At 39.0% G+C, this 57,671-nt stretch carries 44 protein-coding genes and 1 tRNA gene (1 of these 45 only partly in view); 36 read left to right on the forward strand and 9 right to left on the reverse strand.

The window, feature by feature from the left end; translation table 11 throughout:
• The first annotated feature begins 390 nt into the window (after positions 1-390).
• The 27 genes from D1092_RS03060 (at position 391) to D1092_RS03190 (ending at position 31,305) form a co-directional block, all read left to right on the forward strand.
• A complete protein-coding gene (locus D1092_RS03060) occupies positions 391-2,193 on the forward strand; it encodes a ShlB/FhaC/HecB family hemolysin secretion/activation protein (protein ID WP_120122131.1) in 1,803 nt (600 codons plus the stop codon).
• 25 nt (positions 2,194-2,218) lie between these two features.
• Positions 2,219-10,300 (forward strand): hemagglutinin repeat-containing protein, encoded by an 8,082-nt coding sequence (locus tag D1092_RS03065; protein WP_148255601.1) that lies wholly within the window; start codon positions 2,219-2,221, stop codon positions 10,298-10,300.
• Positions 10,297-10,704 carry a hypothetical protein gene (locus D1092_RS03070; RefSeq protein ID WP_120122132.1) on the forward strand — a complete coding sequence of 136 codons (408 nt, stop codon included), beginning with the start codon at positions 10,297-10,299 and terminating at the stop codon, positions 10,702-10,704. Before D1092_RS03065 ends, D1092_RS03070 begins: the two co-directional genes overlap by 4 nt.
• Complete coding sequence (locus tag D1092_RS03075) at positions 10,688-12,187, forward strand: filamentous hemagglutinin (RefSeq protein WP_241864377.1); 1,500 nt, start codon at positions 10,688-10,690, stop codon at positions 12,185-12,187. Before D1092_RS03070 ends, D1092_RS03075 begins: the two co-directional genes overlap by 17 nt.
• Positions 12,184-12,591: a hypothetical protein gene (locus D1092_RS03080; protein ID WP_120122134.1), complete on the forward strand. Its 408-nt coding sequence runs from the start codon at positions 12,184-12,186 to the stop codon at positions 12,589-12,591. The genes D1092_RS03075 and D1092_RS03080 overlap by 4 nt, the downstream gene beginning before the upstream one ends.
• Before the next feature lie 131 nt (positions 12,592-12,722).
• A complete protein-coding gene (locus D1092_RS03085; RefSeq protein ID WP_148255705.1) occupies positions 12,723-13,394 on the forward strand; it encodes a hypothetical protein in 672 nt (223 codons plus the stop codon).
• Entirely contained in the window at positions 13,391-13,792 is a 402-nt protein-coding gene (locus tag D1092_RS03090; RefSeq protein ID WP_120122136.1) for a hypothetical protein, read from the forward strand. Before D1092_RS03085 ends, D1092_RS03090 begins: the two co-directional genes overlap by 4 nt.
• 146 nt (positions 13,793-13,938) lie before the next feature.
• Positions 13,939-14,298 carry a hypothetical protein gene (locus tag D1092_RS03095; protein ID WP_120122141.1) on the forward strand — a complete coding sequence of 120 codons (360 nt, stop codon included), beginning with the start codon at positions 13,939-13,941 and terminating at the stop codon, positions 14,296-14,298.
• Positions 14,286-16,049 (forward strand): hemagglutinin repeat-containing protein, encoded by a 1,764-nt coding sequence (locus tag D1092_RS03100; protein WP_148255602.1) that lies wholly within the window; start codon positions 14,286-14,288, stop codon positions 16,047-16,049. Before D1092_RS03095 ends, D1092_RS03100 begins: the two co-directional genes overlap by 13 nt.
• Positions 16,046-16,447 (forward strand): hypothetical protein, encoded by a 402-nt coding sequence (locus tag D1092_RS03105; RefSeq protein ID WP_120122137.1) that lies wholly within the window; start codon positions 16,046-16,048, stop codon positions 16,445-16,447. Before D1092_RS03100 ends, D1092_RS03105 begins: the two co-directional genes overlap by 4 nt.
• Before the next feature lie 103 nt (positions 16,448-16,550).
• Positions 16,551-17,225 (forward strand): filamentous hemagglutinin, encoded by a 675-nt coding sequence (locus tag D1092_RS03110; protein WP_241440215.1) that lies wholly within the window; start codon positions 16,551-16,553, stop codon positions 17,223-17,225.
• Entirely contained in the window at positions 17,222-17,623 is a 402-nt protein-coding gene (locus D1092_RS03115) for a hypothetical protein (protein WP_120122139.1), read from the forward strand. Before D1092_RS03110 ends, D1092_RS03115 begins: the two co-directional genes overlap by 4 nt.
• A 131-nt stretch (positions 17,624-17,754) precedes the next feature.
• Positions 17,755-18,426, forward strand: a complete 672-nt coding sequence (locus D1092_RS03120; protein ID WP_148255706.1) for a hypothetical protein — start codon at positions 17,755-17,757, stop codon at positions 18,424-18,426.
• Positions 18,423-18,827 (forward strand): hypothetical protein, encoded by a 405-nt coding sequence (locus D1092_RS03125; protein ID WP_120122140.1) that lies wholly within the window; start codon positions 18,423-18,425, stop codon positions 18,825-18,827. Before D1092_RS03120 ends, D1092_RS03125 begins: the two co-directional genes overlap by 4 nt.
• Before the next feature lie 146 nt (positions 18,828-18,973).
• The gene (locus D1092_RS03130; protein WP_120122141.1) at positions 18,974-19,333 is read left to right on the forward strand and encodes a hypothetical protein; all 360 of its coding nucleotides are present in this window, start codon (positions 18,974-18,976) and stop codon (positions 19,331-19,333) included.
• On the forward strand, positions 19,321-21,084 hold the full coding sequence (locus D1092_RS03135; RefSeq protein ID WP_148255603.1) for a hemagglutinin repeat-containing protein: 1,764 nt from the start codon (positions 19,321-19,323) through the stop codon (positions 21,082-21,084). Before D1092_RS03130 ends, D1092_RS03135 begins: the two co-directional genes overlap by 13 nt.
• Entirely contained in the window at positions 21,081-21,485 is a 405-nt protein-coding gene (locus tag D1092_RS03140; protein ID WP_120122438.1) for a hypothetical protein, read from the forward strand. Before D1092_RS03135 ends, D1092_RS03140 begins: the two co-directional genes overlap by 4 nt.
• Positions 21,486-21,588: 103 nt before the next feature.
• Entirely contained in the window at positions 21,589-22,263 is a 675-nt protein-coding gene (locus tag D1092_RS03145) for a filamentous hemagglutinin (RefSeq protein WP_241439735.1), read from the forward strand.
• Positions 22,260-22,658 carry a hypothetical protein gene (locus D1092_RS03150; RefSeq protein WP_120122142.1) on the forward strand — a complete coding sequence of 133 codons (399 nt, stop codon included), beginning with the start codon at positions 22,260-22,262 and terminating at the stop codon, positions 22,656-22,658. Before D1092_RS03145 ends, D1092_RS03150 begins: the two co-directional genes overlap by 4 nt.
• An 83-nt stretch (positions 22,659-22,741) precedes the next feature.
• Positions 22,742-23,461 (forward strand): hypothetical protein, encoded by a 720-nt coding sequence (locus tag D1092_RS03155; RefSeq protein WP_241441132.1) that lies wholly within the window; start codon positions 22,742-22,744, stop codon positions 23,459-23,461.
• A complete protein-coding gene (locus D1092_RS03160; protein ID WP_120122144.1) occupies positions 23,458-23,859 on the forward strand; it encodes a hypothetical protein in 402 nt (133 codons plus the stop codon). Before D1092_RS03155 ends, D1092_RS03160 begins: the two co-directional genes overlap by 4 nt.
• A 146-nt stretch (positions 23,860-24,005) precedes the next feature.
• Positions 24,006-24,365: a hypothetical protein gene (locus tag D1092_RS03165; RefSeq protein WP_120122145.1), complete on the forward strand. Its 360-nt coding sequence runs from the start codon at positions 24,006-24,008 to the stop codon at positions 24,363-24,365.
• Positions 24,349-25,854 carry a filamentous hemagglutinin gene (locus D1092_RS03170; protein ID WP_479385952.1) on the forward strand — a complete coding sequence of 502 codons (1,506 nt, stop codon included), beginning with the start codon at positions 24,349-24,351 and terminating at the stop codon, positions 25,852-25,854. Before D1092_RS03165 ends, D1092_RS03170 begins: the two co-directional genes overlap by 17 nt.
• Positions 25,851-26,255, forward strand: a complete 405-nt coding sequence (locus D1092_RS03175; RefSeq protein WP_120122147.1) for a hypothetical protein — start codon at positions 25,851-25,853, stop codon at positions 26,253-26,255. Before D1092_RS03170 ends, D1092_RS03175 begins: the two co-directional genes overlap by 4 nt.
• Before the next feature lie 372 nt (positions 26,256-26,627).
• Positions 26,628-27,029 carry a hypothetical protein gene (locus tag D1092_RS03180; protein WP_120122148.1) on the forward strand — a complete coding sequence of 134 codons (402 nt, stop codon included), beginning with the start codon at positions 26,628-26,630 and terminating at the stop codon, positions 27,027-27,029.
• Between the two features lie 167 nt (positions 27,030-27,196).
• Positions 27,197-27,646, forward strand: a complete 450-nt coding sequence (locus D1092_RS03185) for a hypothetical protein (RefSeq protein WP_120122149.1) — start codon at positions 27,197-27,199, stop codon at positions 27,644-27,646.
• Between the two features lie 905 nt (positions 27,647-28,551).
• On the forward strand, positions 28,552-31,305 hold the full coding sequence (locus tag D1092_RS03190) for an autotransporter outer membrane beta-barrel domain-containing protein (protein WP_120122150.1): 2,754 nt from the start codon (positions 28,552-28,554) through the stop codon (positions 31,303-31,305).
• 564 nt (positions 31,306-31,869) lie between these two features.
• On the opposite strand, the gene D1092_RS03195 is transcribed toward D1092_RS03190, so the two are convergent.
• Both D1092_RS03195 and D1092_RS03200 read right to left on the reverse strand, forming a co-directional pair.
• Entirely contained in the window at positions 31,870-33,129 is a 1,260-nt protein-coding gene (locus D1092_RS03195; protein ID WP_120122152.1) for an ATP-grasp domain-containing protein, read from the reverse strand.
• Entirely contained in the window at positions 33,126-33,986 is an 861-nt protein-coding gene (locus tag D1092_RS03200; protein ID WP_241436485.1) for a DMT family transporter, read from the reverse strand. Before D1092_RS03200 ends, D1092_RS03195 begins: the two co-directional genes overlap by 4 nt.
• A 581-nt stretch (positions 33,987-34,567) precedes the next feature.
• On the opposite strand from D1092_RS03200, the gene D1092_RS03210 reads away from it, so the two are divergent.
• Positions 34,568-35,350, forward strand: a complete 783-nt coding sequence (locus D1092_RS03210) for an ATP12 family chaperone protein (protein WP_120122154.1) — start codon at positions 34,568-34,570, stop codon at positions 35,348-35,350.
• Between the two features lie 32 nt (positions 35,351-35,382).
• Here D1092_RS03210 and D1092_RS03215 read toward each other — a convergent pair whose 3' ends face one another.
• The 4 genes from D1092_RS03215 to uvrA form a co-directional block, all read right to left on the reverse strand.
• On the reverse strand, positions 35,383-35,934 hold the full coding sequence (locus D1092_RS03215; RefSeq protein WP_120122155.1) for a hypothetical protein: 552 nt from the start codon (positions 35,932-35,934) through the stop codon (positions 35,383-35,385).
• A gap of 156 nt (positions 35,935-36,090) precedes the next feature.
• Positions 36,091-37,500: a type I glutamate--ammonia ligase gene (glnA, locus tag D1092_RS03220; protein ID WP_120122156.1), complete on the reverse strand. Its 1,410-nt coding sequence runs from the start codon at positions 37,498-37,500 to the stop codon at positions 36,091-36,093.
• 56 nt (positions 37,501-37,556) lie between these two features.
• Positions 37,557-37,895, reverse strand: a complete 339-nt coding sequence (locus D1092_RS03225; protein WP_015856528.1) for a P-II family nitrogen regulator — start codon at positions 37,893-37,895, stop codon at positions 37,557-37,559.
• Positions 37,896-38,727: 832 nt separating this feature from the next.
• Entirely contained in the window at positions 38,728-41,643 is a 2,916-nt protein-coding gene (gene uvrA, locus D1092_RS03230) for an excinuclease ABC subunit UvrA (protein WP_120122157.1), read from the reverse strand.
• A 330-nt stretch (positions 41,644-41,973) separates the two neighbouring features.
• Between uvrA and ssb the strand changes: the two genes are divergently transcribed.
• The 7 genes from ssb to D1092_RS03265 all read left to right on the forward strand — a co-directional run bounded on the left by ssb (position 41,974) and on the right by D1092_RS03265 (position 51,728).
• Positions 41,974-42,483: a single-stranded DNA-binding protein gene (ssb, locus tag D1092_RS03235; protein WP_120122158.1), complete on the forward strand. Its 510-nt coding sequence runs from the start codon at positions 41,974-41,976 to the stop codon at positions 42,481-42,483.
• A gap of 228 nt (positions 42,484-42,711) precedes the next feature.
• Positions 42,712-45,495 carry a DNA gyrase subunit A gene (gene gyrA / locus D1092_RS03240; protein ID WP_120122159.1) on the forward strand — a complete coding sequence of 928 codons (2,784 nt, stop codon included), beginning with the start codon at positions 42,712-42,714 and terminating at the stop codon, positions 45,493-45,495.
• Between the two features lie 21 nt (positions 45,496-45,516).
• Positions 45,517-46,038: a pantetheine-phosphate adenylyltransferase gene (coaD, locus tag D1092_RS03245; RefSeq protein WP_120122160.1), complete on the forward strand. Its 522-nt coding sequence runs from the start codon at positions 45,517-45,519 to the stop codon at positions 46,036-46,038.
• Positions 46,028-46,621, forward strand: a complete 594-nt coding sequence (locus D1092_RS03250; RefSeq protein WP_120122161.1) for a peptidylprolyl isomerase — start codon at positions 46,028-46,030, stop codon at positions 46,619-46,621. The genes coaD and D1092_RS03250 overlap by 11 nt, the downstream gene beginning before the upstream one ends.
• A gap of 19 nt (positions 46,622-46,640) precedes the next feature.
• On the forward strand, positions 46,641-47,153 hold the full coding sequence (locus D1092_RS03255; RefSeq protein ID WP_120122162.1) for a peptidylprolyl isomerase: 513 nt from the start codon (positions 46,641-46,643) through the stop codon (positions 47,151-47,153).
• Between the two features lie 1,063 nt (positions 47,154-48,216).
• Positions 48,217-49,335 carry a tRNA guanosine(34) transglycosylase Tgt gene (tgt, locus tag D1092_RS03260; protein WP_120122774.1) on the forward strand — a complete coding sequence of 373 codons (1,119 nt, stop codon included), beginning with the start codon at positions 48,217-48,219 and terminating at the stop codon, positions 49,333-49,335.
• Positions 49,336-50,528: 1,193 nt separating this feature from the next.
• The gene (locus D1092_RS03265; RefSeq protein ID WP_120122163.1) at positions 50,529-51,728 is read left to right on the forward strand and encodes an MFS transporter; all 1,200 of its coding nucleotides are present in this window, start codon (positions 50,529-50,531) and stop codon (positions 51,726-51,728) included.
• A gap of 38 nt (positions 51,729-51,766) precedes the next feature.
• Here D1092_RS03265 and D1092_RS03270 read toward each other — a convergent pair whose 3' ends face one another.
• From D1092_RS03270 to D1092_RS03280, 3 genes are all read right to left on the reverse strand, one after another.
• Complete coding sequence (locus tag D1092_RS03270) at positions 51,767-53,197, reverse strand: MFS transporter (RefSeq protein ID WP_120122164.1); 1,431 nt, start codon at positions 53,195-53,197, stop codon at positions 51,767-51,769.
• 116 nt (positions 53,198-53,313) lie between these two features.
• A complete protein-coding gene (locus D1092_RS03275; protein WP_120122165.1) occupies positions 53,314-54,528 on the reverse strand; it encodes an NADP-dependent isocitrate dehydrogenase in 1,215 nt (404 codons plus the stop codon).
• A gap of 762 nt (positions 54,529-55,290) precedes the next feature.
• Positions 55,291-55,365 (reverse strand) — tRNA-Glu (locus tag D1092_RS03280).
• Positions 55,366-56,693: 1,328 nt separating this feature from the next.
• On the opposite strand from D1092_RS03280, the gene D1092_RS03285 reads away from it, so the two are divergent.
• A protein-coding gene (locus D1092_RS03285; RefSeq protein ID WP_120122166.1) for a homoserine dehydrogenase crosses the window boundary here: on the forward strand, positions 56,694-57,671 show its 5' portion. 339 nt of this gene lie beyond the right edge of the window; 978 of the gene's 1,317 nt are visible here — the first part of the coding sequence; it begins with the start codon at positions 56,694-56,696; its stop codon lies off the right edge, out of view.

Raw genomic sequence — 57,671 nt, forward strand, 5'->3', positions numbered from 1 at the left:
CTAAAAAGAAATCTTTTTATTGTTTTCTGTGATGATTTTTGACTAAGGGGTGCAAGTTAAGAGCATGATATGTAGTTTATTTATGGGCGTTATAAAGTGTAGGATAGGGTGGTGAGCGGAGAATTTATTCTCTCTTATTGATGGATGTCTTAAGGCATTAACTGGGAATATTGTGACCATAAACATTGACTTAGAAAACAGTTTTGGTTACACGGTTATCGATATATGTGTATGGGGGAGAAATCTTCACACAGTTTAAATCAAGCAGGATTTTGGTGCAATTTGTATTGAATTGCAGAGGTATGTATTGTTGTTCAAAGTCTTCATAGGATAATACCGTTTTGAGCAGCATTGTTAAAAGTTCATGAGGTGCTTTTTTAGCAAAGTTTCATGAATGACAAAAGCGGGGGGAACTCTTTAGTGTTTTTTTTCTTTTTACGCCAAGAGAGCTTTTTAAGGCTTTTTCTATCTATTGTTGTGTTGTTTGGCATATTTCATAGCGCAACCGTTTATGCCCATTCTTCAACTACTTTATCTCCCCGCTCGCCAACAGATAGTTTTGCGCGAGGTTATTCTGAGGAACAAAGATTAGAGAGAATTGAGAATTTACGCGCTTTAACACCGAAAAGAACAAAAACATCTACAGAGAAAAACCCAGCAACTCTTTTGGGGAGTGGGTACTGTTTTCCAATTCATGATATTATTGTTGATGGGGTTTATCATATCAAAGAGCGCGCTATATCAGCGGTCACAGATCCTTATGTTGGAAGATGTATAGGTCTTGCTGATATTCAGCTTTTAATCAAGCAATTGACCAAGGTTTATTTAGATAAAGGCTATGTCACAGCGCGTTTTTATATTCCTGATCAAGACATCAAAAACAGTAAGATGCTCAAGTTTGTTGTTGTTGAGGGGAAGCTTTCGGATATTTATTACAATGGTTTTCCGGCTTCTGCTTACAATCATGTTGTGTGGAGTGCTTTTCCGGGGCTTAAAGGCCATATTCTCAATATGCGCGATATTGAGCAGGGGCTTGATCAAATAAACAGGCTGATTTCAGGGCATGCTACAAGTGAACTCTTACCAGGGCGTGAAGATGGCAGCACCATTGTGAATATTAGCAATCAACCTGGTAAAGCTTTTAAGGTTACTGTTTCCCATGATAATTTAGGACAATCCTCAACGGGTTATGCACGTTATCATGCGGGTTTAAAGCTAGAAAATATTTTAGGGATGAATGATGCGTGGGATTTTAGTTATCAACGGAGTCAAACAGATTATTGGGGCGGGAGCGCACAAGAAGGTCATAGCAATAATATTTCAGCAAGTGTGAGTATCCCCTATGGCTATTGGACCTTCGGTTTGAATGGCACTGTTTATAATTACCAAAGCATTATCCATGGCAATTTTACAGATATTGAGACGACAGGGGATTCCAGTGAGTTACACGCCAGTACAAGTAGGGTTCTTCACCGTGATAGTCTTTCACTGACAACGCTTAATGTGGGTCTTTCTTATAAAAGAACCAACAATTACCTTCTTGGGAATAAGATTGAAGTGGGGAGCCGTCAATATAGCGTAGCCAATTTTGGGATTTCGCATTCACGCCAGATGTTGGGTGGGACTTGGACCTTTGATGTGAGTTATTTACAAGGGCTCCCCTTGTTTCATTCAGTCAAGAGACATGCTCCAGGAGCAGGGGATGCAGAGCCTCAATTTGCCAAATTTACCGGTACACTTAGTGTCATGACGCCTTTTAAGGTAAGGGGCTTTGACTTCATATTGAGCAATCTTTTGAGTGGTCAATATTCACCGCATAATTTATTAGGGGCTGAGCAGATTTCGTTGGGGGGTGTCTCCAATGTTCGTGGTACGCGTGAGAGTTTGCTTTTTGGCAATAACGGTTTTTTTAGCCGGAATGATTTGATGCTGCGTACCATTCCGTGGCGCAACAACGGGGCTCTTAAAAAAGTTTTTGGGGAACTACGCCCTTATGTTGGTTTGGATTATGGTCGTGTTTTTGCACAACCTTTGTATGGTTTTACCAATGAACAGCTTGCCGGTTGGACAGCGGGTGTCAAGCTTTCGGGGGGCATGGTCTCTCTTGATGCGAGTTATTCCAGTATTTTTTGGAGCACAGTTAAGCACAAAAAATCAGGAACATTTTTTATGACATTAACAATGGAGCTTTAAGCGTTTTTTATTGGGGAGTTAAAGTATGAGATATGAGAAGAGAGAGCAAAGAGCCACTTTATTAGAGGTTCTCGTTTCCAGTACGATGCTCAAAAAGGTTTTATTTGGGGGATTTGGTTTTTCTTGTTTGTTAGCACCTTCAGTCTTACAGGCGCAGATTGCTATTGATCCTCACGCCAATGCTGCTCATCGTCCAGATATAGTGGCGGCGCCCAATGGGGTTCCTTCCATTGATATTGTCACTCCCAACAGCAGTGGTTTATCGCACAATAAATATTACGATTTTAATATTGGTTCTTCTGGTGTTATTTGGAACAATCACGCGAGTGAAGTAGGGCAATCGCAATTGGGGGGCATTATGCCGGGTAATCCCCATTTGCGTGGTACTGGTTCAGCGAAGGTTATTTTAAATGAAGTGACCAGCAGCAAGCGCAGTACTTTGAACGGTCCAGGAGAAGTTTTTGGCCGTCCTGCAGATGTAATTATAGCCAATCCCAATGGGATAAGTTGTGATGGTTGTGGTTTTATCAATACACCCCATGCGACATTAACCACAGGTGTTCCAGAAATTGATGCGACAGGTTTTCTGAAGGGTTTTGTGGTGAGGGGTGGAGATATTACTTTTGGCGCAAAGGGGGCGAATTTTTTCTCAAAAAAAGGTGTGGTTGATATTGTTGATATTGTTTCTCGTACGGTGCATTTAGAAGGTCCTGTTGCGGGAAAGGATATTGGGATAACAGCAGGAACAGGCCGTTATGACTATACATCTCGCCAGATGAAGGAGCTAACCGATATTACCGGTAAACCGGAATATGCCATAGATGGATCTGCTTTGGGGGCTCTCCAGGGGGATCAGATTAAACTTGTGGCAACTGAAAAAGGTGTTGGGGTGCGCATGCGTCATGATATGGCGGCCAATGCTGGGCAGTTACATCTTTCTGCGGATGGAAAAATCTCATTACAGAGTGCCTTTGGTCACAGGGGGGTTGTCCTTAAATCAAAAAGCCATAGCGTCTTGGCAAAGCATATCACCTCGAAAAGACATGTTGATATTGCCGCGAAAAAAGATGTGACGTTAGAAACGGTTGGCGCTGATGGTCATTTGAAAATAGAAGCGCAAGAAGGTTTTTTAACCATTGCCGGGCAAGCTGCCTCTGGGGGCAATATGAAGCTATCTTCGCGCCACGCTATAAAAGTTTCTGGGCTAGGGGCAGGGGCTGATATAGCGTTTGAGGCGGGCGGTGATCTGAGCATTGGGGGCACTGTTTTGGCTGGGGGCAATCTAAAAGCGCATGCCGGTGGTGATATACAAGCGCATTTTTTAGCTGGTGGGGTTGATATGACAGCAACGGGGGCTGCTGGGAGCCTTGTTTTGGGCGACCAAGGGGGTGTTGATCTCCAAAGTGTAAGTGGGTTTATTGCAGCAGAAAATATTTATGGCGCAGGGGATATAACTTTAGCCTCTCATAAGGGAATATTTGTTTCTCAAGTCCTTCGCTCACATCACGATGTGGTTCTTCATACACAACCTGAAGCCGCGGTTCATTTTGGACAACTGATTGCTTATGGAAAAGCTGATATCCGTGGTGGGGCGGTTGATTTTTCTTCTCTGATGACGGGTGGAGATGCTGTTTTCAATGTAGGCAGCCTTGATGCAGGCACAGTGATGACAGGTTTAGATTTTGTTGGCTCTCAGGTAAGCCCTTGGAATCCTTCTGGTGATCTTGTTTTTTATGACAAAGGTTCCCTTTCTATCACGGCACAAAGGGGGGTAAAGGTTGGACATATTATCAGTGGTGAAAATATTGAAATTTTTGCAGGCAATGACATTTATTATGATCAGGCTATTGGATATGGTACAGCGACATTAACATCTGTTTCAGGGGGGATCAGTGTTGAGAATGTGCTGTCTGTTCTGGGGGATGTGAGGTTGACAGCACCGACACTGGATTTAAGCAATAATCGTTCTCATATTTATACGCCTCAAACGCTGTATTTAATTGCCGATCATATTGATGTTTCGGGGAGCGAATTGACCTATGGTGGATTAGATTTTAACAGCACCCATGCCCTTGATATTCACCATGCGCGGCTACAAGCAGTAACAGATGAAGGGGGGACGGGCGATATTCTCTTTGTTGCGCCAGGCGTTATGGTTGATGAGGCAACATCAGTTTTAGCGGCACGAGAATTCACCATCAAGACAGGAGATCTTAAAAATAGCGGTCAATTGGCAGCAGGTCAGAATTTAGTCTTTAGCGTGACAGGGGATGTGACCAACAACAAAACCGGTTTAATCTATACTGGTGGGAATGGAGCTTTAAAAGTTGATGGGGCTTTGCTGAATGATTTTGGCGCCATTATGGCAGAAGGTGATTTATTTTTTACCAATGCAGATGGTGCGGGAAAAAGCCTTTCCCTTGTTAATAAAGCGGGCTTGATTCAAGCCGGTGGAAACTTAAACATCCAAACCAAAACTTTGCAAAACGAAGCCGATAGCACGCCTGAAATAGAGGAAAAAAAGGAAGAAGTCACTATCGCATTCCAAAAACCAGATAAATACAATTTTCTCGATGGCAGACCTTTATATCACGATATGAGGGGGGAGCGTTGGGGCAAAGGAAAGCTTTCTAAGAGAAAGCATGGAATTGCCGGTCCCAAACACTTTATATTCGAACAACAGCTTTGGCCTGATAAAGAAGGAGCCTATGGCACAGCAACTTTGAAAGACGGAACAGTCTATAAGGCTTTTACTTGGAGATATAACCGTCGAAAAGGAGATATAGAAGAGTATCTATGGAATGGTGATAGTTGGGAAGGATGGTTCGGGAATAGTAACTGGTCACACATGAGCGAGAAGACTGTCACGCAGAGTTTTTCGCATAAACCGGCGGTTCAGGGGATGATTCAATCTCACGGCAATCTCATCATTAACGCTGATGATATTGAGAATAACTATAGCATCATGAGAGCGGAGGGCAATGCGGATATCCATGCGAATGTGCTGACCAATTTGGGAGCGACCACGTATAAAAACGTTTATCTTGGCTGTCAGGCCAATACGGATGCTTATTGTTATGGTTATAACGCTGATGGCAGTCGTAATAGTCATCTAGATATTGCCAATGGGAGTATTCGTCATATCAGTTCAGAAGTTCTTGATACAGTTTCTGGCCTTGTTCAGGCAGGAGGCACGTTGAATCTGGTGGTTGATCAACTCAACAACACGGCTGTTGAAGGGTCCATTACGGGGGATGCTCATTTTGAAGCCAAAGCGGTTGGAGGTAATCCGCTGGAGGCGCTAAGCGGTTTAACGGGGGCTGGTGCTTTGTTTACACCAAAAGTGGATCTCAATGATGCAGGAGAACTTTCTGAGGGGCTTCCTTTGCCAAAGCCCCAATCGGGGGGTGTTGGGGGCACATTGCCTCAACAGAATTTCATTTATGAAACCAGAGCAGACTTTCTTGATGTTGGTAAGTTTTATGGATCTGCTTATTTTTTAAATAGAATTGGTTATCAACCAGATCGGGAGATTTTCTTCTTAGGGGATGCTTATTTTGAAAAGCAACTGATTGAAAAACAACTACGTGATCTTGTGGGGCAAGGTTTGGGCAAAGGATCCTTTATTCCAGGAAAAGATTCGATTGAACAAGTCAAAACCTTGCTGGATAGAGGGGCAGACTATGCCAAAGCCCATAATCTCCCCTTTGGTGAGGCACTCACACCAGAACAATTGGCTTCACTAGAAGCGCCGATGGTGATTTATGTACGTCAACAGGTCAAGGGCATGGATGTTTATGCACCGGTGCTTTACATCCCTGAAAAAGACAGAGCTTCCTTTGTTTCTGCTGGGGCTTTGATGATGGGCGATGATGTCAATATCACCAGCAAAGATGTGGTGAATTCAGGGCGGATAAGTGCTACCCATAATTTATCTGTGCACAGTGATGATATTTTGGGTAAAGGGGGGCATTTTGCAGCCGGAAATGATGCTGTTTTGCTTGCTCAGAACAATATCCGTTTGGAGGCAGGGCGCACAAGGGTTGATGGTGTGGAGACAGTGTTAAACACCGATGCCTTGTCTTCTGGGGGCAATGCGACAGTTTTCGCTAAGCAAGATATCACAGCTTCAGGGGTAAAGATCACCACAGGGGGTGATCTTGCTATGGCCACAGAGCAGGGCAATTTGACGATCGGTGCTGCCAAAACCGAGCATCATGATGCGCAGGGTGATGCAACAATGCATCAACAATCAGAAGTTCATTCTGGGGGCTCCACAACACTTCTTTCTGGAAAAGATTTGAATATTTTAGGTTCTGATGTTCAAGCAAAGGATAATCTTTTCTTACAAGCAAAAGAAAATGTATCGATTGATGCCACACGCAACAGTGCCAATAATCATCACGGAGATCAAAATTCCCATGTTGCTGTACACAATGGCTCTCATTTAAGTTCTGGCAAAGATACCACGGTTATATCTGGAAAAGATATCCATGTTTCTGCCTCCGATATAGATGCCAAGGGCAATGTTGCTCTTGGTGCTCAAGGGGACATCACAATAGAGACCAAATCTGATGAGATGGAATATCATCTTCGCACCAAAAACACGAAAGTGGATATGCAAGCCTCTCATGCTGTTGGCTCTTCGATCAATGCTGGAGGCGATATTACGGCTATTGCGGGGCAGGATGGCAAAGCACATGATCTCACCATTACGGGCAGTTCCATGGCAGCTGATGGAAAAGTGGGGCTGAAAGCCAGCCACGATGTTCTCATCAATAATGCGGAAAATAGTCTCAATTATGAGATGTCCTACCATAAAGAGGGTGGAGTGTTCAGCAGCAGCAAATCCGAGCATAATAAGATTGATGCGACAGAAGTTTCTGGTTCATTGATATCGGGTGGCAAGGGGGTTGCCATTGAATCGGGGAATGACACGGCAATCACAGGATCGGTTCTCACAGCCGGTAAGGCAGAGGAAACGTCTGATCAGAAACAAGCGGATATTTCTATTCACTCTGGGGGAAATATTCTCATCACAGGGGCGCAAGAGAAATATGATCAGCAAGCACAATCGTCAGAAAGTGGTTTTTTGAGTAGCAAATCTTCCAATACAGCTGAATCGCATACCACAACGGTTTCCTCCATTCTTGGGGCGACGGGCAATATTGATTTGCAAGCAAAAAAAGATGCCACGATTACGGCATCTCATATGATTGCCAATGAAAATATCAATGTTACAGCAGAAAATGTCACGATTAATGGCATGACAGACCATCATAAGAGCCATTCAGAAACCCATGAAACCGGTTTTGGTGTGGGCTCAGGCAAGGGCTTTGTCTCAATCTACGGCAGTGAGGGAAAGACAGAGAATGAAGAAAGCTTTGAACATCAAGGCTCTTCGTTCAACGGGAAAAATATTACCATCACCGCGACAAAAGAAGATGTGAATGTGGTCGGCTCTGACTTTAATGCACGAGAAAATATTAATGTCTCGGCAGCCCATGATGTGAACGTTTCACCTGGTCACAATAGTCATAGTGCAAACTCAAAGGAAGAACGCACAGGCTTTGGCATTCAGTTTGAAAAGAGCAAAAGTGGTGCCTCTATTGGTGTTGGGATTGAGAGCAATAAAGATACGGGCGATCAATGGGAAAAGACTAATACAGCATCGAATTTCCATGCAGGCAATGATGCGAATTTTAATGCCGGCAATGATGCGAATTTTCAAGCGGCAAATGTTTCGGCAGACCGTGATGTCAACATCGATGCAGGCAATAACGTGACCTTTTCAGCAGCTGATGATACCGCTAATACACAAGAAACGCATGAAAAAACCTTTGCCGGTGTGACAGCCTCTGCGGATATTGGTGTTCTTGGCACGGTACAAGGGCTAAAAGATTCAGCAGACCGCATGAATAATAAGGATGGAAACGGGAAATTTGGTAATGCTATACTAACAGGTCTCAAAATCAATCACCTCTTTAATAAAGGCAAAAATTTTGTTGATTGGCTGAGTGGCAACACAGGGGAAAGAGGGAACATAACCAAAGGACTGAGCAGTTCATTAGGAGGGTTGGGAGGCTCCACCAAGGATATTCTTGCCAATATGGCTGGTGCATCTGGCAGTGTGAGCGTGGGCTTTAAGAGCGAGAAAGCAGAAGCCTCTTCTCAAGTCTCCACAGCGACGACGACGACAATAGAAGGGGGGCGTTCTGTTAACATAAATGCTCACAACGGCAATATCCATGGTGTTGGTACTGATATTATTGCAGGCACAAACCCTCTGATCAATGATGAACAGAGCGGAAATATTAATATGATAGCGGAGCAAAATATCATCTTTGAAAGTGCACAAAATACGCAAAGCACACAAAACAACAATGAAAGCACTTCCATGAGTGTTGGCACGGGGGGTGCAGGGGCAACAGGCAGTGCTTCTTTTAGTCAAGGGGAAGGTTCTAGTGATGAAGTGCACCACAAGAACAGCCATGTTATAGGGACGGGTACGGTCCATACCAACAGTGGGCAAAACACCACATTAGCAGGTGCAGTGTTTTCTGGAAACCGTGTAGAGATGGGTGTTGGAGGTGATCTCACCATTACCAGCCTCAGTGATACGGGACAAACCACTAGCAAGCAAAATTCTGTTTCTGTTGGCTTTGGTGGTGGAGCAACGGGAGGAGGAGGTTCCATGAGCGCCTCTTTCCAAAAAGATAAAACCTCTAGTGATTATCACAGTGTTGTGGAGCAATCCGGCATTAAAGCAGAGGCAGGCGGCTTTGAGATTACTGTTAAAGACAAAACAACCCTGACCGGAGGCATTATTGCCAGCACTGCCCCAGCAGATAAAAACAAACTGACCACCGGAAGCATTACGACGAGTGATATCACCAACAGCGCTCATGCGACAGCCAGCAGCCATGGTTTTAGCCTTTCTGGAAATGACACGATAAAAAACATTACCAAGAATGTTTTAAACCACGGCAAGGCCAAGGATAATGCAGAAGGGGAAACAAAATCTGCTATCAGTGATGGGACTATCATCCTAACCGATACAACTGAACAAAGGTCCATGGGGCAAGATGCTGGAGAAATCATTGGCTCTCTCAACCGCAACACCGCAGCAGCCCACCAGGCTGTAGCACCAATAGACGCCACATCGCTTGAGGCAGCCGTGCATAATCGCTTAAATATGACCAATGATTTATTGGATGAAGGATTAGGATACTGGGATAAAATACGTAAAATGGCATTTTATGTTGTCCATCCAGTAGGTGAGGTTGCGCATGATGAAAATGGCAATGTTCTCTATTTAACCGATGAAAATGGAAAACCTATAAAAGACAAAGATGGAAAAAATATTGCTCTGTATCACTTTTTAAAACCAGAGGAGGAAAAACATTTACAAAAAGGCTCTGATGGCGCTGTTTATATGTTTTACAATGGCATTTTTAATTCCTCCGATGATGCCGCGCGTAATGCTGTGCAAATGGCTGTTAATAACAATGGTCACCTTTATTTTACCTACTTTCCCCAAGGTAACGACTGGGAAGTAGAGTTAGGGATAGCGTTCTATCAAAAGTTTCTTGAAGGTGATACTTGGGGACTGAGCAATTCAACCAAGAAGTTTCAAGATTTTATTACTCGTTATGGTAATGATAGGGCTATTGTGAGTGCGCATAGCCGTGGTACCTTAACAACACGCAATGGAGCGAATAACTTGCAAGAGCAAGGTATCCACGGTATTGCCAAGAAAACAGACTTCTATCTTTTTGGAGCGGCTGCTCATACGCAATCGATGGCCAATATAGTAGATTACTTAAGTGATGGCGAAAAAAATTATGTCTACACACAAGGCCATATATTAGACCCCATTAGTACGGTGATTGGTTACAATTTTCCTACAGTTTATGGGGTGCCTTTCAGACCATATTATTTATTACATCCGTCAATTCTTCCAATGAGAGAGATGGGAGGAGCGTTCTTGGGCTTTAACCCTAGCACCCATAATTGTTATGGTGATGCGCGTGATGCATGTAAAACTAATTACGGTTCATTTGGTTTTAAAAAAGTTTATTCCACGAGAACAGGGAACAAAAAATGAAAATACGATTTAACTTATTGAGCCTGCTCATTCTATTAAGTATTGCTGGATGTGATATTGAAAACATTGACAAACCTGCTCCAGCATACGTGAGTATGTGGGAGAAGCCAGGAGCAGACTTTACCGAGGTAGGAAAAGCCTTGCTAGAATGTGGCATGCCGAGCCTTATTGATCAGGATTCAGCAAACGATAATCGCAGCGACAATGAAATAGCAACAATCCATCTTTGTATGCTTCAAGCAGGTTTCCGCTATAAAGGGGGAGGGGGGTGGTGTTTTCCTTTTAATTATAAAAACCTTCCGATTTGTCGCCCTGGTGCTGTTATTCCCAAGCGCAGTGTCGAGAAGCGCTTAAACAGCCCTTATTGTAAAAAATATAAAAATGCGGATGAATGCCAACCTTAACAACGCAAAATCATTCGCAAAGTCTTCCCTGAATGTTGGCTACGATTATGGCACGGGAGGAGGAGGTTCCATGAGCGCCTCTTTCCAAAAAGATAAAACCTCTAGTGATTATCACAGTGTTGTGGAGCAATCCGGCATTAAAGCAGAGGCAGGCGGCTTTGAGATTACTGTTAAAGACAAAACAACCCTGACCGGAGGCATTATTGCCAGCACTGCCCCAGCAGATAAAAACAAACTGACCACCGGAAGCATTACGACGAGTGATATCACCAACAGCGCTCATGCGACAGCCAGCAGCCATGGTTTTAGCCTTTCTGGAAATGACACGATAAAAAACATTACCAAGAATGTTTTAAACCACGGCAAGGCCAAGGATAATGCAGAAGGGGAAACAAAATCTGCTATCAGTGATGGGACTATCATCCTAACCGATACAACTGAACAAAGGGCAATGGGGCAAGATGCTGGAGAAATCATTGGCTCTCTCAACCGCAACACCGCAGCAGCCCACCAGGGTGTAGCACCAATAGACGCCACATCGCTTGAGGCAGCAGTGCATAATCGCTTAGATATGACCAATGATTTATTAGATGAAGGAATTAAAATCGTTGATCATGGCTTCGAAAACATGTTTTACAAAGAGCATCACCTGGCGACCGTTGAACATGATAAAGATGGCAATGTCATCTATGCAAAAGATGAAAATGGAAATCCTATAAGAGATAGCCATGGAAATCCACAGCCACTATATCATTACTTAACGCCAGAGGAAGAAGAGCATTTACAAAAAGGTTCTGATGGCAAGGTACATGTTTTCCTCAATGGTATTTTTACGACACCCGATGAAGCAGCTCATAATGCGGTCCAGTTGTCTGATAATAAGAATGATCCGCACTATTTTTTGGTGTTTCCACATAGCGATTCGTTGTTAGTGGAGGGTTTTATTGCAGGGTATCAGTATGTTCTGGAAGGAGATTTGGGTGGTCTGACCAATTCGACCAAGAAGTTTCAGCATCTGTTGTATAGCCTTGGCAATACAGGATTACATATTGATGGGCACAGCCGTGGTAGTATGACAGCGGGCAATGGATCGTATAATTTAGCAAAGCATGGTGTTCACGGTATAGCAAAGGAAACAACGATTAATTTCTTTGGACCAGCTTTTAATACTCAAGACATGGCAGATACGTTATATATCTTAAGTGATGGCAAGCAGGATTATGTCTACACACAAGGCCATATATTAGACCCCATTAGTACGGTGATTGGTTACAATTTTCCTACAGTTTATGGGGTGCCTTTCAGACCATATTATTTATTACATCCGTCAATTCTTCCAATGAGAGAGATGGGAGGAGCGTTCTTGGGCTTTAACCCTAGCACCCATAATTGTTATGGTGATGCAAGTCCTAAGTGTAAAACTAATTACGGTTCATTTGATTTTAAAAAAGTTTATTCCACGAGAACAGGGAACAAAAAATGAAAATACGATTTAACTTATTAAGCTTACTTATTTTGTTAATGGTCACTGGATGTGATATTGAAAATATTGATAAGCCTCCTCCAGGAGAAGTGGCAGGGTGGAAGAAGCCAGGAGCAGATTTTACCGAGGTAGGAAAAGCTCTCTTAGAATGCGGCATGCCGCACCTTAATTATCTTGAGAAAGAAGTTCAAAAGCTCAGCGACAATGAAATAGCAACCATTGATGCTTGTATGATTCAAGCTGGGTTTCGTGATAAAGGGAGAGCTAGTTGGTGTTATCCTTTTAATTATAAAAACCTTCCGATTTGTCGCCCTGGTGCTGTTATTCCCAAGCGCAGTGTCGAGAAGCGCTTAAACAGCCCGTTTTGTAAAAAATATAAAAATGCACCTGAATGCAAACCCTAGGTTTTGCTGTTGATAGAAACAATCCCCACAGCCATGTGTTTTCATGCTTTGTGCGGGATTGTTCCTTCACTTTCATTATTTGATTGGAAGAAGAAAAACATTTACAAAAAGGCTCTGATGGCGCTGTTTATATGTTTTACAATGGCATTTTTAATTCCTCCGATGATGCCGCGCGTAATGCTGTGCAAATGGCTGTTAATAACAATGGTCACCTTTATTTTACCTACTTTCCCCAAGGTAACGACTGGGAAGTAGAGTTAGGGATAGCGTTCTATCAAAAGTTTCTTGAAGGAGATACTTGGGGACTGAGCAATTCAACCAAGAAGTTTCAAGATTTTATTACTCGTTATGGTAATGATAGGGCTATTGTGAGTGCGCATAGCCGTGGTACCTTAACAACACGCAATGGAGCGAATAACTTGCAAGAGCAAGGTATCCACGGTATTGCCAAGAAAACAGACTTCTATCTTTTTGGAGCGGCTGCTCATACGCAATCGATGGCCAATATAGTAGATTACTTAAGTGATGGCGAAAAAAATTATGTCTACACACAAGGCCATATATTAGACCCCATTAGTACGGTGATTGGTTACAATTTTCCTACAGTTTATGGGGTGCCTTTCAGACCATATTATTTATTACATCCGTCAATTCTTCCAATGAGAGAGATGGGAGGAGCGTTCTTGGGCTTTAACCCTAGCACCCATAATTGTTATGGTGATGCAAGTCCTAAGTGTAAAACTAATTACGGTTCATTTGATTTTAAAAAAGTTTATTCCACGAGAACAGGGAACAAAAAATGAAAATACGATTCAACTTATTAAGCTTACTTATTTTGTTAATGGTCACTGGATGTGATATGGACAAATCTCCTCCAGGGGAAGTATATGGGTGGATCAAGCCAGGAGAAGACTTTACTGAGGTAGGAAAAGCCTTGCTAGAATGTGGTCTACCGCATCTCAATTATCTTGAGAAAGAAGTTCAAGAGCTAAGCAACAATGATAATGCAACAATTGATGCTTGTATGGTGCAGGCCGGATTCCGTGACAGATATGGCGGTCCATCTTGGTGTGTGAATCATTGGAGGGAAAACCTTCCGATTTGTCGCCCTGGTGCTGTTATTCCCAAGCGCAGTGTCGAGAAGCGCTTAAACAGCCCTTATTGTAAAAGAAGTCCAGTACAACCTGAATGTAAACCTTAAGTTTTGTTTTTGATGGAAAGTACAATCCCCACATTCTGTATTCCCATACTCATGTGGGGTTGTTATTTTAAACGGCGGTGACAGAAAATATCAACAGGCTTTTAAAGCCTTTTTATTGTAAAGAAACCCATTAGAGAAGGGGAAAAATGAAGAAAACTTTAAAACTATTGAGTTGCATGGCTCTGTTAAGCACGGCTGGATGTGTTAACCAAATTTCCTCGCTTTCTCCAAGATTATGGAGACAGAAAATACTTTTAGAATGTGGAGTACCGGACCTTGATAAGGTTGTAGCGCTAGATTTGAATCAATTCGCTAGTATTGAAATTTGTCTGGGGCAATCGGGTTTTCGTCCTAGCTTTACCATACAAGAATGGTGTGAGAACCATAAATCAGACAACCTTCCCATATGTCGTCCTGGTGCTCTCATGCCTCAGCGCAGTGTTGAGAGACGCTTAAAGAGCCCTTATTGTAAAAGACATAAAAACGCCCTTGAATGCCAACCCTAACAACGCAAAATCATTCGCAAAGTGCTTCCATGAATGTTGGCTATACCTATGGCACGGGTGGTACAGGGTGGATGGGGAATGCTTCTTTTGGGAAAGGAAAAGGTTCCAGTGAACAAGTACACCACAAGAACAGCCATGTGATTGGTACGGGTACTATTCAAACCAACAGTGGGCAAAACACCACATTGAATGGCGCCGTGGTTTCTGCAAACCGTATAGAGATGGGTGTTGGTGGTGATCTCACCATTACCGGCCAGAGCGATACCGGAAAAAGTTCTAGCAAGCAAAACTCTGTTTCCATTGGCTTTAATGGTGGAAAACAGGATGCAGCCTCAACCAATATTGCCTTTAACAAGGATAAAACTTCTAGTGATTATCATAGTGTTGTGGAACAATCAGGCATTAAAGCAGGGACAGGCGGCTTTGAGATCAACGTGAAAGACAAAACAACGCTGACCGGGGGCATTATTGACAGCACTGCTCCAGCAGACAAAAACAAACTGATCACCGGAACCATTACGACGAGTGATATTGCTAACAGTGCTGAAGCGACAGCCAACAGTCAAGGTTTAAGCATTTCTGCTGGTGGTCCGATGGATCAAGGCAAATATGGTATTGGAAAAAACATTGCCAAAAATATCTTAGATCATGCAAAAGCCCATGATGAAGAGGAAGGCTATACCAAATCCGCCATCAGTGATGGCACCATTGTGATCACCGATGAAGCAGGGCAGAAAGTGTTAACGGGGCAAAATGGGGAACAAGCCATTGCTTCCCTTAATCGTGATACTGTGACAGCCCATAAGGGTGTCTCACCCATCGATGTAGGCAAGCTGGAACAAATCGTCCATGAAAACCGTGAAATGGCAACACAACTCTTAGAAGAAGGATTTAAATACAGCGATGAGTCCTATAAAACCATGTTTCTTAAAGAACATCCTCTCGCTGTGGTTGACCGTGATGAACAGGGCAATATAATCTATAAAACAGATGCAAATGGGGTACCTATAAGAGACGCTCGTGGACAAAAAATCCCTAAGTTTCATTATTTAACGGAAGAAGAAAAGCAGCATTTGCAAGAAGGTGCTGATGGCAAGGTGCATGTGTCCTTTAATGGCATCTTTACTCCACCAGAGGAGGCGGCTGTTTATGCAGAGCAACATGCGAAGGATAAAAATAATCCGCTTTATTTTGTTGTATTCCCAGAAGCCGATTCTGCCATTTCAGAACTTCTGGTGGCGGGATATCAAAAGTTTTTAGAAAATAACTTTTGGGGTTTGACCAATTCCACACAAACAGCAAAAGCTCTGATGTATGGTTATGGACTTACAGGGTTAGAACTTTATGGCCATAGCCGTGGGACCATGACATTGGGGAATATGCTGAATTCTTTCAAACAAGAAGGTGTGCATGGAATAGCGAATGAAAACACGGATATCAATTTCTATGGACCAGCCTTTAATGTTTTGTCTGCAGCCGGTCTTATAAGTTATGTGAGTGATGGCAAACAAACCACAGTTGGCTTTGATGGGCATAGATATGACTTTGTCAGCAGAATTATTGGCGGCAATGGCTATACTTACGAGACAGCACCTGCTGGCAGCAACGCTTGGAAAGAAGCATGGAAAATGTTCACAGATCCCTATAATGTTCATACTTGCCTGGGAGACGCGAGTTACAAATGCCAAAAGCTTTATGGCACATCTCATCGAGAACAAAGACCTTTAAGTAAATCAAGGAGTAAAAAATGAAACAAACGCTAAAATTATTAAGCACTGCAATTTTGTTAATCATAACTGGATGCCAATTTAATAAACCTCCTCCAGGGGAAGTATACATGTGGGTAAAGCCCGGAGCAGATTTTACTGAAGTAGGAAAAGCTTTGTTGGAATGTGGCATGCCAACCCCTTATGATCGCGATCCAGAAAGCAGAAAGCTTAGCTATAATGCAATAGCAACCATTGAAGCTTGCATGCTTCAATCTGGTTTTCGTGACCGATATGGTGATCCAACTTGGTGTGAAACTCATAAAGCCGAAAACTTGCCGATTTGTCGTCCAGGCGCAGTCATTCCACAGCGCAGTGTCAAGAGGCGCTTAAACAGCCCGTTTTGTAAAAAATATAAAAATAGCCGTAAATGCCAACCTTAAGTTTTGCTGTTTTTGGAAGCTTCAATCCCCACATTCTGTATTCCCATATCTATGGGGATTGTTCCTCCAATTTCTATGAATACTGGAAGAAGAAAAGCAGCATTTGCAAGAAGGTGCTGATGGCAAGGTGCATGTGTCCTTTAATGGCATTTTTACTCCACCAGAGGAGGCGGCTGTTTATGCAGAGCAACATGCGGAGGATAAAAATAATCCGCTTTATTTTGTTGTATTCCCAGAAGCCGATTCTGCTATTTCAGAACTTCTGGTGGCAGGATATCAGAAGTTTTTAGAAAATAACTTTTGGGGTTTGACCAATTCCACACAAACAGCAAAAGCTCTGATGTATGGTTATGGACTTACAGGGTTAGAACTTTATGGCCATAGCCGTGGGACCATGACAGCGGGCAATGGATCGTATAATTTAGCAAAGCATGGTATTCACGGTATAGCAAAGGAAACAACGATTAATTTCTTTGGACCAGCTTTTAATACTCAAGATATGGCAGATACGTTATATATCTTAAGTGATGGCAAGCAGGATTATGTCAATTTGGAAAATCATAAATATGACTTTGTTGGTGTCAAGATTGGCAAAAATCCTTATACCTTTGAGAAAATTCCTCCTGGAAGTGGTCCTTGGAAAGAGAGATTTCAAATATTTAAGGGCTACCCCAGTGTTCATGCTTGTTATGGTAATGCGAGTCCAATATGTCGACAGGCTTATGGTTCACCTAATCGTACACCCATTTATTCAATTTATTCAGGAAGAAAAAAATGAAGAAAATCTTGAAATTATTAAGTGGTATGGTTTTGTCTAGTATAGCGGGATGTAATATCGATAAGCCTGCTCCAGGAGTTTTGAGTGCTTGGGAAAAGCCTGGTGCAGACTTTACTGAGGTAGGAAAAGCATTGTTAGAATGTGGCATGCCGACGCCTTACGATGTTTTCCCAGAAAATAAAAAGTTAAGCATCAATGCAGAGGCATCCATTGATGCTTGCATGATACAATCAGGGTTTCATTACAAATGGGGAGGACCATATTGGTGTTATACGTTTAAGGAAGAAAACCTTCCTATTTGTCGTCCAGGCGCTGTTATTCCCAAGCGAAGTGTCAAGAAGCGCTTAAACAGCCCGTTTTGTAAAAAATATAAAAATGCACCGGAATGCAAACCCTAGGTTTTGCTGTTGATAGAAACAATCCCCACAGCCATGTGTTTTCATGCTTTGTGCGGGATTGTTCCTTCACTTTCATTATTTGATTGGAAGAAGAAAAACATTTACAAAAAGGCTCTGATGGCGAGGTTCATATGTTTTACAATGTCATTTTTAATTCCTCCGATGATGCCGCGCGTAATGCTGTGCAAATGGCTGTTAATAACAATGGTCACCTTTATTTTACCTACTTTCCCCAAGGTAACGACTGGGAAGTAGAGTTAGGGATAGCGTTCTATCAAAAGTTTCTTGAAGGTGATACTTGGGGACTGAGCAATTCAACCAAGAAGTTTCAAGATTTTATTACTCGTTATGGTAATGATAGGGCTATTGTGAGTGCGCATAGCCGTGGTACCTTAACAACACGCAATGGAGCGAATAACTTGCAAGAGCAAGGTATCCACGGTATTGCCAAGAAAACAGACTTCTATCTTTTTGGAGCGGCTGCTCATACGCAATCGATGGCCAATATAGTAGATTACTTAAGTGATGGCGAAAAAAATTATGTCTACACACAAGGCCATATATTAGACCCCATTAGTACGGTGATTGGTTACAATTTTCCTACAGTTTATGGGGTGCCTTTCAGACCATATTATTTATTACATCCGTCAATTCTTCCAATGAGAGAGATGGGAGGAGCGTTCTTGGGCTTTAACCCTAGCACCCATAATTGTTATGGTGATGCAAGCTATGAGTGTAAAGATAATTACGGTTCATTTGATTTTAAAAAAGTTTATTCCACGAGAACAGGGAACAAAAAATGAAAATACGATTTAACTTATTAAGCTTACTTATTTTGTTAATGGTCACTGGATGTGATATTGAAAATATTGACAAGCCTCCTCGAGGAGAAGTGGCAGTGTGGGAGAAGCCAGGAGCAGACTTTACTGAGGTAGGAAAAGCCTTGCTAGAATGTGGTATGCCGCATCTTAATTATCTTGAGGCTGAAAACCAAAAGCTCAACAATAATGAAATAGCAACAATTTATGCTTGTATGGTTCAAGCAGGATTCCGTAAAAAATCAGGTGGTCCATATTGGTGCTATAATTATAAAAACCTTCCGATTTGTCGCCCTGGTGCTGTTATTCCCAAGCGCAGTGTCGAGAAGCGCTTAAACAGCCCTTATTGTAAAAGAAGTCCAGTACAACCTGAATGTAAACCTTAAGTTTTGTTTTTGATGGAAAGTACAATCCCCACATTCTGTATTCCCATACTCATGTGGGGTTGTTATTTTAAACGGCGGTGACAGAAAATATCAACAGGCTTTTAAAGCCTTTTTATTGTAAAGAAACCCATTAGAGAAGGGGAAAAATGAAGAAAACTTTAAAACTATTGAGTTGCATGGCTCTGTTAAGCACGGCTGGATGTGTTAACCAAATTTCCTCGCTTTCTCCAAGATTATGGAGACAGAAAATACTTTTAGAATGTGGAGTACCGGACCTTGATAAGGTTGTAGCGCTAGATTTGAATCAATTCGCTAGTATTGAAATTTGTCTGGGGCAATCGGGTTTTCGTCCTAGCTTTACCATACAAGAATGGTGTGAGAACCATAAATCAGACAACCTTCCCATATGTCGTCCTGGTGCTCTCATGCCTCAGCGCAGTGTTGAGAGACGCTTAAAGAGCCCTTATTGTAAAAGACATAAAAACGCCCTTGAATGCCAACCCTAACAACGCAAAATCATTCGCAAAGTGCTTCCATGAATGTTGGCTATACCTATGGCACGGGTGGTACAGGGTGGATGGGGAATGCTTCTTTTGGGAAAGGAAAAGGTTCCAGTGAACAAGTACACCACAAGAACAGCCATGTGATTGGTACGGGTACTATTCAAACCAACAGTGGGCAAAACACCACATTGAATGGCGCCGTGGTTTCTGCAAACCGTATAGAGATGGGTGTTGGTGGTGATCTCACCATTACCGGCCAGAGCGATACCGGAAAAAGTTCTAGCAAGCAAAACTCTGTTTCCATTGGCTTTAATGGTGGAAAACAGGATGCAGCCTCAACCAATATTGCCTTTAACAAGGATAAAACTTCTAGTGATTATCATAGTGTTGTGGAACAATCAGGCATTAAAGCAGGGACAGGCGGCTTTGAGATCAACGTGAAAGACAAAACAACGCTGACCGGGGGCATTATTGACAGCACTGCTCCAGCAGACAAAAACAAACTGATCACCGGAACCATTACGACGAGTGATATTGCTAACAGTGCTGAAGCGACAGCCAACAGTCAAGGTTTAAGCATTTCTGCTGGTGGTCCGATGGATCAAGGCAAATATGGTATTGGAAAAAACATTGCCAAAAATATCTTAGATCATGCAAAAGCCCATGATGAAGAGGAAGGCTATACCAAATCCGCCATCAGTGATGGCACCATTGTGATCACCGATGAAGCAGGGCAGAAAGTGTTAACGGGGCAAAATGGGGAACAAGCCATTGCTTCCCTTAATCGTGATACTGTGACAGCCCATAAGGGTGTCTCACCCATCGATGTAGGCAAGCTGGAACAAATCGTCCATGAAAACCGTGAAATGGCAACACAACTCTTAGAAGAAGGATTTAAATACAGCGATGAGTCCTATAAAACCATGTTTCTTAAAGAACATCCTCTCGCTGTGGTTGACCGTGATGAACAGGGCAATATAATCTATAAAACAGATGCAAATGGGGTACCTATAAGAGACGCTCGTGGACAAAAAATCCCTAAGTTTCATTATTTAACGGAAGAAGAAAAGCAGCATTTGCAAGAAGGTGCTGATGGCAAGGTGCATGTGTCCTTTAATGGCATCTTTACTCCACCAGAGGAGGCGGCTGTTTATGCAGAGCAACATGCGAAGGATAAAAATAATCCGCTTTATTTTGTTGTATTCCCAGAAGCCGATTCTGCCATTTCAGAACTTCTGGTGGCGGGATATCAAAAGTTTTTAGAAAATAACTTTTGGGGTTTGACCAATTCCACACAAACAGCAAAAGCTCTGATGTATGGTTATGGACTTACAGGGTTAGAACTTTATGGCCATAGCCGTGGGACCATGACATTGGGGAATATGCTGAATTCTTTCAAACAAGAAGGTGTGCATGGAATAGCGAATGAAAACACGGATATCAATTTCTATGGACCAGCCTTTAATGTTTTGTCTGCAGTTGATCTATTAAGGTATTTGAGAGACGGCAAACAAACCACTATTGGTTTTGATGGGCATAAATATGACTTTGTCAGCAGAATGATTGGCGGCAATGGCTATACTTACGAGACAGCACCTGCTGGTAGTAACGCTTGGAAAGAAGCATGGAAAATGTTCACAGATCCTCGCAATGTTCATACTTGTTTGGGGAGTGTGGATGATATGTGCCACAAGCTTTATGGCACATCTCATCGTGAACAAAGGCCTTTAAGTAAATCAAGGAGCAAGAAATGAAACAAACTCTAAAATTATTGAGTGGTAGTATATGGCTATTGAGTATGGCTGGATGTTATTTAGGTACACCTTCTACATCATCTTTGGATGCTTGGGAAAAGCCAGGAGCAGATTTTACTGAAGTAGCAAAAGCATTTTTAGAATGCGGAAAACCAACCCCTTATGATGTCGATCCAGAAAATCAAAAGTTAAGCTATAATGAAAAAGCAACAGTTTATGCTTGCATGGTTCAAGCTGGTTTTCGTGATAAAGTAGGAGGAGGAACTTGGTGTGAGAATCATAAAGCCGAAAACTTGCCGATTTGTCGTCCAGGCGCAGTCATTCCACAGCGCAGTGTCAAGAGGCGCTTAAACAGCCCGTTTTGTAAAAAATATAAAAATGCACCGGAATGCAAACCCTAGGTTTTGCTGTTTTTGGAAGCTTCAATCCCCACATTCTGTATTCCCATATCTATGGGGATTGTTCCTCCAATTTCTATGAATACTGGAAGAAGAAAAGCAGCATTTGCAAGAAGGTGCTGATGGCAAGGTGCATGTGTCCTTTAATGGCATTTTTACTCCACCAGAGGAGGCGGCTGTTTATGCAGAGCAACATGCGGAGGATAAAAATAATCCGCTTTATTTTGTTGTATTCCCAGAAGCCGATTCTGCTATTTCAGAACTTCTGGTGGCAGGATATCAGAAGTTTTTAGAAAATAACTTTTGGGGTTTGACCAATTCCACACAAACAGCAAAAGCTCTGATGTATGGTTATGGACTTACAGGGTTAGAACTTTATGGCCATAGCCGTGGGACCATGACAGCGGGCAATGGATCGTATAATTTAGCAAAGCATGGTATTCACGGTATAGCAAAGGAAACAACGATTAATTTCTTTGGACCAGCTTTTAATACTCAAGATATGGCAGATACGTTATATATCTTAAGTGATGGCAAGCAGGATTATGTCAATTTGGAAAATCATAAATATGACTTTGTTGGTGTGAAGATTGGCAAAAATCCTTATACCTTTGAGAAAATCCCCCCTGGAAGTGGTCCTTGGAAAGAGAGATTTCAAATATTTAAGGGTTACCCCAGTGTTCATGCTTGTTATGGTAGTGCAGGTTATGAGTGCACATCGCTTTATGGTCCACCTAATCGTACACCCATTTATTCAATTTATTCAGGAAGAAAAAAATGAAGAAAATCTTGAAATTATTAAGTGGTATGGTTTTGGCTAGTATAGCGGGATGTAATATCGATAAGCCTCCTCCGGGGTACTTGAGTATGTGGGAGAAACCTGGTGCAGACTTTACTGAAATAGGAAAAGCATTGTTAGAATGTGGTATGCCAACCCCTTATGATGTTGATCCAGAAAGCGAAAATATAAGCATTAATGCAAAAGCAACAATTCATGCCTGTATGATTCAATCAGGTTTCCACTATAAAGGGAGAGGGAACTGGTGTTATACGTTTAAGGAAGAAAACCTTCCGATTTGTCGTCCAGGCGCTGTTATTCCACAGCGCAGTGTCAAGAGGCGCTTAAACAGCCCATTTTGTAAAAAATATAAAAATGCACCGGAATGCAAACCCTAGGTTTTGCTGTTGATAGAAACAATCCCCACAGCCATGTGTTTTCATGCTTTGTGCGGGATTGTTCCTTCAATTTCATTATTTGATTGGAAGAAGAAAAACATTTACAAAAAGGCTCTGATGGCGCTGTTTATATGTTCTACAATGGTATTTTTAATTCCTCCGATGATGCCGCGCGTAATGCTGTGCAAATGGCTGTTAATAACAATGGTCACCTTTATTTTACCTACTTTCCCCAAGGTAACGACTGGGAAGTAGAGTTAGGGATAGCGTTCTATCAAAAGTTTCTTGAAGGTGATACTTGGGGACTGAGCAATTCAACCAAGAAGTTTCAAGATTTTATTACTCGTTATGGTAATGATAGGGCTATTGTGAGTGCGCATAGCCGTGGTACCTTAACAACACGCAATGGAGCGAATAACTTGCAAGAGCAAGGTATCCACGGTATTGCCAAGAAAACAGACTTCTATCTTTTTGGAGCGGCTGCTCATACGCAATCGATGGCCAATATAGTAGATTACTTAAGTGATGGCGAAAAAAATTATGTCTACACACAAGGCCATATATTAGACCCCATTAGTACGGTGATTGGTTACAATTTTCCTACAGTTTATGGGGTGCCTTTCAGACCATATTATTTATTACATCCGTCAATTCTTCCAATGAGAGAGATGGGAGGAGCGTTCTTGGGCTTTAACCCTAGCACCCATAATTGTTATGGTGATGCAAGTCCTAAGTGTAAAACTAATTACGGTTCATTTGATTTTAAAAAAGTTTATTCCACGAGAACAAGGAACAAAAAATGAAAATGCGATTTAACTTATTAAGCTTACTTATTTTGTTAATGGTCACTGGATGTGATATGGACAAATCTCCTCCAGGGGAAGTATATGGGTGGATCAAGCCAGGAGCAGACTTTACCGAGGTAGGAAAAGCTCTCTTAGAATGCGGCATGCCACATCTTAATTATCTTGAGGCTGAAAACCAAAAGCTTAGCAATAATGATAATGCAACAATTTATGCTTGTATGGTGCAGGCCGGATTCCGTGACAGATATGGCGGTCCATCTTGGTGTGTGAATCATTGGAGGGAAAACCTTCCGATTTGTCGCCCTGGTGCTGTTATTCCCAAGCGCAGTGTCGAGAAGCGCTTAAACAGCCCTTATTGTAAAAGAAGTCCAGTACAACCTGAATGCAAACCTTAAGTTTTGTTTTTGATGGAAAGTACAATCCCCACATTCTGTATTCCCATACTCATGTGGGGTTGTTATTTTAAACGGCGGTGACAGAAAATATCAACAGGCTTTTAAAGCCTTTTTATTGTAAAGAAACCCATTAGAGAAGGGGAAAAATGAAGAAAACTTTAAAACTATTGAGTTGCATGGCTCTGTTAAGCACGGCTGGATGTGTTAACCAAATTTCCTCGCTTTCTCCAAGATTATGGAGACAGAAAATACTTTTAGAATGTGGAGTACCGGACCTTGATAAGGTTGTAGCGCTAGATTTGAATCAATTCGCTAGTATTGAAATTTGTCTGGGGCAATCGGGTTTTCGTCCTAGCTTTACCATACAAGAATGGTGTGAGAACCATAAATCAGACAACCTTCCGATTTGTCGACCTGGTGCTGTAATTCCGAAGCGAAGTGTTGAGAAGCGCTTAAACAGTCCTTATTGTAAAAGACATAAAAACGCCCTTGAATGCCAACCCTAACAACGCAAAATCATTCGCAAAGTGCTTTAGTGAGAATGTTGGCTTTGGTGGTGGAGCAACGGGAGGAGGAGGTTCCATGAATGCCTCTTTCCAAAAAGATAAAACCTCTAGTGATTATCACAGTGTTGTGGAGCAATCAGGTATTAAAACGGGTGATGGCGGTTATGATATCAACGTGAAAGACAAAACAACGCTGACCGGAGGCATTATTGACAGCACTGCTCCAGCAGACAAAAACAAACTGACCACCGGAACCATTACGACGAGTGATATTGCTAACAGTGCTGAAGCGACAGCCAACAGTCAAGGTTTAAGCATTTCTGCTGGTGGTCCGATGGATCAAGGCAAATATGGTATTGGAAAAAACATTGCCAAAAATATCTTAGATCATGCAAAAGCCCATGATGAAGAAGAAGGCTATACCAAATCCGCCATCAGTGATGGTACCATTGTGATCACCGATGAAGCAGGGCAGAAAGTGTTAACGGGGCAAAATGGGGACCAAACCATTGCTTCCCTTAATCGTGATACTGCGACAGCCCATAAGGGTGTCTCACCCATCGATGTCACCAAGCTGGAACAAATCGTCCATGAAAACCGTGAAATGGCAACACAATTGCTGGAGGAAGGATTTAAATACAGCGATGAGTCCTATAAAACCATGTTTCTTAAAGAACATCCTCTCGCTGTGGTTGACCGTGATGAACAGGGCAATATAATCTATAAAACAGATGAAAATGGACAGTATATCAAAGACGCTCGTGGACAACCAATACCTAAGTTTCATTATTTAACGGAAGAAGAAAAGCAGCATTTGCAAGAAGGTGCTGATGGCAAGGTACATGTGTCCTTTAATGGTATCTTTACGCCACCCTATGAAGCCGCGGGGTATGCCGTGCAACATGCGGAGGATCAAAATGCACCGCTTTATTTTGTTGTGTTCCCAGAGGCCGATTCTGCCATCTCAGAACTTCTGGTGGCAGGTTATCAGAAGTTTTTAGAAAATAACTTTTGGGGTCTGACCAACTCCACACAAGAAGCAAAAGATCTAATGTTTCGCTATGGTAACACAGGATTGCATTTTGATGCCCATAGTCGTGGCAGTTTGACAGATTTTAATATGATGAATTCTTTGAAACAAGAAGGCGTGCATGGGATAGCTGAGAATACGACGATGAGTTTCCATGGACCAGCGGCGAATGTTTTGGCTGCAGCCGGTCTATTAAGGTATTTAAGAGACGGCAAACAAACCACTATTGGTTTTGATGGGCATAAATATGACTTTGTCAGCCGATGGATTGGCGGCAATGATTATACTTACGAGACAGCACCTGCTGGCAGCAACGCTTGGAAAGAAGCATGGAAAATGTTCACAGATCCTCGCAATGTTCATACTTGTTTGGGGAGTGTGGATGATATGTGCCACAAGCTTTATGGCACATCTCATCGTGAACAAAGGCCTTTAAGTAAATCAAGGAGCAAGAAATGAAACAAACTCTAAAATTATTGAGTGGTAGTATATGGCTATTGAGTATGGCTGGATGTTATTTAGGTACACCTTCTACATCATCTTTGGATGCTTGGGAAAAGCCAGGAGCAGATTTTACTGAAGTAGCAAAAGCATTTTTAGAATGCGGAAAACCAACCCCTTATGATGTCGATCCAGAAAATCAAAAGTTAAGCTATAATGAAAAAGCAACAGTTTATGCTTGCATGGTTCAAGCTGGTTTTCGTGATAAAGTAGGAGGAGGAACTTGGTGTGAGAATCATAAAGCCGAAAACTTGCCGATTTGTCGTCCAGGCGCAGTCATTCCACAGCGCAGTGTCAAGAGGCGCTTAAACAGCCCGTTTTGTAAAAAACATCCAGAACAATATGAATGCTATCCTTAAATCTTGCTGTTTGTGGAAAGTACAATCCCCACAGCCATGTGTTCCCATACTCATGTGGGGGTTGTTTTCTCAGCTAATCACTTTAAGGCTATTTATCTATGGAGTTTACAAATGTAGGACAACATTTATAAAAATATCTATTTCAATTGTAATCAAAACATTGAGAATAATTGTTAAGCATAACATTGTTAGAATATGATTTTAGTAGTAATTTTCTGTATTTTTGATACAATGTCAGCTGTCCTAATTATTGGAAATAATAAACGATAATAAAAATTTATAATATATATCATTATTTTGAAAATGAAAAAATAGCATATAAATTAGTTTATAGATTGTTTCGTAATATCAAAATTATTCAAGGATAGGAAAATGAAGAAAATTTTAAAATTATTAAGCGGGATAGCCTTATTTGTTATAGCTGGGTGTTACCCAGAACAGCCTTCTCGAACGGCCGTAGATACATGGGAAAAGTCTGGTGCAGATCAACTTGAGATCAAAAAAGCTCTGTTGGAGTGCGGAATGCAGCATCTGGATGGTCGTCTTGATACAAAAGTAAGCACCGATGAGAAATTCAATGCAGAGGAGTCTGTCAATACATGCATGATACAAGCAGGTTTTCAGGATAAATTGGGAAGGGTAAAGTGGTGTGAGAAATATGAAAATCTCCCCATTTGTCAGCCTGGTGCTGTTATTCCTCAGCGAAGTGTAGAGAGGCGTTTGAATAGTCCTCATTGTAAAGAGAACAAAGAACAACCCGAATGTCAGCCTTAAGTTGTGGCTGCTGTAATCAGTATCCTCATATTTCTTATTCTTGCAGGAGGGGAAGAGGTTGCTTTTTCGATGTGTGGTCTATATGCTTTCTAGAGTTGTCTTACGTATGAGAAAAAATATTGGCAGATTTATCAGCCTTTTTATTGTAAATATTAAAGGAGGGGGAAATAAAAAAGGTATTGAAATTATTAAGTGCTATCGTTTTATTAAACTCTGCCGGATGTGTTAGCAAACCTCCTCCATCGGCGCTGGCATTGTGGGAAAAGCCAGGAGTCAATAAGTCTATGGTCCAACAAGCGCTATCAAAATGTGGTTGGAAACCAATCTATGCTTCTTCTGAAAATATGGATTCGCGTGCAAGTGAGTTTGCGACAATTTATGAATGCATGACTAAAGCAGGTTATCACTACAAATTGCAAGATTCAAAGGGAATCTATTTTTCATCAGCGCCGCGAAGTGATTCATTTTTAGTCAATTTAATGATAGCAGGGTATCAGCAGGTTATGGACAATGATACTTTTGGTGTAACTAATTCGACAAAGCAAGAGCGAGATTTGATGTTACAGCTTGAGAATGATAAAAAGCGACAGCAAATAAAAAAAGCTTTGAAAAAGTAAAATATTCATTTTTAAAGCAATAATCAAATAAAAACATTATAGGGGAGAAGAAGAAAAATACAGTTCTTTTTCACCTCCAGTGTCTTGGTATTCATCAGTTCAGAGATTAGTGATAGTGTTATTATCAGATGATAATATCGGGGAACCATTTAGAAATTTATTTGATATAAATTACTTTTATAAGACTAGTTTTGATGTTTTTTAACTCTAGGAGAGTAAGTGTTTTACTGTATTTTAGTTTTTAGCTGGAGATCAAAAATGTTTATGAAAGTAATTTTGATGTAAATATCTTTTTATTTTATGATATTTTTTAAATCATATTTTCTAAAGTATTTCATTGTTTCTTTCAACTTATTGATAATACGGCATTAAGAAAACTTTTATTTGTTGATTTAATTTTTTTCTAGATATTTGGCAACTTTAATGTAGAAATTGTGTACGTTCGCTGACATTTCAGTAAAAGTTTTCTTGGATTTTTGTTGTGATTGAAGAAATGATGCGGTTATAAATTTTACTGTATCTCATTGTGTGATATTTTTATTAATATATTTTGATCATTTGAATTTTAAAAATTATTTTTATTTTGTTGTATTATTATTTTTATAAATGAGATAAATTGAATATTATATCTCTTTAAAATTCATATTTCTTCGCGTTTTTGAGGTCAATTTTCTGGTGCTTTGTGTTTTAGCTCTTAGCACTTTGGGTATGGATCTTAAAAAACTTTCATCTTCAATGATATTTTTAAATTTTTTGTTCTTTCTTTACATAAGACACAAAACATACTATTAGATACTGCCTTTTATAAGAAAAATAATAAAATAATTTTGTTCATTTTATTCTTATTGTATTTATTTTTGCCAGCATTTTTTGTTTTTGTTCAAAAAAGAAAGTTTTGAAAAGCAATGATAATCAAAGTATCTAATAATCGCTTGTATTCGTGTGTTTTTACGGCAGTTATTTTTTCTTTTTTATTAAACATAAATATTGAAGTACATTCTCGTTCATTTGTATCACTGTCATGTGACGAAAACAAATTACCTTATGAGTGCAATGATGGTGCAAAGCATACAATTAGTGATAAAATATATATGATCACGGTACCTGTTAAACCAAAAAATGGGGAGGGAAGCTCTCTCACTTTGCCTGCTGCTATAGGAGTACAGGAGCCAAATACAGTTATTCAGGCAATGCGTATAGAGGTTAAAGGTACTGCAGGTGTAGAAGATATTTATGGGGCTGTTGTATCAAGAGGGGGAAAAATTGTCTTGAGCGATTCAGCTTTTAAAAATGTGTCAGTAGGTCTTAAAGCTGATCATGGAATAATTGAGGTTAATCGTGGAACAATTGAGGCTTCTCAGGTTGCTGCTTATGCAGAGAAAGTAGGAGCATCTGTTACGTTAACGAATACAAAAATTAAAGTGGATGGTCAGGGTATTGGTCAAGAGAGTGCTCTTTTCATTAATGCTGATGCAGGTATTCAGATGAAAGGTGGATTTATTGATGTGAATGATGCCGCTGCGCTTTATGTAGAGAGAGGGGGGCGTGCAATTTTAGATGGTGTTACCATTACTTCAAAACGTAAAAAAATAAAAGATAGAGAAAATACAAATGAAAAAACTGCGTATACAGTTTTGAATGTAAAACAGCAAGGCTCTGTTTATTTAAAAAACACGAATATTGTTTCTACGAATGTGCATGTTTTAACAGTTGGACAAGATTTTAACACACAATCTGCTGTCGGTAGGGGAGAAAATATTTTAATCTCGCGGGTTAATATTGAAGATTCAACTATTAAGGCAATAGGGAACAAACATGGTATGCGTTTTGAAACGGGAGGGGAGACTAATGTGTACGAACAGGGACTTGTTTTTTTGAAAAGAACGGTTTTTGAGGTTCCTGCAGGAACAGCTATTCATAATAATAATAGTCGGAGTTATATTGCAGTAACAGAGGGTACAAAAATTTTTGGTGACTTATTATTAACAGCTGAAAAGGGGGGGACTGTAGCGATTTTGGCTGATTCTTCTTCATTGATAGGAGGGACTTATGTTGCCGATGATTCTATTGCTGAGCTTTATTTAACAGGAGGATCAAAATGGTTTTTGACAAGAAGAAGAGAGATAGATTCGCAAGTTTCAAACCCTACAAGTTCATTTATTTCATTTGTAAAACTTTCGGATAGTTTCATCGCTTTTGAAACGCCAATGTTTCACGAATATCAGACACTTCATATTGGGAAGGGAGAGAAAGAAGTTTATAGTGCTCAAGATAGTGCGGATATTTATCTTAATACCTATCTCAGGCGTGATGGGTTGCTTAATAATAAAAAGACTGATCGCCTTTTAATACATGGTGATGTTTCTGGAAAAACAACAGTTTATGTGCAATTTATTGCAGAAGATCAGAGGGAAATAGCGACAGGTGAAAATGCTCATAGTGTTTCACTTATTCAGGTTTCTGGAAAAGCGGCAGAAGATTCTTTTCAGTTAAATCGTGCTTATATCGCATTAGAGGGTTTGCCTTATCAATATTATCTTAATGGCTATGGTCCAGCTTCTTCTCTTGGACAAGCACAAACTTCTCAAAGATTGGTTGAAGGAGAGGGGGACTTTTGGGATTTTCGTTTTGAAAGTAAATATATTCAGCCTGCTTTAGGGATGTCTGTTATTCCTCATTCTGAGTTAAAGATCAGAGAAGTTGTTCCACAAGTTCCAACCTATCTTCTGTTACAAAATGCTTTGTTTCATGTTGGACTTATGGATATCAGTAATCAACAAAAGCAGTTGCAAGCTACGCGGTCTATTTCTGGTAAGTTATTAAAAGTTGAAGAGAATTTTTCTTTATCTGTTCATGGGTATGGGGGGAGTTATCGTTATGTCTCAGATTTGTCCCTCCTTGAATATGGGTACGATGGGAATGTTGATTATAACGCTATAGAAACAGATATTTTACTCAAAACAATAGAGAGGGCATATAGTACGATATCTTTTGGGATTATGGGAACCTATGGAAAGCTTTCCTTACAACCTCGTAACGTGGAACAAAGTCAAAAGAGTCCGTTTAATAAATGGACATTTACGGCATACGGTAGTGTGAAACACAATACGGGTTTTTATGGAGATGGTCTTTTATCTTATGGTTTGTTTAAAGGTGATGTACTTACTCATTCTTGGGGTAAGACGGCGACATTAACAGCAAATCCTCTGAGCATTTCGTTGTCTGCTGGTAAAGTGTTTATGATAGGACAGAAAGGTCTTCTTTTTGATCCACAGATTCAGTTTATTTATCAATATCTTCAATTTGATAAGTTTCGTGATACTGATGGGATTGATGTTGAGATGAAAAAAGCAGATCAATGGTTGATGCGTATTGGAGGGTATTTAAGTAAAACATTTACGGCATATGAAAAAGATCGTATTATTTCTTTAAATGGTAATCTTCATCTTGCCCATCATTTTGGTGAAAAACAATTTGTTCATCTAAAAGATGTTTTTCAGCTAGGGGCTTTTGGTTCTTCTTTAGAAACAGGTTTGGGGATTAATGCACAACTTTCTTCTAAAGTTACACTTTACAGTGATTTTAGCTATCAGCATAAGCTAACCAAGGCAGGCTTTTCTGGCGTTCGTTTTTCTGGTGGATTGCGTTATCATTTTTAATAAATCTTTTTTAAAAATAATCCATGTATTTTCATAAATATAAAAGGGTTACTTTGATTTAAATTTTTTATCTGGTTGATAGGGGGCCAAATGCTTTTAAAAAAATTTGTCAATGAAACTCTAAATCTGTTTGTATTTTTTTTGACTACAAATATATGAGATGCATTCTTCGTTAGCTTTTAAATAGCACCACTTGTTATCCTATTGTGCTGTAAAACACCGTTGTTTAAGGAGGTGAATATCAACTATAACAGGAAGGAGTGTTGATTTTTAGTTGGGGGCTTTTGCTGTTAAGCAAAGAAGGGTGATGCTTAAAATGCACAACTTTATATTTCCACTTCATTTTATAGACTGTAAGAAGCATTTTAAAAACATGTTAGTGTGTGTAAATACCTCTCTTTTAGAGGGAGAGTGTGCAAAGTTATGGATCAATTATTACTATCAAATTCAACATCTCCTAGAAGGCTTTTGCAAAATTTTAAGAAAGTGCATTGTGATTTTTGCTTGTATTGATAAGATTCATATCGACATTAAGAGTAAGTAGAAATATCTCTATCAGGTTATTTAAATATAAGATTTCCATATGATTCTTAAGGTGTCATCAAGCCATTCGTGGTAATCGCGTGCTTCTTGATCTGAGGCATGAACAGAGAAAATAAAACCAGGATATCCACCAAATGCTGGTGGAGGTAGTGAAAAATGATCGGTTTCAAAGAAAATTATAGTTCTAGCAGTTTGAGGATGTTGTGCAACTTTATCTAGACCTGAAAATCCACAAAAGCGCCCATGACCACAAAGAGGAATAATATAATTTGCAGCCACTTTTTTAGCTGGGAGTATATCAGGAAGGTTTGGATTTGGTTCAGCTAAAGCGGCATTCATACAGAGTTTTGCAAATGAAATTCCTGTACCTTGCTCCACAATAAAATGGGAGACACCCGATCCACCAATACGAGCACCGATCTCAATGATATAAGGTAAGTTATTGGCATCTAGGCGTAGCTCTACATGGGCAGCACCCATATTTATACCAAGAGCTTTTACTCCAGAGCATGCAACTTCACATAAAGCAATAACGAGAGGATCATCTATATCACGGCGTTGACGATAAATTGTTTCTTCAAACCATGGTCCTTCAGGTTGTCCTTTGTCACCAACGGCTAGAACATGTACACCTGCTGTATCAACAAAGCATTCTACGACGAACTCTTTTCCTGGCAAATATTGTTCTACTACTAAGCCTAAAGGCTTCTTTGTATCGTTAAAACGTGCCATGTCTTTATGCTGAACATTCCATACTGCTTTGACGAGATCAGGAAGTTCGGCGGAATTTTTAGCTAACATTACGCCTGTACTCGCCCATCCAGAGACGGGTTTAATAACGAGCGGATACTCCAAGGAATGTGCTTGTGAAAGGTCTTCTGGATTATCTATATAAAAGAATCTTGGGGTTCTAAGCCCTGCTTTAGCAAAAGCTTGACGCATGAGATATTTGTTGCGGGTTAATGCTGCTACTTCTGGTTCAATACTTGGAGTATTGATTTTTTTTGCAGCCAAAGCTGTCCATAGGATGGCTTCTTCGCGAAGGGTCATAACCCCAGCAATATTACGTTCTTTTACACCTGTTGCAAAAGTGTCTAAAGCTGCTTCTGGGTTATCAAAAACAGGAAGTTGCCAAGTTGAAGTAACTGCTGTGGGGAGTTGAATAGGAGTGCTTTCAGCGGTATCATAGATCATGACTAATTCGATATTAGCGGTTTGTGCTGCTTCAAATATAAAGGGTAATTTTGCATTGCGTTGGCAAACTAACGCGAGTTTTTTCATTTTATTTCCTCATTAAATTTGGAATTTTTGGCACGATGTTTCTGTTGCCATCCAGATACCTTTGATGCATCTATAAATAAGAGTGTCATTCCTATAGCGGCCATTATCATGGCAATTATTTTGATCATATTGAGAGAAGGGCTCGAGCCGATGATCCATTCACACGTAACCACTGCAAAAGGAGATAATACGCCAATAGTGTTGGCATATAATACGCCTCCCTCAGCTAAAACTTTTTGGTACAATACGTAAACGGGTGCCGAACAAACAGTTCCTAAAATCAATATCTTAAGTATATCTTCTAAATTAAGATATAAGAGTGGAGCAGGATCAAAAATGAATAATGGCATAAATGACACTGCAGAAATTGTCGTGATCCAAGCCAATGAGGTGAGCAAAGGTAAATTTTTAAGATAACGTTTAGACAATAAGCCATAAGCAGAGTAAGAAAGCGCTGCTGTTAAAGCAAGAGCTATGCCTATTAGGCTGTAATATCCCACCTCTACACTGTTTATATTAAATGCTATAGCCGCTACACTGACAATGATCATACCGATAAGCTTGAACCATGAAAACATAAGACTATTCGTCAGTGTTCCCAATATATAGGTAATTCCTGGAATAGTGGCTAAAACCATGGTTAAATCACTGGCTTTGAGTGATTTTAATGCACCAAAACTGCAGACAAAATATAGCGAAAATCCTAACACCGATAGAATTAAAAAAGAAGGTATCATAGAAAGTAATGGGAGGGATCTGAAAACAGCTTTCTCACGAAAAAGTGCTATCACCCATAAGGTGGCAGCAGTGGCAAACAACCTCAGTCCAACCGCATGCATGACTGGTATATTGCTCACCAAATTCTTAGATAATAACCAACTTATGGAAAACAATGCGAGAATGGCAAAGGTAAATAAGAATAACCGTCCTTTTAAGAAATTCAACGATTTAATCCCCCAATAACGCGCTGCACATAGTGTGATGTCGAAAAATTAAATCTTGACTGTGAAGTTTGCGGCTTTCCAAGATTATTTTGGATATAATCTTTAGCTCCTGCCAAATAAGCGTCATCATCTAATGTTTCAAGTGCTTCTATATATGCAATTATCAGCGATATTACTTTCTTAAGATGCTCTAAGCCAAATTGAAGATAACCTTGATCCGTTGCAACAAACTTTTGTTACGAATCAATATTTCTAAAAGAAATGTATAGGAAAAATAAATTATTTTACAAAACTATTCTAACAACTGTTGCTGTATATATGAAGAAGAGCATTGTCTTGTTTGTTCAAATAAAGGATATATTGAAAAATCGGTTTGGATTAATAAATTTTTTTCCCTTCTTGTAAGATAGAGAAAGGAATCAATTTAAACCTTAAATCCAATATATAGAGCTTTAAAAATAAGTCGTTTTTTGAAATATCAGAGGTAAAACAATATGCGTGAAATTTTGAATCATTTTGATAGGTCCTTGAATCAAAATAGTTCTGTCCAGAAGAGTCAAAGTCTTTCATGCCAACCACATCCAAAACGATTTTATAGAGAAGTGAAGATTGCTTGTGAGGAGGGAGGCTTTACGATCTTATTAGATGAACGTCCCGTTAAAACGCCTGCAAAGCGTCATTTTCTTGTGCCAACGCAAGTGTTTGCTGAATTCATTGCTCAGGAATTTGAGAGTCAAAAGAACGTTGTTGATCCAGCAACAATGCCGATGACGCGTCTTGTTAACACTGTTATTGATGGTATTGCTGATGATATGCAGGCTGTTTTTGAAGATTTATTGCGTTTTGTTGCTTGTGATATGATTTTTTATCGTGCACAAACTCCTAAAGAGTTGGTACAACGGCAATGTAAACAATGGGATCCTTTATTGGATTGGGCAGAAGAAAAACTAGGAGCACGCTTTTACTTGACAGAAGGGCTGATACATGTGGAACAATCACCAGAAGCACTTCAAGCTGTGAGCCATTATTTACGCAGCGTTGAATCCCCCTATATGCTTGCTGCACTCCATGTGATGACAACTTTAACGGGATCTGCTCTTATTGCTCTTGCGGTCGCTGCGGAAAAAATTGATGCGGATCATGCTTGGTCTATTGCTCATTTAGATGAAGATTGGATGATGGAACAATGGGGAACGGATAAAGAGACAATGGTACGCCGTGCTCATAAAAAAATTGAATTTAATGCCGCTGTTACAATTGTTAGAACTTGTTTATAAGGTTAAATCTTTTATTTATATATTTTCTCCGATCATTGTATTTTTGTAATTTTTAAAGGATTGATTTTTACTTTTTCAAGTCCAGGGAATACTTCGTCGATTACATTTAAGATTGCGTCGTCATTACCTCGGATAAAATACCACTGGTTATTATAAAGCAGGGCAATAATTTCAGTTTGAATAGAGCATTTTTTTCTAGCATTTGTTGTGGTTACAAGCTCTATGGGTATAACAAAATAAGGAATGCCATTATCAAGTTTACCTTCACGTTTTTGTTTTTGGTCAATGTGGATACTTTCAATCTTGTAATTTTCTGCCAACTGTTCGATTTGTCTTTTCATGATTTGTTGAAATTGTGATTGACTAAGATTTTTTTTAGCCGTTAAGCTGTTAATAATTTGGGGGGGAATAGCGTTTAAAATAGCATCTGCATCGGCATTTTTAAGTGCTTTACTATAAGCAGATGTTGCTTTTTCAAGTTCAAGGGTTATGAGTTCTTGGTTTCCAACTGTATGTGCTAGAGTCGTTGATGGGATAAGGGCAATACATAAAAGAATAGAAACGAGAAAACAAATTTTCGGCATTAGAAACCCTGCTAATTAATTTGAAGAGATTCAAAATGATTATAGAGGAAAAGTAGATAAGCAAAAAGCCACTTATGCTTCGTGATGCGGAGAATATCCACAAAAATGGAGGCTTTTGCCTCCATTTTAAAAATTAAAAAAATTCCTATTTATTGTTTAAACAGAATAGTACATATCAAATTCAACAGGATGAGGCGTTGTTTCGTAACGCAAGACTTCTTGCATCTTTACTTGAATAAAGGAATTAATCTGATCATCATCAAAAACATCGCCAGCTTTAAGGAAGCCACGATCTTTGTCGAGCGCTTCAAGTGCTTCACGCAGACTTCCTGAAACGGTAGGGATTTCTTTGAGTTCTTTTAAGGGGAGATCATAAAGATCTTTATCCATAGCATGTCCAGGGTGAATTTTGTTTTTTATGCCATCAAGACCAGCCATTAAGAGGGCTGCAAATGCTAAATAGGGATTTGCTGTTGGGTCTGGAAAACGAACTTCTACGCGTTTTGAATTTGGCGAAGAACTCATTGGAATACGACAAGATGCAGAACGATTACGTGCCGAATAGGCAAGAAGGACAGGAGCTTCATAACCAGGAACCAAACGCTTATAGGAGTTTGTGGATGGATTGGTAAAGGCATTAATTGCTTTTGCGTGCTTAATAACACCACCGATAAAAAATAAACAAGTTTCTGAGAGCCCGGCATATTCATTTCCCGCAAAAATAGGTTTTCCATCTTTCCAAATGGACATATGAACATGCATTCCTGAGCCATTGTCACCAAAAATAGGCTTTGGCATAAAAGTTGCTGTTTTTCCATAACTGTTTGCTATTTGATGCACGACATATTTAAAAATTTGCATCTTATCAGCTTCGCGAACAAGCGTATCAAAACGAATCCCCAATTCATGTTGAGCCGCTGCTACTTCATGATGGTGTTTTTCAACCTGCACGCCCATATCTTTAAGTGCTGTGAGCATTTCAGAACGCATATCTTGGCAGGAATCAATCGGTGGGACAGGAAGATAGCCTCCCTTCATTCGTGGGCGATGTCCTAGATTGCCTGTTTCATATTCCGTATCATCATTGGAAGGAAGTTCACTTGAATCGAGTTTAAATCCTGTATTGTAAGGATCTGTTTTATAGCGCACATCATCAAAGATAAAAAACTCTGCTTCTGGTCCTATATTGATTGTATCTCCAATCCCTAAAGATTTCATATAAACCTCAGCCCTTTTGGCGATAGAACGAGGATCTCTACGATAAAACTCACCAGAGACAGGATCAAGGATATCACAAAATATGACCAAAGTAGATTGAGCAAAAAAGGGATCAATATGTGCTGTTTTGGGATCAGGCATTAAAACCATGTCAGATTCATTAATTGTTTTCCAACCAGCAATTGAAGAACCATCAAACATAACACCATCACTAAAGGTATCCTCGCTGATCTCTGCGATATCCATTGTAATGTGATGCAATTTTCCTCGTGGGTCAGTAAAACGTAAATCAACAAAACGGATTTCGTTGTCTGCAATCTGTTTGATAATATCTGATGCGGTTGTCATATTCAATTTCCTTAATATGGCGTTGAGAGTGATAAAGGTGAATTTTTTGTTGTTTATTAAAGAGCATCGATCCCAGTTTCGTCAGTCCCTATACGAATGGCATCATCAATGGAAAAAACAAATATCTTTCCATCTCCTATATGTTTTGTTTGCGCTGCTTTGCGTATTGCATCAACAGTTTGTTCCAGTTTTTCATCGGATACAACAATCTCAATCTTTACTTTAGGTAGAAAGTCAACAACATATTTTGTACCACGATAAAGTTCTGTATGTTCCCTTTGACGACCAAAACCTTTTGCTTCTGTTACTGTAATACCGTGTAGTCCAATTTTTTGAAGCGCTTCTTTTACTTCATCAAGTTTGAAAGGTTTTATAATGGCTTCAATTTTTTTCATGCTGAAATTATCTCCAACGTTATTTTGTCTTTTTAGACTGCATCACATTATATTGACAACTCTAAGATGTCCAACAGATACTTTGTACACAAAAACTCGAAAACAATTATAGTCTATGCTCTAGGAGGAGGATTTTTTGTAGAATAAAGTGAAATATTATTTTTTGGGAAAAAATTACAATTCCTTGTACAGAATTTAAATAATATAATTAGAATGATATAATAAGAACGTTGAGTTTCTTTTTTATTTAATATAAATTAATTTAAAAAGACCATTCAATATTTCTCATATCGAATGAGAAACTCTAATAGCGTGAGATTTTTTCACTTTAAATCTTTTTATCCTTAATCAATTAAAACAAGTGTCTGGAATTGGCAACACAAATTATTCCGTTTGGGGCATTCCCTCCCTTCGTGAGGAATGAATCCCGTTAAGGAACACGATAAACAAAAGTGTGAAGTAATGTGCAGCCTTTATTATAAGATCTTGCTGTGGATGCTTTTGAAAATCGTCAAGATCAAGATGAATTAAAAGGAGATGGAAAAGATGCAAACTTTTTATATCCTTAAAATTTGTATTCTTCTAAAATTAGGCTATCAGTCATTTCAGATATAAACAAATAGAGGAAAGATACGCAGTTATGCGCACGTTCTTCTATTGGACAATACGAAAACTAAAACAGCTTATAAAGCGCTAAAAATCGTTTCAGCCTTTGCTTTAAACATGCTGCTACACTGGAATGAGATATTAATTTACAAGAAACAATAAAAACACTGTCTTTATTCGTATTATACTGTATCTTACAAGGTAAGTCTTTTAAAAGTAAACCTTTTTAAGAGTTGGAATTGTAGAGAGAGTGGCGCTGTAAAACATCTTTTAGAAATTTTCCCGTATAAGAAGCAGGAATCTTAATAATATCTTCAGGACGTCCAATTGCAACGATTTCACCCCCACGATCTCCACCTTCCGGCCCTAAATCAATAATCCAGTCGGCTGTTTTGATAACGTCAAGGTTATGTTCAATGACAATGACAGTGTTGCCTTGCTCGACCAGTTCATGGAGCACTTCAAGAAGTTTAGAAATATCATGAAAATGCAAACCTGTTGTCGGTTCATCTAAAATATAAAGTGTACGTCCCGTTGTTTTGCGTGAAAGCTCTTTTGCAAGTTTTACACGTTGTGCTTCCCCACCAGAAAGTGTGGTCGCTTGCTGTCCTACTTTTATGTAACCCAATCCTACTTTCATGAGGGTTTCCATTTTATTATGAATAGCGGGAACAGCCTGGAAAAATTCCTCAGCCTTTTCGATTGTCATATCTAAAATATCAGCGATAGATTGCCCTTTGAATTTTATTTCTAGTGTTTCTCGATTATAACGTTTTCCTTTACAGACATCACAAGTTACATAGACATCTGGTAAAAAGTGCATTTCAATTTTGATGACTCCATCACCTTGACAGGCTTCACAGCGTCCTCCTTTAACATTAAATGAAAAACGCCCTGCTTTATAACCACGAGCTTTTGATTCTGGAAGTTCGGCAAACCAATCACGAATCGGTGTAAAAGCGCCTGTATAGGTTGCGGGATTAGAGCGTGGGGTGCGTCCAATAGGGGACTGGTTGATATCAATGACTTTATCAAGAAATTCTAATCCTTCAATTTTATCATAGCTGGCAGGGCTATGATGACTCCCCATGATCTGATGTGATGCTGCTTTGAAGAGCGTTTCAATAAGAAATGTTGATTTTCCTCCTCCAGAAACACCGGTTATGCATGTGAAAGTTCCAAGAGGGATATTTGCACTGATATTTTTAAGGTTATTGCCTTTGGCGCCAATGACTTTAAGGGTTTTCGATTTTGATATTTTGCGTCGTTCTCTCGGCAGTCTAACCGCCATTTTTCCTGAAAGATATTGGCCTGTGAGAGAGGCTGGATTCTCTATAACTTCTTGTGGTGTCCCTTGTGCTATGATTTTACCACCATGAACCCCAGCTGCAGGGCCCATATCAACAACATAGTCTGCTGCGCGAATGGCATCTTCATCATGTTCAACAACAATAACTGTATTACCGAGATCGCGTAAATGGCACAGCATTTCCAAAAGGCGTTCATTATCGCGTTGGTGTAAACCGATGGATGGTTCATCTAAAATATAAAGAACGCCTGTAAGACCAGAACCAATCTGGGAGGCTAGTCGAATACGTTGGCTTTCTCCCCCTGAAAGAGTTCCTGAATTTCGAGATAAGGTAAGATATTCCAATCCTACATGATTTAAAAAAGCTAAGCGTTCGCGAATTTCTTTTAAAATACGTACTGCGATATTACGTTGTTTTTCCGTGAGGTGTTGATGGATGTTGGCAAACCAATCATCTGCTTTTAGAATAGAAAGATCTGATATTTGCCCAATATGCATCCCATGGATTTTCACAGCAAGTGCCTCTGGTTTTAAACGATAACCGTGACAAGCTTCGCAAGGAGAAGAAGACATATAACGCTCAATTTCTTCACGAGACCAAGCAGAATCAGTTTCCTTCCAGCGTCTCTCCATATTGGGGATGATTCCTTCAAAGGGTTGAGTCATTTTATGCAAACCAGAGTTATTTTTGTAGATAAAAGAAATTTCATTTCTTTTTGTACCGTAGAGAATAGCTTGTTGTGCTTCATTAGAGAGTTCACACCACTGATTTGTGAGTTTGAAGTCGTAAGCTTTTCCTAATGCCTCTAGGGTTTGGCTATAATAAAGTGAATCTGATTTAGCCCAAGGGGCAATGGCTCCGTCTTTTAAGGTAAGATTTTTATTTGGTACAATTTTTTGAGGGTCCATTGCCTTTTTGATCCCTAGTCCATCGCAGAGAGGACAGGCTCCAAAAGGATTATTGAATGAAAAGAGTCGTGGTTCAATTTCAGGGATAGAAAAACCTGATACAGGGCAGGAAAACTTTTCTGAAAAAAGAAGCCGTTTGTGTGTATCGTTTTTTGACTTATAAGCAGCTTCTTTGGTTGTCTCTTTTTGTGCCAAGGGTTGGTCGGCCATTTCAGCAATGACAAGTCCATTTGCTAGCTGTAAACAGGTTTCTATACTATCAGCCAAGCGAGAGGTGATATCATTTTGTACAACAATGCGGTCTACCACAACATCGATGTCATGTTTATATTTTTTATCAAGAGGTGGAATATCAGGGATTTCATAAAACTCTCCATCAACTTTAGCGCGCTGAAATCCTTTTCTTAAAAGTTCCGTTAGCTCTTTTTTATATTCTCCCTTTCTACCTCGCACCAAGGGGGCCATAATAAAAATTCGTGTTCCTTCTGGTAAGGACATAATTTGATCAACCATTTGGGTTACCGTTTGGCTTTCAATAGGAAGTCCTGTAGCAGGGGAATGAGGAATACCAATACGAGCAAAGAGGAGACGCATATAGTCGTGGATTTCAGTGACGGTACCGACTGTTGAGCGCGGATTGCGGCTGGTGGTTTTTTGTTCAATGGAGATAGCTGGAGAAAGGCCATCTATGCGATCAACGTCTGGTTTTTGCATGACTTCAAGAAATTGGCGTGCATAAGCCGAAAGGCTTTCGACATAGCGGCGTTGTCCTTCAGCGTAAATTGTATCAAAAGCTAAAGATGATTTTCCTGATCCAGAAAGTCCTGTTACAACAATGAGTTTATCACGAGGCAGATCGAGATCAATATTTTTAAGGTTATGCTCACGTGCACCGCGAATGGAGATATATTTTTGATGAGTCATTTTTTATCCTTGGCATATGTGACGAAAATTAAGCCTCTGAAATGGAATAAAACTGTTTTTTTAGAATTAAAACGTGCTTAACTGCTTTAACGCAAAAAGAAAGTATAAATTTTATGAAAAGAAAATACAAACGAGCAGCTTTTTATTCTCTATTGATGGAATAAACTATGCGTTGTTATCATATTTTGTTATAATTACATTGGATCTAATATTGGGAAGGGTAGCAATATCCATATTGAAGGTCAATTACAAACGTGTAAGTTGAAGGTCAAGATGGTTATAACTGTTCTATAACAGTATTTGACGAATTAAAATTTTGGAGTTTATGCAATGGCTGGTAGCCTTAATAAAGTTATTTTGATTGGTAATCTCGGGGCAGACCCCGAAATCCGCCGTTTGAATTCTGGAGATCAAGTGGCAAATCTGCGTATTGCTACTTCGGAAAGTTGGCGTGATCGGAATACAAATGAGCGAAAGGAACGCACCGAGTGGCATAATATTGTTATTTTTAATGAAAACCTTGTCAAAATTGCAGAGCAATATTTAAAAAAAGGCAGTAAAATTTATATTGAGGGGCAGTTACAGACACGGAAATGGCAAGATCAAAATGGAAATGATCGTTATGCAACAGAGGTTGTTTTGCAAAAATACCGTGGGGAATTACAAATGCTTGATGGGCGTGGGGGAGCTGGTGGGGAGCAAGGAGCAACAAGTCAAGGGGGGAGTTATAGTGGTGGCTTTGCAGATAATAGCTCAAATCAGAGAAATACTTTTGGTCAAAATAATAGCCAAGTGGGAGAAAGTTTTTCTCATAAATTGGATGATGACGTCCCTTTCTAAGGGGGGTAAATTTGAAGTATTACGACTTTTTATGGTTTGTTTATTTTAGATTTTTGAAGTTTAGCGAAGTGGGAAGTGTTTATTATTCGTAGTAATTTTAATATAAATTAGTAATATATTGAAAAATATTGTTAAATTTCTTTTTCGTTATGGGAGAGAAATTAGCATTCTGGTGTATTTTTCGATATAAACAAAGCGAAATGATTCTTTTTTGAAAGTTTTGAAATTGTGACTGATCTTACTCCACAACCAGAACGTGATGTGCTGACTGGTATTGAACCAATTAGCATTATTGATGAAATGCAACGCTCTTATCTCGATTATGCGATGAGTGTCATTGTTTCACGTGCACTCCCTGATGTCCGTGATGGTCTTAAACCTGTTCATCGACGTATCCTTCATGCTATGAATGAGATGGGGCTTGTTTTTAATAAACCGTATCGTAAATCTGCTGGTGTTGTTGGGGAGGTTATGGGAAAATTCCATCCCCATGGTGACGCTTCGATTTATGATGCTTTGGTGCGTATGGCACAGGATTTCTCTTTAAGAAATCCATTAATTGATGGGCAAGGAAATTTTGGTTCTGTTGATGGTGATCCACCAGCGGCAATGCGCTATACGGAGTGTCGTTTAGAAAAAGTCTCAGAAGCACTTTTAGCTGATATTGATAAAGATACTGTTGATTTTCAGGATAATTATGATGGGCGTGAGCGTGAACCGGTCGTCTTACCAGCACGTTTCCCTAATCTTTTGGTTAACGGATCAGGGGGTATTGCTGTGGGAATGGCAACCAATATTCCGCCCCATAATCTTGGTGAAATTATTGATGGTTGTATCGCTCTGATTGATAATCCCAGTATCGCACTCGATCAAATAATTGAAATTATTCCTGGTCCAGACTTTCCTACAGGGGGGATTATTCTAGGACATTCTGGTGTCCGTTCAGCTTATGAAACAGGGCGTGGTTCAATTATTATGCGCGCTAAAGTTGATATTGAAGAAATTCGTAGTGGTCGACAAGCAATTATCGTGAGTGAAATTCCTTATCAAGTTAATAAAGCAACGATGATTGAGAAAATGGCCGAATTGGTGCGCGATAAACGCATCGAAGGAATTTCTGATTTGCGTGACGAATCTGATCGTGATGGATATCGTGTCGTTATTGAGTTGAAGAAAGATGTTATTGCGGAGGTTGTTTTAAACCAATTATATCGTTATACGCCGCTGCAAACTTCTTTTGGTTGTAATATGGTTGCGTTAAATGGAGGAAAACCTGAACAAATGACGTTGCTTGATATGCTTCGTGCATTTGTTTCTTTTCGTGAAGAGGTTGTTAGTCGGCGAACGAAATATCTTTTGCGTAAAGCGCGTGAAAGGGCCCATGTTTTGGTTGGTCTTGCCCTTGCGGTTGCCAATATTGATGAAATCATAGCGCTTATTCGCAAAGCACCAGATCCACAGACAGCACGTACACAATTAATGGAGCGACGCTGGCCTGCTGCGGATGTAGCACCTTTGATTAAACTTATTGATGATCCTCGTCATATTATTCATGAGGATAGTACTTATAATCTTTCTGAAGAGCAGGCGCGTGCTATTTTAGAATTGCGTTTGCAACGTTTGACAGCCCTTGGGCGTGATGAAATTGCTGATGAATTGAATAAAATTGGTGTGGATATTGCTGATTATCTTGATATCTTGGCATCGCGTGTACGCATTATGGGTATTGTTAAAGACGAGTTGAGTGCTCTTCGTGAGGAATTTGCAACACCTCGACGCACTGTGTTTGGTTTTGGTAGTGCTGAGATGGAGAGTGAAGATCTGATCGCGCCAGAGGATATGGTGGTAACAGTGAGCCATAGTGGCTATATTAAGCGCGTCCCTCTTAATACCTATCGTGCACAACGCCGTGGTGGTAAGGGACGTTCTGGTATGTCTACAAAAGATGAGGATTTTGTAACGCGTTTATTTGTCGCTAATACACATACTCCGGTTCTTTTCTTTTCATCACGTGGGATTGTTTATAAGGAAAAAGTTTGGCGACTACCACTGGGGACACCGCAATCGCGCGGACGAGCTTTGATCAATATGCTTCCCTTACAACAAGGCGAACGCATTACAACCATTATGCCTTTGCCAGAAGATGAAGCAAGTTGGAGTGCATTGGATATCATGTTTGCGACAACTCGTGGAACTGTGCGTCGTAATAAGTTATCAGACTTCGTTCAGGTTAATCGTAATGGTAAAATTGCCATGAAACTTGATGAAGAAGATGAAATTCTTTCTGTTGAAACCTGTACAGAACATGATGATGTTGTTCTCACAACTGCGAATGGACAATGTATCCGTTTTCCAGTTGTGGATGTTCGTGTTTTTGCAGGGCGTAATTCTGTAGGGGTTCGTGGTATCAATTTGGCGAAAGGCGATAAAGTTATTTCGATGACAATTTTAGAGCATGTTGAAGCAACGTCTATTGAGCGTTCTACATATATTAAACGTGTGATAAATGAACGGCGTGCTGCTGGTTCAGATGCTGATATTGAAGATATTGTCATTCTTGATGAGGAAGATGGGGGCGCTGAGACAGAGTTAACAGAGGAGCGCTACGCAGAGCTGCAAGCACGTGAACAGATGCTGTTAACCGTGAGTGAGTTTGGTTATGGAAAGCGGTCTTCTTCTTATGAATTCCGTATTTCGGGACGTGGTGGAAAAGGAATTCGTGCGACAGATCCATCTAAAACTTCTGAAATTGGTAAGTTAGTAGCGTCTTTCCCAGTAAAAGCGCAAGATCAAATTATGTTGGTATCAGACGGGGGGCAGCTTATTCGTGTTCCCGTTGATGGTATTCGTATAGCGGGGCGTTCAACTAAGGGGGTAACAATTTTCAATACAGCTGAAGGTGAGAAGGTCGTATCTGTTGAGCGTATTTCTGAATCTGAAGAGGATGATAACCAAGCAGATGATCAGGCGGAAAGACACTCTGATACGGTTGATATGGGTGAAGAAAAATAATTTTGAAAAGTGTAGAGTGAAATGGAAAAAATTGCTCTTTATGCAGGTTCCTTTGATCCTTTTACAAATGGGCATCTTGATATTTTACAACGGAGCTTTGCTTTAGCTGACAAGGTGGTCGTGGCTATAGGGATACAAGTTCAGAAAAAAACTCTTTTTAGTTTTGAAGAACGGGTTGATTTAATTACTGAGGTGGGAAAAGAGTTATTGGGAATAGGTCCTGATCGGTTACAGGTTATTTCATTTGATACTCTTTTGGTTGATAAGGCGCGTGAAATTGGTGCTTCCTTTCTTATTCGTGGGTTGCGTGATGGAACTGACCTTGATTATGAAATGCAAATGGCGGGGATGAACAGTATTATGTCCCCTGAATTGCAAACTGTTTTTTTGCCAGCGAGTGTTTCTGGACGCGTAATAACTTCCACATTGGTACGCCAGATCGCTTCTATGGGAGGTGATGTGACGCCCTTTGTACCTGAAAATATTGCCAGAGCTTTGCACTTAAAATTTCAATCTTCAGAAGAGAGTGATTATGTATCTTAGAATTTTTGCTATTTTGACATGTCTTTTTTGTTTTTTCTCACTAAGTACTGTGGCGAATGATTCTAATGCATCTGATGATTCTAACGTGCTTATTTTATCCCTCAAAAATGGTGATGTGGTGATACGTCTTCGTCCTGATCTCGCACCAAAGCATGTTGAACAAATCAAACGATTAACAAAAGAAGGTGCTTACAACAATGTTGTCTTTCACCGCGTTATTCCAGATTTTATGGCACAGACTGGTGATGTAAAGTTTGGAAAAAAGGGGAGTGCAGACTTTGATCTTAAACGCGTTGGTATGGGAGGTTCCGATTATCCTAATATACCGGCAGAATTTTCAAAGCAGCCATTTAAGCGTGGTACCGTTGGAATGGCACGTTCACAAGATCCAAATTCCGCTAATTCTCAATTCTTCATTTGTTTTGCTGATGCTGCTTTTTTAAATGGTCAGTATACGGTTGTGGGAGAAGTCATAGAGGGAATGGATGTTGTTGATAAAATTAAAAAAGGGTCTACAAGTAATAATGGATCTGTAACAAATCCTGATGTTATTAATACTGCTGTTTTGCAAGCTGATAGATGAATTAAAGGAGACGAGTCTTATGGCCGAAATGAGAGATTTAGAAAATACCTTAATTCTTGAAACAACCAAGGGGAAAGTTGTTATTGAACTTTTGGCTGATTTAGCTCCTGGTCATGTTGCACGTATTAAAGAGCTTGCGCGTGAAGGGGCTTATGATAATGTCATTTTTCACCGTGTTATTGATGGTTTTATGGCGCAGACTGGTGATGTGCAATTTGGAAAGAAGGATAGTGAAAAATTTAATTTATCACGTGCGGGGATGGGTGGTTCAGAGAAACCTGATTTGACAGCGGAGTTTTCCAATCTTTCTCATAAGCGTGGTACGGTTTCTATGGCACGTAGTCAGAATCCGAATTCTGCTAATTCACAGTTTTTTATTTGTTTTGCAGATGCTCCGTGGCTTGATCGTCAATATTCCATATGGGGACAGGTTATTGAGGGGATGGAGAATGTTGATCAAATTAAACGCGGTGAGCCTGTTGTAGATCCTGACGCAATTATTAAAGCTACAATTGCTGCGGATATGAAATAGGGTTATCGATTTCAAATGTAAGAGCACTAAGTGCAGATATTTTCTATCTGGTTGTTATCTTGTGCGCTGTGAAGAATAGTGGTCGTAAAGAGGGTTTGCTATATCTTTTTTCGCATTAAGCTTTGGTACTTTTAGAGGTAATGTGCTTACGTCATGTTGTTCATTCATTATTGATAACGTTTATGTTCTAAGAGGGTGTTAATGTTTGTGTGATGCCGTTAGCCGATCATTTTGATAAGATGAACCTGTTCAACAATAAATGTTTATAACTTATTGTTTTTATCTGTTTTTATATTTTCGCTACGTTGCTTGGAATGTACTTTTATGTGAATAAAGTTTGGAAAATTCTTACCTCGTATAATAGTTTGATTGCGTGCATTTGTTTGGATGAAAGGATAGTTTTGCTTTGTTTTTCTTGAAAGCAGATAGGAGAAATTTATCGTATCTGTGTTTTGGGAAAAATTTCTTATGAAGGCAATATTCATTTTAAATGTAATATATGTTGCGCGCGTATTGTGTGAAGAGTGTGTTTAGATTTTAAAGATAAAGTGTGAATTTTTTATTTGTAAAAAAGTGATAGGCTATTCTTCACGGATTTACATTTTATGAGGAGATTATAGAAAAATTCTAGGCTGTTTACGTTTCATATATAGGCAGAATTTTATCTATCAGGGTAAAACAGATATAAGGTTATATGCAATATTTTAGAGACTTCTTCTATTCCATGCAAAATTCTCTAGATATTATCATTATTAAAAGTATGTGAAAGTAAGATTGTTACTCTTAAAAAGTAATCTCACAACTCTTTGAAATTGAAAAGAAATAAACTAGATATCTTGGCGCGTTATATTGTTAGGTTTTACTGAGAAATGAGATTATCACGCTGATTATAATCATCACTTGGTTGTGAAGATTTCTTTATCTCGTTTCACTTTTTATGCTAGTGACATCGTTTAGCAAATCAAGAATCAATCCATAAAGTTTATGATGCTACTGGTCAAGAGAGGTATAGCTTTTCTTTCTATGGCAAGATGAATTTATGGAAGATAAAAAGACGAGAGTGATGATAAAGACATTTCATTATAGAAAGATTGCTCAGGATGGCTATGCCCGTCGTGGTGAAATTATAACGGGTCGTGGGTGTGTTCGTACACCTGCCTTTATGCCTGTGGGGACGGCAGGAACCATTAAGGCTATGTATATGGATCAAATACGTGATCTTGGGGCGGATATTATTTTAGGTAATACTTATCATTTAATGTTACGTCCTGGAGCCGAGCGTGTTGCACGTTTAGGAGGCTTACATAAATTTTCACGCTGGAATGGACCTATTTTAACCGATTCTGGTGGTTTTCAGGTTATGTCATTGGCAGGCATCCGTAAAATTAACGAACAAGGTGTGATTTTTCGCTCTTATATTAATGGAGCCTACTATGAAATGAGTCCAGAACGTTCTATCGAAATTCAAGGACTTCTTGATGCGGATATCCAGATGCAGTTGGATCAATGTATTGCATTACCCGCAAGTGAAAAAGAGATGGAAGAAGCTATGGAACTTTCATTACGTTGGGCACAACGTTGTAAAATAGCTTTTGGGGATCAGCCAGAAAAAGCATTGTTTGGGATTGTTCAAGGGGGTGATAATATGAAACTGCGTGAACGTTCTGCTCAAGCATTAAAAGAAATGGATTTAAAGGGTTATGCTATTGGAGGACTTGCTGTTGGTGAACCGCAGAGTGTTATGACAGCAGTGCTGGATGCTACTTGTCCGATTTTGCCAGAGAATAAACCGCGCTATCTTATGGGAGTGGGGACACCTGATGATATTTTACAAAGTGTTGCACGTGGTATTGATATGTTTGATTGTGTTATGCCAACGCGTGCAGGACGTCATGGTTTAGCTTTTACGCGCTTTGGTAGAATTAATTTACGTAATGCGCGTTATGCAGAGGATCCCCATCCTCTTGATTCACAGTCTCTTTGTCCGGCAACAAATGATTATAGTTGTGCTTATTTGCATCATTTGATCAAATCTGGTGAATCCCTTGGTGGTATGTTGTTGACCTGGAATAATCTTTTTTATTACCAACAATTGATGCAAGGAATTCGTGACGCCATTGAAGAAGCTTGTTATGCTGATTTTTGTGCTGAAACGCGTGCTCTATGGGCACAAGGACGCTAAAACACTCATCTCATATAGTATTTTATTTTTTTACTTACAAATTTTGCTAAAAAAATAAAATTAGAAATACCTTCTAAAAAATAAAATTGCACTATCTTAAAACGTAAAGGTATTATTTTATGGGGTATATATTCCTTTTGGAATGATCATATAAAACAGAAACTGTTACTCCGGTACGCGCTACCTGATCCGGAGAAAAACAGTTTATTTCTGTTTCTGATGAGTATTTAAAACAACAATGTTAATGAGGCGTTAGCGAACTCTTAAAGAAGTATGAAAATTGTATTTTTATGAGTTCTTTTGTATTTTTTATTGATTAAGGTAAAGAATGTGTTACATGCAAAATAACAGATAAATCCTTAGAAAATTAAAGTAATAATAAATTAATATTATAATATTTAAAGGTTACAAATCACATTTTATTATTTTTATAACATTAATATAATTATTATTTACAATATAATTAAAGATCAATAAATATTTTTAAACGAAAAATTATCGTATTTACTTTGTATTATACTTATATAAAGCCATAATATATTATGTAAATATTTAAAATTTACAGATAGTGAATTAGATCAAAAAAGATCTTATGCTATTTCTCTATGAGATGAGATAGGGATAAATATCTCTAGAATAGGATTATTTAATCAATGGAGAAATTAAGCACGATTATCATGAGAATTTTTAAAAGATTCTGTTAATCCATAAGATAGCATACGCATTGAAATTATAGTTTATCAATTTAGAGAGGATGCATTTAGGTCATAAAAACGGAGAAATAATAAATTAGGCAGAAGTTTTTATCTTTGTATCAAGATAATGATGAGATATTATTCACCTGTTTGGAATGTATTCTTCGATAAATTTTAGAATTTTTTATAGCGTGTGATATATCGTTCTAAATAAAGATTTAGGATAAAATTGAAACTGCTGGAAAAAGGAGACAAAGTTTATTATCCTGGGTTTATTATCTGGCAGCTCTTATAAAAATAGTTGAATACATCTATAACCGTTTGTTTTTTTAAAGATCTTTTATTAAAGAATCTTACTGAAAATTTCATAAAATACTTATATATCAAAATGTTTCTAAAACTTTATTGAGGACGATTTGCTACGCGTATAACAATGTTTTGAATTTTTTTCCGTATTACAGATATCTACAGAAAAAATTCTTATCCAGAAGTGATGATATGAAGGATTCTCATAAACAAAACATTCTTGCATTGGAAATTGATTCGAGAATACGGCGTTTAGCAATTTTAGCCCTTGCAGTGGGAAGTTTTGCTATCGGGACGGCAGAGTTTGTTGCAATGGGGCTTCTACCAGAGATGGCACGAAGTTCATATGTTGATATTCCTACTGCGGGTCAATATATTTCTGCTTATGCATTAGGGGTTGTGGTGGGAGCTCCTCTTTTGGCTGTTGCAACGGCTCAATTTTCACGTAAAACTGTTTTGATAGGGTTGATGTTTTTTTATGCCTTAGCAAATATTGCGAGTTCTTTTTTTTCTGATTTTAGCATATTAGTCGTATTACGCTTTCTCAGTGGTCTTCCCCATGGGATCTATTTCGGACTTGCGGCTATGGTTGCCTCTTCAATGGTGGAAATGAATGAACGTTCTAAAGCTGTTGGGTCTGTTATGCTTGGCTTAACTATTGCAACCGTTTTAGGAGCACCAAGTGCAACTTGGATTGGTCAACTTATTGGTTGGCAGATTGCTTTCATTCTTGTGGGTATGATTGCTTTATTATGTTGTTTACTTATTTGGAATTTTTTGCCTTACGATTTCAGGACTAAAAGAACGAGTCCTTTACGCGAAATGGGTGCATTAAAGCAAAAGCAGGTGTGGCTTCTTTTAATAATGGTTTCGGTGGGGGCGTCAGGATTATTTTCTGTTTTCACTTATATTAAGTCAACATTAATGCATATTTCTGGTGTTTCGCTTGAGTGGATACCCTTTATCATGCCCTTAGTTGGATTGGGGATGGTGGTAGGAAATCTCTTGGGGCCTAAACTGGCTGTTAAAATAGGCATTTCGCCGATGATATTTTTTTCTATGCTTTGGAGCACATTTGTTTTTTTTCTTTTTTTCTTTTTATCTTATGCTCCGTTAACAGCTGCAATAGGATGCTTTTTGGTTGGAACTTCTTTTGCGGCTATGCCTTCTATACAAACAAAAATTATGGATGTTGCACTACAAGGACAAATTTTGGCAGGAGCATTAATGCAGTCTGCTTTTAATATTGCCAACGCTCTTGGTGCAGAAGCTGGAGCATTGATTTTAAAATTAGGCTATAGTTATGAATATACAGCCGTTTTAGGGAGTATTCTAACTTTTTGCGGATTAATGGTTTTTTGCGTTTCATGGTTTATGGAGAAGCGTGCTTAATATTTTTTTGAGTAGAGAAGAAATTTTTATATTTATTTTTAGTTATTATTGGAACGTCCTGTCGGATTTTTTAATATACAGTGAGAAATGTGCAACGCTAATGGGATAGCAAAACAAGATAAAAGTCCCATGAGTACGATAAGAAGCGTTTTTGCTGCTAAGATCATTCCTATTGTTCCTCCAGGATTAGAGAGACCAGCAAGATTGGTGATAATTCCCGCTAGAGTTGCACTTAAGGCCGCTGAAAATAGTTGTACAGAGGTAAGGGATTCACTTGCACGTAGAGCATCTTCATCATTTGCACATTGTAAGATCCTTGTGAGCAAATGCGGCCACGCTATGCCTGCACTGATCCCAATAGAAAATAGTGCTAAGCAAATAATAAAAATATATTCAAGTGTGGAAATTTCTGTTGGAAGAAACCATAAAAGAATGGTGATTCCTAACAGTTTTAATAAGGGGGAGTATACAATGATGTTGTGAATTTTTCCTGCGGAGATACCAGCACTTGATAGGGCTCCACATGTCCACCCTAGGCTCATAAGTGCTGCTATATAACCAGCAATAAGTGGAGTTTGCCCATGAAGCTCTTGAAGAAAAAGTGGAAAATAAAGTTCTATACTGTATACGACTGTTGTCATAACAAGTATCAATGCGTAAATAGGAAAAATTTCAGAAGAAAAAGAAAAGGTTTTACGGGGCAACATAGGATGAAGGGAAGATGTTTCGATTTTTGCTAGAACAAAGAGAAGACTAAGCCCGATAACGAGCCCGCAGATTTTTGCCATTGTTGACTCCATAGTTCCTCCAACCGAAATGATAAAAATCAATAAGGTGAGTATGAAAAGTTGGAGAAGAGGGAGAGGGAATGTTGGAATATCATTTTCATTCTTTTTGGGTAAAAGTTTAAAGGCGATAAGTGAGAAGAATATAGCAAATACACCAATGATCCAAAAGGATACTCGCCATAGGCCATAATATACAGAAAGCCCTCCAATCGCTGGCCCTAATAAGGTTGATATTCCCCACATTCCAGAAATAACACTTAATGCGTGTGACCATAAAGATGGGTTAAAAAAAATACGTACCATGGAATAGGATAGGGATAACAAAGAACCACTTCCAAGTCCTTGAATAAAGCGTCCTATTAAAAATAATGGCATAGATGAAGAAATGCTGCACAGGAAAGTCCCTAGGGTAAAGATAATTCCAGAGATAACATAAGCGTTACGAGGACCTAATTTTCCTAATATTTTTGTTGCAAGGGAAGTTCCTACGAGAGAAGCTGTAATGAAGACAGTCGCAACCCAAGAATAATATATTTCATTGCCAATATGCTTCATAAGAGAGGGTAAAATAGTAATAACGATATAAACGCTGGTGGCGTGCAACACAACTCCACCTGTAAACGTTAAAAAGCAAAGACCATTTTTACCCAATAGAAGCGTAGACCAGCTTTGTTTTTTCACTGTTTTTGCTATTTAATAAAAGTTTCTTTTCTTTCTATTTATAAGGTAGTTTTTTAAATTCACCAAGAAAAATTCAAAGCTCTATTTAGAGCTTTGAATTTTAATTAAATTATTATTTAATGGTCCATTGTTTTTTTGAGATTTTCATCAATTTTATCGAGAAAACCTGTTGTAGAAAGCCATTTTTGTTTAGGCCCAATCAAAAGCGCGAGATCTTTCGTCATAAAACCTTCTTCAACGGTTTTAATACAAATTTCTTCCAATGTTGTAGCAAAGTTTTTTAATTTATCATTGTTATCCAGTTTGGCACGATGCGCTAATCCACGAGTCCATGCAAAAATAGATGCAATAGAATTTGTTGATGTTTCTTCATTCTTTTGATATTGACGATAGTGGCGTGTTACGGTGCCGTGTGCGGCTTCTGCTTCAACAATTTTACCGTCCGGTGTCATGAGAACGGAAGTCATAAGGCCAAGAGAACCAAAGCCTTGGGCAACAATATCAGATTGAACATCACCATCATAGTTTTTACATGCCCAGACATAGCCTCCTGACCATTTAAGTGCCGAAGCTACCATATCATCAATGAGACGGTGTTCGTAATACAATTTACGGTTTTCAAATTCATCTTTAAATTCCGTATCAAATATTTCTTGAAAGATATCTTTAAAACGGCCATCGTAAGTTTTTAGGATGGTATTTTTTGTTGAAAGATAAACCGGAACATTCCGCTGTAGTCCATAATTAAAAGACGCACGGGCAAAGTCACGAATTGACTCATCAAGGTTATACATTGCCATGGCAACCCCTGCACTTGGGGCATCAAAAACATCATGCTCAATAACTTGATTATCATCACCGACAAATTTAATACTCAATTTTCCTTTGCCTGGAAATTTGAAATCTGTTGCTTTATACTGATCACCAAAAGCATGACGTCCGATAATAATTGGCTTTGTCCAGTTAGGAACAAGGCGGGGGACATTTTTACAGATAATCGGTTCGCGAAAAATAACGCCTCCTAAAATATTGCGGATAGTGCCGTTGGGTGATTTCCACATTTTTTTTAAGTTAAATTCTTTAACACGTGCTTCATCAGGTGTGATGGTTGCGCATTTTATACCAACCCCATATTTTTTGATAGCATTGGCAGAATCGATCGTTACCTGATCATTGGTTGCATCACGGTTTTCGACAGAAAGATCATAATATTTGAGATCAATGTCGAGATAGGGATGGATTAATTTATCTTTGATATATTTCCAGATGATACGGGTCATTTCATCCCCATCGAGTTCAACAACGGGATTTTCTACTTTGATCTTTGCCATTAGAAGTCCTTTTTCTTTTAAGTGATATTACCTTATAGCACTTTCAGGTTTATAATGAAAAGTAAAAACAAGGGGAAAAGGTATGGAAATGTGGGGAGTAGAGTATAAAACTTTATTGAAAAGTCTTTTGAAAAGAAGTGATGTGTTTGCAAATCTATCATCATTGTGTAACTGAAAAAGGCATAATTTAATCAATAAATTAAGGATGTTTCTGGGGAATAGGGATATGCATTTTTATTATCAAATTTTCTATTTAACGATTTGATAAATTGATTGTATTCTCAATGAGGGTTTCTTGAGTTTTTTTCGTGAGTAAGCATCTATTTTTATATCGCCATTTGATCTAAAATGACGGACCGTTTGTTTATAAAAAATTTAATGTGATATAAAAGCCCTGTAATGAGCGATGATTCATCTAAAATGCGTTTTTGGTGATCAATTTCAGTTTTGAAAGTTGAAATAAATGCATGAAGGGCGTGGTCGGTTTTTATTGAAAAATTAATAGCATACGTATGAATATGGCTTATAAAATAACCTTATTACTAGAGAAATCCTTTAACTTATATTTTATTAATTTTTCATTGCTCCTAAGGACTAAATTAGAGTGCTTTTCCTGAAAAAAATAACAAATGAATCATTAGACGATTTCTGTACCTTTTTTAAGAAAATTCTCCTCTAAAGGCCTGTTTCTTCATTTTTATTTAATCCCTTAGATCAAAAAAACAAGCAAAGTCAATATCTTACACAGAGTAGGAGGAAAATTGGTACGCCCAAGGGGAATCGAACCCCTGTTTCCGCCGTGAAAGGGCGATGTCCTAACCGCTAGACGATGGGCGCAAACCAATGATGAGGCTTATAGAGAGGATCTTTTTACTTCGCAAGCCCTCTGTGTCATTTTTTTTGAAAAAAGTGTATTTTATTGAATAATTTTTAAATGACTTTTGTTTAGATCATTTTTTTCTCAGACTTTTTATAGAAAAAATATAGAGTTATCATGATGGATAAAAAAATTGCTGCGAACATCATATTTATTTAGTGAATGATATTTGTTGTTTATTTTCAGTTTGATGCATAGATAAAAATGATCATAACAGCATTTTAAAGATGTTTATTTTTACATATTTTATTCATCTTTGTTTCATGCTTGTACATGTGAATACCCTTTAACTTACTTGAGGGCGCTTTTATACAGAAGGATGCTTATTTAAGCTTATCATAAAGAAAAGCTTAAATAATTTCTGAAAGAGAAAGAAAATATTTATGAGTAAGTTAACAAAGAGTACGAATCATACAAAATTATTTTTCTCGACTTTGACGTTTACGTGGCTGTAAAAAAATCAAAGGCTTCTTATTTGTTCTTTTACATCTTTAGAAAGTTCTTTTGAAAATGAAGCAGCACAGATAAAGAGTTTATTGAGGTTCTTGTTATTTCAACTCGCTTGTTTTTCAAAAGAGCGGCAATAAGTTAAGGTAAAATATTCGAATTTTGTAAGTTTATTCTCCATATTTATAATTTTTTAGAATTATGCTGTACATACGTGAGTTTTTGTTTTTTTACTTTAATGTAAGATTCTATTTTTATATAGGAGAGTGTTAAAAATCTTTACATTCAAGAACAGACAGTTCCAGCTATATATAATGGTAGGAAGGAATGTGTTATTATTTAATTCTACTTTATATTTTATCCATTCTCTTTACGTATCATATGAAAGAATGTTTTTTGTTTAATACTTGTTGATTTGAAAGGGATATGTTTGTATTTCTTACCAAATATTCGATATTCTTTCACTTATTATTGATTGTTTTTTGAGAGATTTTTTCTGTTCTTTGTTGATAGAGGTTAGTTTTTACGGGAAGGCTTTTGCTTTTTTAAAACAAAGCAGTTTTTTCGGTAACTTGCATTTATCAGTTTTGTAGATTTTCATTTTGAATTAGATCTTTTATAAAGTTTTTTAAATTTTTGAAGAAAATAAATATTTGTACTTTTAGGAATTTTGATTGAGAAAGCGGGGATAATTCTATTAGAAAAAAAGAGTGTGAAGGGAGCAGGGGAGTTCTTTTGTTCTGATAGGTATCAGCATTCTTTGTGGTGCCAGTATTTTTTATATTGATTGGCACATCATTTAAACGATTTTTCAATAAAGATAGGGATCAGTGGTTAGATAATGGCAGAAGCTTTAAAAGTTGGCGTTGCGGGACTTGGTACGGTTGGTGCCTCAGTTGTTCGAGTTCTATGTGAAAAAGCGAATAGTTTGGCTTGTCAGTGTGGGCGATCCATCAAAGTCGTTGCTGTTAGTGCGCGCGATAAAGGCCGTGATCGTGGAATTGATCTCAGTAATATAAGATGGTTTGATTCACCTGTGGAGATGGCTGCCTTTGATGAGATTGATGTTTTTGTCGAGTTAATTGGTGGTGAATTGGATATTGTATATACTGCTGTTAAGAGTGCGCTTGAGGCAGGACATCATGTTGTGACAGCCAATAAAGCCCTTCTTGCTCGATATGGGGTAGAGCTAGCTATAATTGCAGAACAAAAAGGCGTTTTTCTTCATTTTGAAGCAGCTGTTGCAGGGGGAATCCCTGTTGTTAAAGCGATGAGAGAATCGCTTGTCAGTAATCATATATCGCGGATTTATGGTATTCTTAATGGAACCTGTAATTATATATTAACACGCATGTTTACAGAAGGTTTTTCGTTCAAAGATTGTTTAGCAGATGCACAAAGACTGGGGTATGCTGAAGCAGATCCAACTTTTGATATTGAGGGAAATGATACGGCTCATAAATTAGCTTTGTTAACAAGCTTGGCATTTGGAACAGCTATTTCGTTGGATGATGTTTATGTTGAAGGGATTCATAATATTTCGCAAATTGATATTCGGGCGGCTGATGAATTGGGATATCGAATTAAGCTTTTAGGGGTTGCTTTAAAAACGGATTCTGGAATAGAGCAACGCGTTCACCCAACAATGGTTCCAACATCCTCAATGATTGCACAGATCAATGGTGTAACCAATGCGCTTTCTATTCAAAGTGATTTATTAGGTGAATTACTGTTTTCTGGTCCTGGCGCTGGAGGAATGGCAACAGCATCAGCTGTTATTGGTGATTTGGCTGATATAGCAAAAGCACGTTCTGGTTTT

Source organism: Bartonella krasnovii, from assembly GCF_003606345.3.
Lineage (GTDB): Bacteria > Pseudomonadota > Alphaproteobacteria > Rhizobiales > Rhizobiaceae > Bartonella > Bartonella krasnovii.

Coding starts and splice junctions, on each gene's coding strand:
- D1092_RS03060 (WP_120122131.1), top strand. CDS start 391: ATGAATGACAAAAGCGGGGGGAACTCTTTAGTGTTTTTTTTCTTTTTA.
- D1092_RS03065 (WP_148255601.1), top strand. CDS start 2,219: ATGAGATATGAGAAGAGAGAGCAAAGAGCCACTTTATTAGAGGTTCTC.
- D1092_RS03070 (WP_120122132.1), top strand. CDS start 10,297: ATGAAAATACGATTTAACTTATTGAGCCTGCTCATTCTATTAAGTATT.
- D1092_RS03075 (WP_241864377.1), top strand. CDS start 10,688: ATGAATGCCAACCTTAACAACGCAAAATCATTCGCAAAGTCTTCCCTG.
- D1092_RS03080 (WP_120122134.1), top strand. CDS start 12,184: ATGAAAATACGATTTAACTTATTAAGCTTACTTATTTTGTTAATGGTC.
- D1092_RS03085 (WP_148255705.1), top strand. CDS start 12,723: ATGTTTTACAATGGCATTTTTAATTCCTCCGATGATGCCGCGCGTAAT.
- D1092_RS03090 (WP_120122136.1), top strand. CDS start 13,391: ATGAAAATACGATTCAACTTATTAAGCTTACTTATTTTGTTAATGGTC.
- D1092_RS03095 (WP_120122141.1), top strand. CDS start 13,939: ATGAAGAAAACTTTAAAACTATTGAGTTGCATGGCTCTGTTAAGCACG.
- D1092_RS03100 (WP_148255602.1), top strand. CDS start 14,286: ATGCCAACCCTAACAACGCAAAATCATTCGCAAAGTGCTTCCATGAAT.
- D1092_RS03105 (WP_120122137.1), top strand. CDS start 16,046: ATGAAACAAACGCTAAAATTATTAAGCACTGCAATTTTGTTAATCATA.
- D1092_RS03115 (WP_120122139.1), top strand. CDS start 17,222: ATGAAGAAAATCTTGAAATTATTAAGTGGTATGGTTTTGTCTAGTATA.
- D1092_RS03120 (WP_148255706.1), top strand. CDS start 17,755: ATGTTTTACAATGTCATTTTTAATTCCTCCGATGATGCCGCGCGTAAT.
- D1092_RS03125 (WP_120122140.1), top strand. CDS start 18,423: ATGAAAATACGATTTAACTTATTAAGCTTACTTATTTTGTTAATGGTC.
- D1092_RS03130 (WP_120122141.1), top strand. CDS start 18,974: ATGAAGAAAACTTTAAAACTATTGAGTTGCATGGCTCTGTTAAGCACG.
- D1092_RS03135 (WP_148255603.1), top strand. CDS start 19,321: ATGCCAACCCTAACAACGCAAAATCATTCGCAAAGTGCTTCCATGAAT.
- D1092_RS03140 (WP_120122438.1), top strand. CDS start 21,081: ATGAAACAAACTCTAAAATTATTGAGTGGTAGTATATGGCTATTGAGT.
- D1092_RS03150 (WP_120122142.1), top strand. CDS start 22,260: ATGAAGAAAATCTTGAAATTATTAAGTGGTATGGTTTTGGCTAGTATA.
- D1092_RS03160 (WP_120122144.1), top strand. CDS start 23,458: ATGAAAATGCGATTTAACTTATTAAGCTTACTTATTTTGTTAATGGTC.
- D1092_RS03165 (WP_120122145.1), top strand. CDS start 24,006: ATGAAGAAAACTTTAAAACTATTGAGTTGCATGGCTCTGTTAAGCACG.
- D1092_RS03175 (WP_120122147.1), top strand. CDS start 25,851: ATGAAACAAACTCTAAAATTATTGAGTGGTAGTATATGGCTATTGAGT.
- D1092_RS03180 (WP_120122148.1), top strand. CDS start 26,628: ATGAAGAAAATTTTAAAATTATTAAGCGGGATAGCCTTATTTGTTATA.
- D1092_RS03190 (WP_120122150.1), top strand. CDS start 28,552: ATGATAATCAAAGTATCTAATAATCGCTTGTATTCGTGTGTTTTTACG.
- D1092_RS03195 (WP_120122152.1), bottom strand. CDS start 33,129: ATGAAAAAACTCGCGTTAGTTTGCCAACGCAATGCAAAATTACCCTTT.
- D1092_RS03210 (WP_120122154.1), top strand. CDS start 34,568: ATGCGTGAAATTTTGAATCATTTTGATAGGTCCTTGAATCAAAATAGT.
- D1092_RS03215 (WP_120122155.1), bottom strand. CDS start 35,934: ATGCCGAAAATTTGTTTTCTCGTTTCTATTCTTTTATGTATTGCCCTT.
- glnA (WP_120122156.1), bottom strand. CDS start 37,500: ATGACAACCGCATCAGATATTATCAAACAGATTGCAGACAACGAAATC.
- D1092_RS03225 (WP_015856528.1), bottom strand. CDS start 37,895: ATGAAAAAAATTGAAGCCATTATAAAACCTTTCAAACTTGATGAAGTA.
- uvrA (WP_120122157.1), bottom strand. CDS start 41,643: ATGACTCATCAAAAATATATCTCCATTCGCGGTGCACGTGAGCATAAC.
- ssb (WP_120122158.1), top strand. CDS start 41,974: ATGGCTGGTAGCCTTAATAAAGTTATTTTGATTGGTAATCTCGGGGCA.
- coaD (WP_120122160.1), top strand. CDS start 45,517: ATGGAAAAAATTGCTCTTTATGCAGGTTCCTTTGATCCTTTTACAAAT.
- D1092_RS03250 (WP_120122161.1), top strand. CDS start 46,028: ATGTATCTTAGAATTTTTGCTATTTTGACATGTCTTTTTTGTTTTTTC.
- D1092_RS03255 (WP_120122162.1), top strand. CDS start 46,641: ATGGCCGAAATGAGAGATTTAGAAAATACCTTAATTCTTGAAACAACC.
- tgt (WP_120122774.1), top strand. CDS start 48,217: ATGATAAAGACATTTCATTATAGAAAGATTGCTCAGGATGGCTATGCC.
- D1092_RS03265 (WP_120122163.1), top strand. CDS start 50,529: ATGAAGGATTCTCATAAACAAAACATTCTTGCATTGGAAATTGATTCG.
- D1092_RS03275 (WP_120122165.1), bottom strand. CDS start 54,528: ATGGCAAAGATCAAAGTAGAAAATCCCGTTGTTGAACTCGATGGGGAT.